50 protein-coding genes (1 of these 50 cut by a window edge) are annotated in these 57,325 nt (G+C 73.4%); 11 read left to right on the top strand and 39 right to left on the bottom strand.

Features of this window, described 5'->3' with window-relative positions:
- Positions 1 to 525 precede the first annotated feature (525 nt).
- The 12 genes from IE321_RS17475 to IE321_RS17525 all read right to left on the bottom strand — a co-directional run bounded on the left by IE321_RS17475 (position 526) and on the right by IE321_RS17525 (position 11,240).
- Positions 526 to 1,077, bottom strand: coding sequence for a phage tail protein (locus tag IE321_RS17475; protein WP_190223586.1), 552 nt, complete (start codon positions 1,075 to 1,077; stop codon positions 526 to 528).
- A gap of 5 nt (positions 1,078 to 1,082) precedes the next feature.
- Entirely contained in the window at positions 1,083 to 3,059 is a 1,977-nt protein-coding gene (locus IE321_RS17480) for a putative baseplate assembly protein (RefSeq protein ID WP_190223587.1), read from the bottom strand.
- The gene (locus IE321_RS17485; protein WP_043231074.1) at positions 3,056 to 3,460 is read right to left on the bottom strand and encodes a GPW/gp25 family protein; all 405 of its coding nucleotides are present in this window, start codon (positions 3,458 to 3,460) and stop codon (positions 3,056 to 3,058) included. Before IE321_RS17485 ends, IE321_RS17480 begins: the two co-directional genes overlap by 4 nt.
- A gap of 8 nt (positions 3,461 to 3,468) precedes the next feature.
- Entirely contained in the window at positions 3,469 to 3,750 is a 282-nt protein-coding gene (locus tag IE321_RS17490) for a PAAR domain-containing protein (protein WP_043231072.1), read from the bottom strand.
- 19 nt (positions 3,751 to 3,769) lie between these two features.
- Positions 3,770 to 5,626 carry a VgrG-related protein gene (locus IE321_RS17495; protein ID WP_190223588.1) on the bottom strand — a complete coding sequence of 619 codons (1,857 nt, stop codon included), beginning with the start codon at positions 5,624 to 5,626 and terminating at the stop codon, positions 3,770 to 3,772.
- Positions 5,626 to 6,438 carry a CIS tube protein gene (locus tag IE321_RS17500; protein ID WP_190223589.1) on the bottom strand — a complete coding sequence of 271 codons (813 nt, stop codon included), beginning with the start codon at positions 6,436 to 6,438 and terminating at the stop codon, positions 5,626 to 5,628. The genes IE321_RS17495 and IE321_RS17500 overlap by 1 nt, the downstream gene beginning before the upstream one ends.
- A gap of 5 nt (positions 6,439 to 6,443) precedes the next feature.
- Positions 6,444 to 6,884 (bottom strand): phage tail protein, encoded by a 441-nt coding sequence (locus IE321_RS17505; protein ID WP_043231062.1) that lies wholly within the window; start codon positions 6,882 to 6,884, stop codon positions 6,444 to 6,446.
- Between the two features lie 62 nt (positions 6,885 to 6,946).
- Entirely contained in the window at positions 6,947 to 8,647 is a 1,701-nt protein-coding gene (locus IE321_RS17510; RefSeq protein WP_190223590.1) for a hypothetical protein, read from the bottom strand.
- Positions 8,648 to 8,682: 35 nt separating this feature from the next.
- Entirely contained in the window at positions 8,683 to 8,829 is a 147-nt protein-coding gene (locus IE321_RS43050; RefSeq protein ID WP_308076859.1) for a DUF6760 family protein, read from the bottom strand.
- Positions 8,826 to 9,251, bottom strand: a complete 426-nt coding sequence (locus IE321_RS17515) for a hypothetical protein (protein WP_043231056.1) — start codon at positions 9,249 to 9,251, stop codon at positions 8,826 to 8,828. The genes IE321_RS43050 and IE321_RS17515 overlap by 4 nt, the downstream gene beginning before the upstream one ends.
- Complete coding sequence (locus IE321_RS17520) at positions 9,251 to 9,694, bottom strand: phage tail protein (RefSeq protein WP_043231053.1); 444 nt, start codon at positions 9,692 to 9,694, stop codon at positions 9,251 to 9,253. Before IE321_RS17520 ends, IE321_RS17515 begins: the two co-directional genes overlap by 1 nt.
- 10 nt (positions 9,695 to 9,704) lie before the next feature.
- Positions 9,705 to 11,240: a phage tail sheath family protein gene (locus IE321_RS17525; protein ID WP_190223591.1), complete on the bottom strand. Its 1,536-nt coding sequence runs from the start codon at positions 11,238 to 11,240 to the stop codon at positions 9,705 to 9,707.
- A 235-nt stretch (positions 11,241 to 11,475) separates the two neighbouring features.
- On the opposite strand from IE321_RS17525, the gene IE321_RS42000 reads away from it, so the two are divergent.
- Positions 11,476 to 15,102 (top strand): phage tail protein, encoded by a 3,627-nt coding sequence (locus tag IE321_RS42000; RefSeq protein WP_226652935.1) that lies wholly within the window; start codon positions 11,476 to 11,478, stop codon positions 15,100 to 15,102.
- Between the two features lie 27 nt (positions 15,103 to 15,129).
- On the top strand, positions 15,130 to 15,888 hold the full coding sequence (locus IE321_RS17535; protein ID WP_190223592.1) for a hypothetical protein: 759 nt from the start codon (positions 15,130 to 15,132) through the stop codon (positions 15,886 to 15,888).
- A gap of 31 nt (positions 15,889 to 15,919) precedes the next feature.
- Here the strand turns inward: IE321_RS17535 and IE321_RS17540 are convergent, their stop codons facing one another.
- The 4 genes from IE321_RS17540 to IE321_RS17555 form a co-directional block, all read right to left on the bottom strand.
- Positions 15,920 to 17,902, bottom strand: coding sequence for an ATP-binding protein (locus IE321_RS17540; RefSeq protein WP_190223620.1), 1,983 nt, complete (start codon positions 17,900 to 17,902; stop codon positions 15,920 to 15,922).
- A gap of 29 nt (positions 17,903 to 17,931) precedes the next feature.
- Complete coding sequence (locus IE321_RS17545) at positions 17,932 to 18,516, bottom strand: Pvc16 family protein (protein WP_190223593.1); 585 nt, start codon at positions 18,514 to 18,516, stop codon at positions 17,932 to 17,934.
- Between the two features lie 7 nt (positions 18,517 to 18,523).
- A complete protein-coding gene (locus tag IE321_RS42845; protein WP_190223594.1) occupies positions 18,524 to 20,596 on the bottom strand; it encodes an HYR domain-containing protein in 2,073 nt (690 codons plus the stop codon).
- Between the two features lie 163 nt (positions 20,597 to 20,759).
- Positions 20,760 to 21,389, bottom strand: a complete 630-nt coding sequence (locus IE321_RS17555; protein ID WP_043231039.1) for a helix-turn-helix transcriptional regulator — start codon at positions 21,387 to 21,389, stop codon at positions 20,760 to 20,762.
- Between the two features lie 224 nt (positions 21,390 to 21,613).
- Between IE321_RS17555 and IE321_RS17560 the strand changes: the two genes are divergently transcribed.
- Positions 21,614 to 22,966, top strand: a complete 1,353-nt coding sequence (locus IE321_RS17560) for a COG1470 family protein (protein ID WP_190223595.1) — start codon at positions 21,614 to 21,616, stop codon at positions 22,964 to 22,966.
- 135 nt (positions 22,967 to 23,101) lie between these two features.
- Here IE321_RS17560 and IE321_RS17565 read toward each other — a convergent pair whose 3' ends face one another.
- From IE321_RS17565 to IE321_RS17580, 4 genes are all read right to left on the bottom strand, one after another.
- Positions 23,102 to 23,935: an eCIS core domain-containing protein gene (locus IE321_RS17565; RefSeq protein WP_190223596.1), complete on the bottom strand. Its 834-nt coding sequence runs from the start codon at positions 23,933 to 23,935 to the stop codon at positions 23,102 to 23,104.
- Between the two features lie 396 nt (positions 23,936 to 24,331).
- Positions 24,332 to 24,634: a hypothetical protein gene (locus IE321_RS17570; RefSeq protein ID WP_190223597.1), complete on the bottom strand. Its 303-nt coding sequence runs from the start codon at positions 24,632 to 24,634 to the stop codon at positions 24,332 to 24,334.
- A 139-nt stretch (positions 24,635 to 24,773) separates the two neighbouring features.
- A complete protein-coding gene (locus IE321_RS17575; RefSeq protein WP_043231034.1) occupies positions 24,774 to 25,175 on the bottom strand; it encodes a nuclear transport factor 2 family protein in 402 nt (133 codons plus the stop codon).
- Positions 25,176 to 25,354: 179 nt separating this feature from the next.
- Positions 25,355 to 26,221, bottom strand: coding sequence for a GntR family transcriptional regulator (locus tag IE321_RS17580; RefSeq protein WP_190223598.1), 867 nt, complete (start codon positions 26,219 to 26,221; stop codon positions 25,355 to 25,357).
- A gap of 254 nt (positions 26,222 to 26,475) precedes the next feature.
- Between IE321_RS17580 and IE321_RS17585 the strand changes: the two genes are divergently transcribed.
- The 5 genes from IE321_RS17585 to IE321_RS17605 all read left to right on the top strand — a co-directional run bounded on the left by IE321_RS17585 (position 26,476) and on the right by IE321_RS17605 (position 32,657).
- Positions 26,476 to 27,738, top strand: a complete 1,263-nt coding sequence (locus IE321_RS17585; RefSeq protein ID WP_043231028.1) for an extracellular solute-binding protein — start codon at positions 26,476 to 26,478, stop codon at positions 27,736 to 27,738.
- Between the two features lie 3 nt (positions 27,739 to 27,741).
- Positions 27,742 to 28,668, top strand: a complete 927-nt coding sequence (locus tag IE321_RS17590; RefSeq protein WP_190223599.1) for a carbohydrate ABC transporter permease — start codon at positions 27,742 to 27,744, stop codon at positions 28,666 to 28,668.
- On the top strand, positions 28,665 to 29,519 hold the full coding sequence (locus tag IE321_RS17595; protein WP_190223600.1) for a carbohydrate ABC transporter permease: 855 nt from the start codon (positions 28,665 to 28,667) through the stop codon (positions 29,517 to 29,519). The genes IE321_RS17590 and IE321_RS17595 overlap by 4 nt, the downstream gene beginning before the upstream one ends.
- A gap of 51 nt (positions 29,520 to 29,570) precedes the next feature.
- Positions 29,571 to 31,139, top strand: a complete 1,569-nt coding sequence (locus tag IE321_RS17600; protein WP_190223601.1) for a beta-N-acetylhexosaminidase — start codon at positions 29,571 to 29,573, stop codon at positions 31,137 to 31,139.
- A gap of 75 nt (positions 31,140 to 31,214) precedes the next feature.
- A complete protein-coding gene (locus IE321_RS17605; RefSeq protein WP_190223602.1) occupies positions 31,215 to 32,657 on the top strand; it encodes a cellulose binding domain-containing protein in 1,443 nt (480 codons plus the stop codon).
- A gap of 54 nt (positions 32,658 to 32,711) precedes the next feature.
- Here the strand turns inward: IE321_RS17605 and IE321_RS17610 are convergent, their stop codons facing one another.
- The 4 genes from IE321_RS17610 to IE321_RS17625 all read right to left on the bottom strand — a co-directional run bounded on the left by IE321_RS17610 (position 32,712) and on the right by IE321_RS17625 (position 37,159).
- A complete protein-coding gene (locus tag IE321_RS17610; RefSeq protein ID WP_190223603.1) occupies positions 32,712 to 33,170 on the bottom strand; it encodes an SHOCT domain-containing protein in 459 nt (152 codons plus the stop codon).
- Between the two features lie 66 nt (positions 33,171 to 33,236).
- A complete protein-coding gene (locus IE321_RS17615; protein WP_043225241.1) occupies positions 33,237 to 33,878 on the bottom strand; it encodes an HdeD family acid-resistance protein in 642 nt (213 codons plus the stop codon).
- Between the two features lie 183 nt (positions 33,879 to 34,061).
- On the bottom strand, positions 34,062 to 36,431 hold the full coding sequence (locus IE321_RS17620; protein ID WP_190223604.1) for an ABC transporter permease: 2,370 nt from the start codon (positions 36,429 to 36,431) through the stop codon (positions 34,062 to 34,064).
- On the bottom strand, positions 36,428 to 37,159 hold the full coding sequence (locus IE321_RS17625; protein WP_043225243.1) for an ABC transporter ATP-binding protein: 732 nt from the start codon (positions 37,157 to 37,159) through the stop codon (positions 36,428 to 36,430). The genes IE321_RS17620 and IE321_RS17625 overlap by 4 nt, the downstream gene beginning before the upstream one ends.
- Before the next feature lie 213 nt (positions 37,160 to 37,372).
- On the opposite strand from IE321_RS17625, the gene IE321_RS17630 reads away from it, so the two are divergent.
- From IE321_RS17630 to IE321_RS17640, 3 genes are read left to right on the top strand one after another with little or no spacing between them, the layout of a single operon-like run.
- The gene (locus IE321_RS17630; protein ID WP_190223605.1) at positions 37,373 to 38,671 is read left to right on the top strand and encodes a sensor histidine kinase; all 1,299 of its coding nucleotides are present in this window, start codon (positions 37,373 to 37,375) and stop codon (positions 38,669 to 38,671) included.
- Positions 38,668 to 39,360 (top strand): response regulator, encoded by a 693-nt coding sequence (locus IE321_RS17635; RefSeq protein WP_043225245.1) that lies wholly within the window; start codon positions 38,668 to 38,670, stop codon positions 39,358 to 39,360. The genes IE321_RS17630 and IE321_RS17635 overlap by 4 nt, the downstream gene beginning before the upstream one ends.
- A gap of 54 nt (positions 39,361 to 39,414) precedes the next feature.
- Entirely contained in the window at positions 39,415 to 40,080 is a 666-nt protein-coding gene (locus IE321_RS17640) for a phosphatase PAP2 family protein (RefSeq protein ID WP_190223606.1), read from the top strand.
- 12 nt (positions 40,081 to 40,092) lie between these two features.
- Here IE321_RS17640 and IE321_RS17645 read toward each other — a convergent pair whose 3' ends face one another.
- The 15 genes in view from IE321_RS17645 to IE321_RS17715 are tightly spaced (at most 8 nt apart) and all read right to left on the bottom strand, a layout consistent with a single transcriptional unit that may run on beyond the window.
- On the bottom strand, positions 40,093 to 41,418 hold the full coding sequence (locus tag IE321_RS17645) for a glutamate-1-semialdehyde 2,1-aminomutase (RefSeq protein ID WP_043225247.1): 1,326 nt from the start codon (positions 41,416 to 41,418) through the stop codon (positions 40,093 to 40,095).
- 7 nt (positions 41,419 to 41,425) lie between these two features.
- Positions 41,426 to 41,977 carry a dTDP-4-dehydrorhamnose 3,5-epimerase gene (rfbC, locus tag IE321_RS17650; protein ID WP_190223607.1) on the bottom strand — a complete coding sequence of 184 codons (552 nt, stop codon included), beginning with the start codon at positions 41,975 to 41,977 and terminating at the stop codon, positions 41,426 to 41,428.
- The gene (locus IE321_RS17655; RefSeq protein ID WP_226652932.1) at positions 41,974 to 43,191 is read right to left on the bottom strand and encodes a polysaccharide pyruvyl transferase family protein; all 1,218 of its coding nucleotides are present in this window, start codon (positions 43,189 to 43,191) and stop codon (positions 41,974 to 41,976) included. Before IE321_RS17655 ends, rfbC begins: the two co-directional genes overlap by 4 nt.
- Positions 43,188 to 44,135 (bottom strand): glycosyltransferase family 2 protein, encoded by a 948-nt coding sequence (locus tag IE321_RS17660; RefSeq protein ID WP_043225250.1) that lies wholly within the window; start codon positions 44,133 to 44,135, stop codon positions 43,188 to 43,190. Before IE321_RS17660 ends, IE321_RS17655 begins: the two co-directional genes overlap by 4 nt.
- Positions 44,132 to 45,424, bottom strand: coding sequence for an MATE family efflux transporter (locus IE321_RS17665; protein WP_190223608.1), 1,293 nt, complete (start codon positions 45,422 to 45,424; stop codon positions 44,132 to 44,134). Before IE321_RS17665 ends, IE321_RS17660 begins: the two co-directional genes overlap by 4 nt.
- A gap of 5 nt (positions 45,425 to 45,429) precedes the next feature.
- Complete coding sequence (locus IE321_RS17670) at positions 45,430 to 46,704, bottom strand: DUF4910 domain-containing protein (protein ID WP_190223609.1); 1,275 nt, start codon at positions 46,702 to 46,704, stop codon at positions 45,430 to 45,432.
- Complete coding sequence (locus tag IE321_RS17675) at positions 46,701 to 47,726, bottom strand: NAD-dependent epimerase/dehydratase family protein (protein WP_190223610.1); 1,026 nt, start codon at positions 47,724 to 47,726, stop codon at positions 46,701 to 46,703. The genes IE321_RS17670 and IE321_RS17675 overlap by 4 nt, the downstream gene beginning before the upstream one ends.
- 3 nt (positions 47,727 to 47,729) lie before the next feature.
- Complete coding sequence (locus IE321_RS17680) at positions 47,730 to 48,377, bottom strand: PIG-L deacetylase family protein (protein WP_190223611.1); 648 nt, start codon at positions 48,375 to 48,377, stop codon at positions 47,730 to 47,732.
- A complete protein-coding gene (locus IE321_RS17685; RefSeq protein WP_043225256.1) occupies positions 48,374 to 49,168 on the bottom strand; it encodes a glycosyltransferase family protein in 795 nt (264 codons plus the stop codon). Before IE321_RS17685 ends, IE321_RS17680 begins: the two co-directional genes overlap by 4 nt.
- Complete coding sequence (locus IE321_RS17690) at positions 49,165 to 50,400, bottom strand: class I SAM-dependent methyltransferase (protein WP_190223612.1); 1,236 nt, start codon at positions 50,398 to 50,400, stop codon at positions 49,165 to 49,167. The genes IE321_RS17685 and IE321_RS17690 overlap by 4 nt, the downstream gene beginning before the upstream one ends.
- Positions 50,397 to 51,608: a glycosyltransferase gene (locus tag IE321_RS17695; protein ID WP_043225259.1), complete on the bottom strand. Its 1,212-nt coding sequence runs from the start codon at positions 51,606 to 51,608 to the stop codon at positions 50,397 to 50,399. The genes IE321_RS17690 and IE321_RS17695 overlap by 4 nt, the downstream gene beginning before the upstream one ends.
- 7 nt (positions 51,609 to 51,615) lie before the next feature.
- A complete protein-coding gene (locus IE321_RS17700; protein WP_190223613.1) occupies positions 51,616 to 52,836 on the bottom strand; it encodes an O-antigen ligase domain-containing protein in 1,221 nt (406 codons plus the stop codon).
- Complete coding sequence (locus IE321_RS17705) at positions 52,833 to 54,392, bottom strand: right-handed parallel beta-helix repeat-containing protein (RefSeq protein WP_190223614.1); 1,560 nt, start codon at positions 54,390 to 54,392, stop codon at positions 52,833 to 52,835. The genes IE321_RS17700 and IE321_RS17705 overlap by 4 nt, the downstream gene beginning before the upstream one ends.
- Before the next feature lie 8 nt (positions 54,393 to 54,400).
- Positions 54,401 to 56,362, bottom strand: coding sequence for a heparinase II/III family protein (locus IE321_RS17710; RefSeq protein ID WP_190223615.1), 1,962 nt, complete (start codon positions 56,360 to 56,362; stop codon positions 54,401 to 54,403).
- Positions 56,359 to 57,325 carry the final stretch of a bi-domain-containing oxidoreductase gene (locus IE321_RS17715; RefSeq protein ID WP_190223616.1) on the bottom strand. 1,226 nt of this gene lie beyond the right edge of the window, so the window shows 967 of its 2,193 coding nt (coding positions 1,227–2,193); the start codon falls outside the window, past its right edge — the gene reads right to left on this strand; the stop codon is at positions 56,359 to 56,361. The genes IE321_RS17710 and IE321_RS17715 overlap by 4 nt, the downstream gene beginning before the upstream one ends.

Below are 57,325 nucleotides of genomic sequence, written 5' to 3' on the forward strand. Positions count from 1 at the left end.
CGGACGGCGCCCCGGCCTCGACGGGCCCGGCGGCCGGGACCTCGGGCGGCGGCCCCGGAACCGGCGCCTCGGTCACCTCGCCGGGGCGCCGCAACCCGGCGCCTCCGGGCACGGCCGCCGGTGAGGGCACCGGAGGGGAGGGGTGTGGCGCGGGCGACGGCGGGGGCGGGGGTACGGGCGGTGCCTGCGGCGGGAGCGGCGGGGTCGCGGGTGGCTGTACGCGTACGGGGGTGGGTGCGGGTACGGGCGCGGCCGAGGGAGGCGGGGCGGGTGTCGCCGGGGGAGCCGCCGGCGCGGCACCGGCACCCGTACCGGCCCCCGCACCCGCGCCTCTTGCCGGGGCCGCACCGGAGCCCGTACTCGTACCCGCTGTCGGGCCTGAGCCGGAGCCCGTACCAGTGCCCGCACCCGTCCCCGTACCGCCCGCCGCGTCCGTCCCCTCCTCCCCGTCCCAGTTCAGGAACGCCCCGCACGAGGCGCAGAACGGTGTGCCGGGCGCGTTGCGCAGGCCGCACGTCGGACAGGTCATCCGGCACCTCCGGGCAGCAGTTCCAGGGTGAAGCCGACGTGGGCCGGGATCTCCGCGGCGATCAGCTCCTCCAGGCGTGCCCGGTCGGCGCGCCCCGGGTCCGGCAGTCCGACCCGGACCGTCACCCACGGACGCGGGCCGCCCGGGAAGGGGGTGCCGGGGGTGGGCGACCAGACGGTGCCGCCGCTCTCGGCGAGCTCGACCCGCGCCCCGCCCGTCTCCAGGCGCAGCGCCTCCGCGAGGCCGTGCAGCGTACCGCGCGTGCGGTGCCGGTCCACCGCGCCGAGGACGGCGGCCCGGCGGCGCTCCGGCGGGCTGTCCTCGTGCGGTTCCACGGCCACCCAGCCGGCCAGCCAGTCGAGGAAATCCTCGGGCGCGGTGCGCGGGTCGAGGTGGGCGGGCAGGTTGTCCATGGTCAGCAGCACGGGTGCCAGGACCTCGTCGAGGCCGGCGAGGAACCGGGCGAGGAAGCCGTGCTCCAGGTAGACGGCGGGCAGCAGCTCGATCAGCGGGTGCGGGCTCGGCAGCCCGGGGACGTCGGTGCGCACGGCGGTCAGACCTCCCGGACCCGCAGCTGGTGCTCGTACGAGAAGACGAGGGCGTGCCGGTCGAGGGGGATCCGCCCGTCGGGCACCTCGGTGCGCTGCCCGGTCACCGGGTCGGCCCGGTAGAGCCGCACGTCGTCGACCAGGTCGACGCCCGGGACCCGCTGGAGCACGGCGTACGCCTCGCCGGTCTGGACCGGGCGGCCGAAGGGCCAGCCGGCGCCGTCCGGTCCGCCGGTGAGCGCGTTGAAGTACCCGTCGAGGGCCGCGAGGGCCTCCTCCCGCACGCGCTCCGCGGCGGCGCCGCGGCTCGCCTGCACGGTCGCGACGAAGGTGACGCCCTGGTAGAACGGCGGCTCCACGACCACCCGGGCGCCGATCGGGCGGCGCGCGTCCAGGTACTCCGCGATCCGGGCCAGGGTGCGCGGCGGCGGGTCCAGCTCCTCGAAGGCGATCCGGCCCCGGGCGTCGCTGCGCCCGGACGGCACGATCAGCAGCCGCACCCCGCCCTCGGCGTCCTCGGGGACGCAGTGCACCCGGGCCGCGTCGGGGGCCACCTCCCGGGCCAGCAGCTCGTAGTCGCGCGGGACGACGGCGCGTTGCAGGGTCCGCAGGGTGAGCGGGCCGCGCACCCGCGCGCTGTCCACGGTCTCGCCGTCGACGCCGCCGAGCGCGGGGCGGCGGTTCTCCACGCGGGCCACGAACGGCACGGTGCCGCGCAGCACGCGCAGGGTGGAGCGGGCCACGTTCCCGCGCACCCCGCCGCCGGTGCGGTAGGCGCGGACGCGGACGGCCGCCCCCTTCTCCGGGACGTCGCCGAAGTGCCGTACGGTGCCGTCCCGTTCGCGGACGGCCGGGCCGAACTCGACGCGGCCGGTGCCCTCGTCGAGGGTGAAGTGCCGGTCGGCGGGCCCGGAGTGGGCGAAGTCGTCGACCCGGGTCCAGGGCGCTCCGGACGCCTCGGCGCCCTCCGGCGCGGTCACCTCCAGGGCGAACTCCCCGGGCACCACGGGCGGCCGGGCGACGGTGAACGACTGCCCCGCCACCCCCTCGGCCGTCCCCAGGACCTCGTCGGTGATCCGCTCGGCGTGCTCGGCGGCCACCGTCGCCCCGATGGTGAAGGCCGTGATCCCCCGGACGACGGGCGGAGACACGTAGGTCGGCTGGTCGGGTGCCGCCGCCACGAGCCGGCAGCGCAGCCAGCCGCCCGTGCGCCGGACGATGCTCAGCGGGGTGTGCGTCGCCGGCAGGTGGAGGATCAGTTCCCCGGACCGGTTGAAGCCGCCGGTGTCGTCCTTCTCCACCTCGCAGGCGGTCCACCGGCGCCCGTCCCACGCCTCCCACAGCAGCGGCGGCCGCAGCGGGTCGACGCCCACGCCCTGCACGTCGCAGTCGAGGCGCAGCACCACCACCCCGGCGGGCACGGCCGCCGAAAGACCCACGTAGAGGGCGTCGCCGGGGGCGGGTGCGGGCGAGAAGCAGGGCACGTCGCGGCGGAGCGCCAGCTCCTCGGTGCGGTCCACGGCGGCCGCGTCCGTTCCGGTGCCGCCCGCGGACCCGGCCGCCGGCAGGGTCGCGAGCGCCGCGTAGGCGCACGGCACGATCGTCAGATCCCGGGTGGTGCCGAAGACGACGGCCGGCTCGGTCTCGGTGCGGACCGTCGCCACCTCCGTGCCCGCCCGCACGAACACCGGCTCCGGCTGCGGCGCCGACAGCCGGAAGGTGACGTCGGTGCCGGCGGCGGTCGGCGGGTGGAGTCGTACCCCGATGAGGTCCAGGAAGGTCCGGTAGCTCTTCTCCGGCACCCGGTTCACCCGGTAGACCAGCTGGTCGACCATGGTCGCGAACGCCTCGATGAGGGTCACCCCCGGGTCGGACACGTTGTGGTCGGTCCACTCGGGGCAGCGCCGCTGCACCAGCCTTTTGGCCTCGTCCACCAGGCCCTGGAAGTGCCGGTCGTCCAGATGGGGGCTGGGCAGGGTCATGTGCGGTCCTCTTCCGGGATCACATAGAACGGGAACACGAGGTTCCGGGGGTCGTTGGCGCCGCGCAGCGTGTAGCCGATGTCGATGTACAGCACGCCGCTGTCGACCTCGTCGAAGCGGACCGCGACCTCCGTCACCTCGACGCGGGGCTCCCACCGCTCCAGGGCGAGGCGCACCTCGTACGCCAGCTGTCCGGCGGTCCCCGCGTCGGCCGGCGCGAAGACGTAGTCGTTGATCGCGCAGCCGAACTCCGGGCGCATCGGCCGCTCCCCGGGGGAGGTCGCGAGGATCAGCCGGATCGACTCCTCCAGCTCGCGCTCGCCCCTGACCAGCGCGATCGAGCCGGTCGCGTCCGTGTGCGGGGGGAAGGCCCAGCCCGCGCCGACGAACTCCTGTCCCATGGTTCCCCTCAGCCTCCGATCAGGACGGTCGGGCAGCCCGACACCACCGCCGAGCCGCACCCGGACAGGTCGCCGACCCGGGCGGCCGGACGGCCGCCGATCAGCACCGTGGTGGAGCCGGGCGGCGCCAGCGCGGACGGCGGATGGGCCGCCGGAGAGGAGCACTGGTGGGCGGTGCCCACGGTGGCGGCGGGCCGCCCTCCGATGAGGACGGTCGACACCCCCGGCGGGCCGATCACCCCCGGATGCGCGGTCGGGTCGCCGACCCGTGCGGCCGCTCCCTGTGCCATGTGTCCCCCTCCGTCCCCGTCAGTTGATCTTCACCAGCGGCGCGTCGACCGAGAGCGTGGTGCCGCCCTTCAGCTCGGTGCGCTGGGTGCCGTCCACCGTGACCGTCGCCCCCTGGACGTCGAGCGCGCCGCCGGTCGCGAGCCGGACCGCGCCCTGCCCGCCGTCCACCCGCACGCCCTGACGTGCCGTCACCGACACGCTGTCCCCGCTCAGTTCGAGGGCGCCGTGTTCGGCGGCGACGCTCACCCCGCCCGAGGCCGTGATCGACACCTTCTCCTTCGCGGTGATCCGCACCGCCCCGTCGCTGCCGATCGTGACCGCCGTCCCCGACTGGTCGAGGTCGATCGTCAGCTTCCCGTCCCCGGTGCGCAGCCGCACCCCCTGCGCCCCGCCCGCCGAGTCGAGCAGTTCGAGCCTGTGCCCGCCCTTGGACGCGAAGGCGCGCCGGTCGACCGCCCCCGACGTCGGGTCCACGGCGCCGCCCCCGGACGGCCGGTCCTGGCCGTTGTAGAGCCCGCCGAGGACGTACGGCCGGTCGAGCCGCCCCAGCTCGAAGCCGACGACCACCTCGTCCCCGACCTCCGGGATGTACGGCTCCCCGCCGCCCGTCCCGGCCGCCTGCGCGGTCCGCGCCCAGTCGCTCGCGTACTCGTCCGACAGCCACGGGAAGGTCACCTTCACCCGCCCCGAGCCCTCCGGATCCTGGGTGTCCGTCACCGTCGCGTTGACCAGCCCGCCGGACCGCGACCCCGCCGACCCGTGCCCCGCGCCCGGCGCGCCGCCGGTGAGTCCGTACAGCGAGCGCTCCTGCTGCCCCGACACCGTGATCCACGTCTCGTACCCGCGCAGAGCGTCGAAGACGTGCCGCGAGGAGGTCACCGTGTAGCGGCCCTCGAAGGGCGCCCCGACCGCGTTGAGCGCCACCGCCGTGCCCGCCCGCACCTCCGGGTTGCCCCGGATCACCGCCTCCAGCTCCGCGAACGAGCCCGCGATCCGCTCGGCGAGCGCCTTCGCCGCCCGGTCCACCCGCTCCTGCGTGCCGTAACCGCCGTCCGTCACCACGTGCCGGGCCTCGCCGAGCGGCGCCGTGACCTGCTCCGCCGTCACCCCGAGCGCCAGGGTCGCCGACGTGCCGGCCGGCGCCCGCCCCACCAGGGCCCGCTTGCCCCGCACGTCCCAGCCCCGCACCTCCACCTCGGAGACCTGCTCGGCGGCCGACACCGACGCCCGGCAGCGCAGCAGGTTCGCCCCCCGCTCCAGGACGAGCGGGTCCCGGTCCGCGCGCGCCGACGCGTCCGGCGCCCCGCCCGCCTCGGCCGGCCTCACCACGTGCAGCATCCCGTCCCGCACGTACGCCTGCGCACCCGCCTCCTCGGCGAGCCCGCGCACGAACGCCCAGTCGCTCACATTGGCCTGCGCCACGTGGTCGAGCACCGGACCGGCCACGTCCACCGTGCCCGGCTTCAGCCCCGCCCGCTGCGCGACCCGGGCCACGATGTCGGAGAGCGTCATGTTCTGGTACGCGGCCACCCGCGCCCCGCGCAGCAGCCTGTACGTCTCGTCAAGGCCGCGCACCACCGTGTACGTGCCCGACTCGTCCAGCTCCAGCTCCAGCGCCGTGACCACCCCGCTGAGCAGCGGACGCGGCTCCGTGCCGCCCCCGCTCCGGGCGAGCAGCGAGATCTCCGTGCCGACCGCGATGCCGCCCTGCGCGAGCAACACCGCGTCCGGATCGCGGAACCGCAGCAGGAACAGGTCCGGGAGCGTGCGGCTGTCGTCGACGTACCCCTCGACCAGCGTGTTCATCAGCCGTGCCGGCAGCGGGCTCCCGCCCACCTCCACGACCAGCGCCGAGGCGACCCCGGGCGCCGCCATCACCGCCCCCGCCGGGCCGACTGCTCCGACTCCGCCCGCAGCCGCCCGAGTTCGTCCTGGGCGGGCAGCAACAGACGTGTGCCCGGCGCGAGTCGCAGGGGATCGTCGATCCCGTTGGCCTCGGCGATCACCCGCCAGGCCGCCGGATCGCCGTACTCGCGCTGCGCGAGCGACGGCAGCGAGTCCCCGGCCGCCACCCGGTGCGTCCGGCGGGCCGTGAGCGCCCCCGACGTCGGGTTCTGCCCGGGCGTCTCCCCGCTGATCTCCTCCATCGTCACCAGGCAGACCGCCCGGATCGGCACGCCCGAGGTCGTGAACAGCGTGTACTTCGCCTGCACCTGGCTGACGTAGCCGGGGAAGCCGGTCAGACCGCCCCAGTGGAAGACCACCCACGGCGGCGACGACCGCTGCTGCTGCCGGGTCTCGCTGGTCGGCACGCAGCACGCGAACAGCTGCTCCACGGAGTCGACCACCCGGGTGTCCTGGGTGGCGCCCGCGTCGAAGAACATCTCGACCGTCAGCTTGCTGGGCTGCGGACCCTGGTACTCCGGCGGCCCCGCGCTCTTCGCACCCTTCGCCGGCGTGCGCTTCCACGCCGCCGCCTTGGTGAGGCTCAACTCCTTCGGGTTGAACTGGAAGTCGATCCGCCCACACGGCGCCCCGGGCGTGAGCCCGCCGCCCGACGGCGGCGTCCGCAGCTCCAGATAGGCGTGCTCCAGCTTCGGCCGGGCCGACCGGCCCTTGCCCGCGGAGGCGACGCCCGAGGTGCCGGCCGCGCTGAAGGCGATGGGGGAGCCGGGGGGTGGGGTCATGCCGGTCAGCCCTCCATCACATAGCCGTGGTGGGCGATCTCGATCGTCTCGATCGCCACCTTCGGCGACTCGGGCGTGAAGGAGGGACCCGTCCACCGCACCGGCACCACCTCCAGCAGCCCCCACTGGGCCACCTTGCGCCCGTCCCCGGTCCGCGCCTCGATGTGCGCGGTCTTGCGGGTGAACCCCGTCGTCATGCTCGCGAACCAGCGCGCCACCTTCTCGGTCTCCCGGGTGAGCGGACGCGAGAGCTTCACGTTCGAGTACTTGAGGCGGGTCGGCAGCTGCCAGACGTGCCCGTTGTTGCCGCCCTCCTCACGGGTCTCCAGGACCACCTCGCAGCCCAGTCCCTCGCAGGTGTTGAAGGACCCGAGCTCGATGTCGTCGATGGTGACGACGAAGCAGACGCTGACGGCGGGTTCGTCGTTCTGGGCCGGGGTGGCCATGGGGGTCGCTCCTTCCGTTCGCGTGTGCGTGGGTCTGTGGTCGTGCGGGTGCGAGCTGGTGGTCAGAACCGGGTGTCGATGAGCCGGCCGGCCCGCTCGCGCTCCAGGCGCAGTTCGGCCTTGAGGAGCCGCGCCAGCGACGGGTAGAGGGCGCGGACGAACTCGTCGGTGACGGGCGGAGCGCCAGGAGGCGCGCCCGGTGGGGGAGCGGGGCTGTCCGCGGTCTCGGCGGCGCCCGCCGGCTCCGTCCCCGTCTCGGGTTCCGGAGCGTTCGCCGATGGGTCGTCCGGCGGCGGCGGGGGCGGTTCCTCGGCCGTCACCTCGCGCTGGACGAACGCGGACGGCGGTGAAGGCGAAGGGGAGGAGAGGGGCGAGGCCGGTGACGGGGACGAGCGGTGCCCGGGCGGCGGGGCGAAGACCACGCTGCCGTCGGCCATGCGCTGCGCGATGCCGGCGGTCACGGCCACGTCACCGGCGTCCCGGGGCGCGCGCGGCACCACCGGAGCGGGAGGGCCGGAGGGGCGGGCGCTCGCCCGCTGGACGGAGGCGACCGCCGTCGGCACGTGGGTCCGGCGCTGTACGGCGGGGCCGGGGGAACCGGATGCGCCCGTGGCGGTCTCCCGGCGGTTCTCCCACCGTACGGGGACGACGGCGGGCTCGGGCGTCGGGCCGAGGGCCGGGGGAGCGGCGCCCGGTGCGGTGTCCGGGGCCACGGTGCGCAGCACCAGCGGCCGGTCGGCCAGCAGCGGCGCCACCGGCTCGGGCACGGCCTCGGGCGTCGGCTCCGTCGCCGGGGGCGGGAGCGGCGTGGACTCCGTCCGTACGGGAGCGGGCGACGGGCTCGGAGCGGTGCCGGGGACCTCGCGCTGGGCCGTCGGGGGAAGCGCGGGGAGCGGCGCGCCGAGGCCGGGAGCGCGGCGGGTCGCGGGGGCCGGGGACGGGGAGGGCGGCGGGGAAGGGGACGGCTGCGGTGTCAGGGAGCGCTGGACGGGTGGCACGCCCCCGCCGGCGGCTTCCGCGACGGCTCCCGGACCGGTGGCGTCGGGCTCCGGGAGGTCGAGCAGCGGCTGCTCGCCGACCAGGGGGCGTACGGCGGGCTCGGCGGATTCAGGCGGCCCGGGCTCGCCCTCTGTTCCCGGGGCCGTGCCGTCATCGACGGAGCCGGTCCCGACCGTCCCCGTCTCGAACGCTTCCGGACTCCCCGGGGGCTGCTCGGACCGAGGCGACTCCGCCGCCCTCTGGACGCGTACCGCCTCCCCCGTCCGCCCCGCCGCCGGTGCCGACGGGTGCGGCGCGGGGACCGGCACCGGCCCGGTGGCCGTCCGCTGGACGGGCTCCAGGGGCACGCCCCACCCCGGCGCTGCCGTGCCGGGCTCGTGCCCGCCACCGGACGGGGGCCGGTCGCCGGGTGTCGGGCCGCCCGGCGAGGCCACGGACGACGACAGGCCGGAGGACCGTACGGGAAACTCCACCACCGACCGCTGGACGGGCGTCGTCACGCCCTCGACGAGGCCGCTCGGGGCCTCCGCGCTGACCAGATGGCCGAGCGGGGTGGAGAGGGCGGTCGGCCGCCGGGTGGACAGGCCGCGCTCGAAGGCGGACGGATCGGTGACGAGTGACGGTGCCGACAGGACCCGCTGGATCGGCGGGAGTTCGGCGACGTCGAAGCGGTCCTCGCGCGACGCGGGCGCCGGCGGCGGCGTGGGCGGTTCAGCCGCGCGTTCCGCGCCCCGTCCGCCGCGCAGCCAGGACAGCAGTCCCATGGTTTCCCGTCCCTCCCCGTCGTGCGGTCATCCCGTCATCCCCCGCCGAGGCGGGCCGCCTGGGCGACGAACCTCTGACGCTCCGCGTGCTCCAGGTCGAGGAGCTGATCGAGCGGCCAGTGGAAGTGGTAGGCGAGGTACGCGACCTCCTCGTACAGCTGGTCGGCCGCGTACGTCGCTATTCCCCCAGGCGGCCACCGGCGAGGTCCACCGCGAACTCCTCCCGGCACGACGGACAGGTGACGGCGGCGCGCGTGTGGCCCTCGGCGTTCACGCGCCGGTAGAAGTCCTGGAGGAACGCCAGGTCGGAGGCGAACAGGTCCTCGATGACGCCCGGGTGGATGTCGTCGACTGTGCCGATCCGGGTGACGACGCGGGAGATCAGCACCACCGACAGATAGGCGGAGTTCTCCCGGACCCGGTCGTCCCGCAGCGGCACCAACTCGTCGCGGGCGGTCGCGAGCCGCATGACGCCGTCGCGGTGGACGGTGCCCCGCTCGTCGACGTACCCGCGGGGCAGCCGGAACGGGAACTCGGTCCGCAGCCCGCGCGACTCCTCGTCGTGCTCCGCGTGCGAGGGCGCCGCCGTCGTCGCGCGCCGCATCAGTCGACGTCCATGCTCTCGTACGTGATCACCAGCTTCTCCGTCAGGACGGAGGTGTCGCCGGCCTTGAGCGCGCCGATCTCCAGCGACTTGGGCCAGGCGTTGATGAGCTTGTAGCGCTTGATCGGGAGGCCCTCGTAGTCGTAGACGATGATGGCGCCGTTGCGGCGCGCCTCGCCCATGCGGCCGAACCGGGACTCCTTGATCCACCGCTCGAAGCTGTTGTCCTCGGTGAGGCCGCGGGAGACCGTGACCTCGCCCGCCTTCGGCCGGCCGGGCAGCTTCTTGATCGCGTACTTTCCGTCCGCGGTGTTCTGCTTGAGCTCGATGACGTCCTGCTCCATCTTCAGGCCGCTCACCTCGGTGATCTGCCGGATGATGACGCTGTCGAACTCCAGGCCGAAGGAATGCCCGACGGAACTGTCGAGATCGGGAAGGGGCACGAGGGACTCCTCACTCGTCGACGGCACCGGTGCCGCTGGTCAGCTGGGACAGCCGGAAGACCACGAACTCGGCCGGCCGGACCGGGGCGACGCCGATCTCGCAGACCACATGGCCCGCGTCGACGCTCTCCGGCGGGTTCGTCTCGCGGTCGCACTTCACGTAGTACGCCTCGTCCGGGGTGAGCCCGAACAGCGCGCCCTTCCGCCACTCGTTGACGAGGAAGGCGCCGACGGTGCGGCGGATCCGGGCCCACAGGGCGTCGTCGTTCGGCTCGAACACCACCCACTGGGTGCCCGCGAGGATCGACTCCTCCAGGTAGTTGAAGAGCCGCCGCACGTTGAGGTACCGCCAGGCCGGATCGGAGGACAGGGTGCGCGCGCCCCAGATCCGGATGCCGCGGCCGGGGAAGGCGCGGATGCAGTTGACGCCGATCGGGTTGAGCCGGTCGTGCTCGCCCTTGGTCAGCTGGGTCCGGAGCGACACGGCCCCCCGCACCACCTCGTTGGCCGGGGCCTTGTGCACCCCGCGCTGCTCGTCGTTGCGCGCCCAGATCCCGGCGACGTGGCCGCTCGGCGGGACCGGCGAGACCCGCCCGGTGGACGGGTCGGCGACGTCGATCCAGGGGTAGTACAGCGCCGCGTAGCGGGAGTCGTAACCGGCCCGCTCCGAGCGCCAGCCCGCGATCTCCTGGGGGCTGAGCCCCGGCGGCGGGTCGAGCACCGCGACCCGGTCGCCCATCAGCTCGCAGTGCGTGATGAGCGCCTGCTGCACGGCGATCACCCCGTCCAGGTCGACCAGCCCGCGCTCGTACGCGCTCATCAGGTCCGGCACCGCCACGGTGGTGACGTCCTCGACCGCCTCCAGTCCGCCGAGCCCCGAGCGGCGGTCGGCGTCGCCGACGTACACCTCGGGGGAGAAGGGCGCGCCACCACCGGCCGGAGCGGGCAGGGCCGGGGCGAGCGTGACCGTCTGCGGAGCGGGGCGGGCCGGAGCGGCGCCGGTCCCGGGCTCGGTGATCTCGATGAGCGCGGAGGCGGCGTTGACGCGGGTGGCGACGTTCTCCTTGCTGCGCTTCGTGGTGACCGAGGGGTACGTCTCCACCGCCTCGCCGTCCCGCGCGACGACCAGCCGGAACGCGTCGGACGGCGGGTCGTCGCCCTCGACGTCCGCGACCTCGACGGTGATCGTGCCGGTGACGCCCGGGCGGGCGACGACCGAGTACGCGCCGATCGCGGTCGGGCCGGTGACCTCGTCGGAGGAGGCGGCCGGCGCGGTCGAGGTGCCGTCGTCGACGCGCACGACGTAGCAGGTCCCGCCGCCGTTGGCGAAGAAGCCGTACACCGAGGCGGCGAGGTACGTCCCCTCGACGAAGTCGCCGAAGCGGCTCACGAACTGGCTCCAGTTCGTGACGAGGGTCGGCTCGTCGAAGGGCCCCTTGCGGGCGAAGCCGACGAACGCGGCGACGGAGGTGCCCACCCCCTCGATCGGACGGGAGCCGGACTGGACCTCTTCGACGTAGACGCCCGGGGACAGATACGACGGCATACGGTGCTCGCTCTCCTCTACGTCACTCCTCGACCGGGGAACCGCTCCCGCTGAACCGGGCCATTCTCACCACCGGGACGATCACCCGGAACGGATGATCGGCCGCCCGCCTGGGCAGCGTGAACTGCCCGAAGGTGCAAGGGAGTCGGCGCCACGAGGGACCCCCGCCGCTCTGCTCGCGGGACGGACCGGCGGGCAGCCTGGCCGTGCGGCCACGGCTACCGGGAGGGGACGGATGAAGGAGGTCCCGGAGAAGAAGCCGACCGGACGGACGCAAGCCGACACCCCGGCCCCCGCTCCCGCACCCGGCCTCTCCCCGCACAGCGTGCAGCGCCTCCAGGGCGCGGTGGGCAACGCGGCGGTGGCCCGCCTCGTGGCCCAGCGCTACACGGCCCCGGTGAAGACCCCCGCGAACGCCGCGCCCGGATTCCGCCGGGTCGGCGCGGACGTGGCGGCGAAGAAGCGCACCATGGCCGCGCACGCGCCGGCCGCCGCCGAGTCGAAGTCGGCGCAGGACGCGGCGGTCGCGCCTCCCGACGACAAGGAGGCGCAGGGCAAGGCCGCGAACGCCGAGAAGATGAACGCGGCGAAACCGGGGGAGTTCGACAAGGCGGCCTTCGTCGCGGCCGTCGACAAGGCGATCGAGGCGCAGGCGCCGAAGAACCTCGACGAGGCCGACAAGTTCTCCAAGTCCGGCAAGGCCGACAAGGTGAAGGACGAGGTCGACGGCAAGGTCACCGACGGCAAGAACACCTCCGCCAAGGACATCGAGACCACGACGAAGGCCCCGCCGGACACGTCGGCGGCGAAGGACAAGCCCGTCACGCCGATGACCCCGGACAACGCGCCCGGAAACCCGGGTGCCCCGAGCGCCGCCGACGCGATCCCGGAGAAGCAGCCACCCGCGGTCACGGACTTCTCCCAGGGCCCGGCGGAGAACGACAAGGCGATGGCCGACGCCGAGGTCACCGAGGAACAGCTGGCCAAGGGCAACGAGCCGGAGTTCGACGACGCCCTGAAGGCGAAGAAGACGGCGGAGACGGACTCCGCGAAGGCCCCGGGCAAGGCGCACACGGCCGAGGACCAGCAGCTGGCGACGGCGAAGGCGGGCGCGGCCGCGGCGGGCGCCCAGGCCATGAACACCCTGACGGCCACCCGGGCGGCGGCGGGGAAGGCGGTCGACGGCGGCAAGGGCGAGACGAAGTCGAAGGACGAGCGGAAGCGGGCCGAGGTCACCGCGAAGCTCCAGAAGGTCTTCGACGCGACGAAGAAGGACGTCGAGACGACGCTGACGGGCCTCGACCAGAAGGTCGACACCGCGTTCACCACCGGTGAGAAGTCCGCGCGGGACGCCTTCACGGCCGACCACAAGGCCCGCATGAAGAAGTACAAGGACAAGCGGTACGGGGGCTTCCTCGGCAAGGGCCGCTGGCTGAAGGACAAGTTCGCCGGCATGCCCCAGGAGGCGAACGACCTCTACCAGGAGTCACGCAAGCTGTACGTCGCCCGCATGCGCACGGTCATCTCGTCCGTGGCGGACATGATCGGCGTGGAACTGGGCCGCGCGAAGACGCGGATTGCCCAGGGCAGGTCGGACCTCAAGGCGGAGGTCGACAAACTCCCCGCCGACCTCAAGTCCTTCGGCGAGGAGGCCCAGCAGGACTTCGCGGGCAAGTTCGAGGACCTGGAAGCGAGCGTCGACGAGAAGTCGCAGCAGCTGGTCCAGGACCTGGCGAACAAGTACACGGCCGCGCTCAACGCGGTGGACGAGGAGATCAAGAAGCTCCAGGAGGCCAACAAGGGCCTCATCGACAAGGCGAAGGACGCGATCGTCGGCGTCATCAAGACGATCAACGAACTGAAGAACCTCCTCCTCGGCATCCTGGCCAAGGCCGCCTCGGCCATCATGAAGATCATCAAGGACCCGATCGGCTTCCTGGGCAACCTGGTCAAGGCGGTGGGCGCCGGCCTCAACCTCTTCGTCGCCAACATCGGCGACCACCTGAAGAAGGGCCTCGTCTCCTGGCTCCTGGGCACCGCCACCAAGGCCGGCCTGGAGATCCCCGAACGCTTCGACCTCCGCGGCATCATCACCCTCATCACCTCCCTCCTCGGCCTCACCTGGGACAACATCCGCACCCGCATCACCCGCAAGGGCGTCCCGGAAGAGGCGATGACGGCGGTCGAGACGTCGGTCCCGGTCGCCCAGTCCCTGGCGAAGGAGGGCCCGGCGGGCGCGGTCAAGGAGATCGAGGCGGAAGCGGGCGACCTCAAATCGACGATCCTCTCCAAACTGACGGAATACCTGGTCCCCACCGTCATCATCGCCGGCGTCACCTGGATCCTCTCCCTCCTCAACCCCGCCTCCGCCTTCGTCCGCGCGGTCAAGGGCATCATCGACATCGTCACCTTCGTCGTGAACCAGGGCGCCCAGATAGCCGACTTCGTCAACGCCGTCCTGGACGCGGTCATAGAAATAGCCAACGGCGGCGCGGCCGGCGTCCCCAAGATGGTGGAAACCGCCCTCGCCGCCAGCATCCCCCTCCTGATCGGCTTCCTCGCCGCCCTCCTGGGCATCGGCAACCTCGCCAACAAGGTTAAGTCCGTCTTTCAGGCGGTCTCGAAGCCGGTCAACCGAGCCATCGACAAGATCGTCGACTTTATAGCCAAGAAGGGTAGGGCGCTCTGGCAGAAGCTGAAAGGGAAGAGTGGTAAGCCCAGTGATGCTGTGAAGGGGTCGCAAAGGAAGGGTGCAGACCCTAAGAGCGCCGAAGGAGACAAGAGTGATCGACTGAAGCGGGCCGTGGCGGAGGCCGAGGCTCTGATGGATGGTAGGCAGCGTCTGGGGGCGATTCTCAATGCCCGCTTGGGGTTGATCAAACGCAAGCATCGGCTGGCTGAACTTCGAGCATCGAGAATCGGTGAATCGTATACATGGAAGATATTTGCCAAGGTTAACCCGGAGGCGGAATTTAGAGTCTTCTCGCTACCTGATGAAGCTAGGGACCTGCGTGCAGCGATAGGGCGCCGTTTGGAGGAGCTGCCCAGTGCGAAATATCATGGAGAGAGATTCCTGCCGGAAGTCAAGCGTATCGTGGATGAAATGCCAGAGGTGAAGCGTTCGAAGGGGGAAGGGTTCGAACTGCTTTGGGAGCCCATGTCGGAAGACATTTGCATTCTCTTCGTGGTAATAAATGGGAAGTCTGTCGATCCTTCTCCGATCGGTTACGTGCATTGGCTTCGGGATTATATGAACATGGGCAGGGAGGAGGAAGGGCATCAGCAGGATGTCTGGGTCGACCTTCCTGACGCGAAGTTCTCTTACGTCCATGATTTGGACGGTCAGAAGGTTCCGAGATATGTGGTTCGAAACACTACGGAGGTCGATCGGGGGAACATTAAGAGTGGAAATGGGATTCCGAAAAGTAAAGTCAAGGGTACCGTCGACGAAGCGATGCACGTGAATGGCTCGAACAAAGGTAGCCCCTGGGTCTCGGCCACTACGGTTCCCTCTGGGGATGTTCGAAATCCGCACGGCGAGATGTTCGGCAAGAAGAAGGAGCGGATAGAAATCGATTTGGCCTACATTAATTCTAATAATTTGAGGAATCTCACCACGGTGGAGTCGCATCAGAAGTACCTATTGAAGAAGAATACGAGTTCGGATCGGGCGGTGAGGGCGGTTCGTGACACGATTCGCACGCAGGAGGTTCTGATCTTCGGTGCGATTCCGAAAGCTGCTATCCAGGATCTTTCGGAGGAGAAGATTGATGAGGCGCGTGCTGACTACAAGAGGAGTCGTGGTGTGTATTTTGGGAAGGGTGATGGGATCCTCAAAGTGATGCCTGGCGAGGGTGAGTAGGGCAACTTCAATGAAAGGATGGCTAGCGTGCACTACTGGCAGCAGTTCAAGCTTCGTGACGAGGTTCTGGAGGTGCTGCGCCTCGAGCTGCTGGGGCCGCGCGAAAGTAAGGAGGTGCCGGAAGCATTCCATGCGCTGCTTCGTAGTGGCGACGCTGATGCCGTGTGTGTGGCGATCAATTACTACTCCAGCGCTGCATCCTCTGTTCGATTTGGCGGGGTTAATCGGTTCGACGCTGAGGAGACTGAAGTTCTTGAACGGGCGCGCGCTGTGCTGCGCAATGAGTTGAATGGTGATGATCGAGAGGGAGGAGGGATATCGGAAGGGCGCGTGACTACGGCGCTGTCTGCCATCGTCGATCTGGTGGAGCCGACCCAAGACACGCAGTTGGTCTTGAAAGCTCTTTCCTTCGTTCGGTCGGAGGAGGGTCTGGAGAGCGCTGGATATGCGGCTGCCCGTGTGCTTGAGGTATTGCCATCAGGCGGCGAGGAGTCGGAGAGTTTGATCGCGGCCCTGGCGCTGGTGGCTTTCGATGAATCCATTCCGCACCGCAGTCGATGGCCGGCGCTGGGTGCTATAGGAATGTCTCCGTCTCCTACGGCTGTCAACTGGCTGTTGCAGGCGCTGAATTCCGGAGACATAGAGATTCAGGCGATAGCGGGTACGGCTCTGGCGGAGATGGATATGGGGCGATTTAGGCCGCTACTGGAACGTACGGTCGCCACGTGGCCCGAGGTCAGAGAATATCCTGCGTATCAGTTTCTCGAACTTCTCAGGGAAGGGTGAAGGTTCTCTCTTGTTTGAAAAATCGGGAATCCTATATCACTTTTTCATGTCCAGGCAGAAGGTTGGCGTATCTTCCGAACTCCGACGCCAAAGTCAGCCGCCCCAGTTTCTGGTACTCCCTCTGTACCGCGTGGATCAGCATCGGCATTGTCAGGGGGCCGGCCGCCTCCGCCGCCAAGTACGCCGCTGTCACCGCGATCGAGCGGATGTTGCCGCCCGACAGTTCGAAGGCCTCCGCGCAGAAGGGGAGGTCCAGGTCGGTGGCTCTGGGGAGATGGGGGCCGAGGGTGCGGTCCCAGAGGGTGAGGCGTTGGGGGGTGTCGGGGACGGGGAAGTCGACGATGAGGTCTAGGCGGCGGGTGAAGGCGTCGTCCAGGTTGGCTCGGAGGTTGGTGGCCAGGATGGCCAGGCCGTCGAAGGACTCCATGCGCTGGAGGAGGTACGCGGACTCCACGTTCGCGTAGCGGTCGTGGGCGTCCTTCACGTCCGAGCGCTTGCCGAAGACGGCGTCCGCCTCGTCGAAGAGGAGGACGCCGTTGACGCCCGCCGCTTCCGTGAAGATGCGTTCCAGGTTCTTCTCCGTCTCGCCCACGTACTTGTCGATGACCGTCGCCAGGTCGACCGTGTACAGGTCCAGGCCCAGGTCCGCTGCGATCACCTCCGCGGACATTGTTTTGCCCGTGCCCGAGTCGCCGGCGAACAGGGCTGCTACTCCTCGGCCCCTGCCTCCTCCCGGGCGCATCGACCAGGTGCCCAGGACGTGGTCGCGGTGGCGGGCGCGGGAGGTCAGTTCGCGGAGCTGGGTCTCGGTGTCCGGCGGGAGCACCAGGTCCTGCCAGGTGACGGTGGGTTCGATGCGGCGGGCCAGGCGGTCCAGGCCGGCCGCGTTCTGGGCCCGGGCGCCCTGGCGGACGTGGTCGGCCGAGAGCGGGGCGGCCTCCACGCAAGCCTTCTGCACCGCCGCCTTCGCCGCCCGCACGACCTGCTCCGGGGTGAGGAGAAAGGGGGAGAGGAGCTCCTGGACGGGGAGGGACACCTCCTCGGCCGCGCTCTCGTACCACAGCGCCGCCCGCGCCTCCGGGTCCACCCTGGGTGCACGGAGCAGCAGCGGCGGGGCCGTCGACCACGCCGCGTCCCAGGGCAGGCGGCCGACCATGACCACCGGGACCGGCAGGTCGGTCACCGCGCGCAGCAGGCCGGGGCGCTCCCGGGCCACCGCGTCCACCGGCGCGCAGACCAGGCCTGCGCCCGTCAGGCGGGCCTCGCGGAGGAGACAGCGGACGGCCTCCGCCGGGGCCGGGTCCTCGGCCAGTCGCGCCAGGTCGACGGCGAGGACCGTCCGGTCCGCCGCCTCCAGGGCCGACGCGGCCAGGGCCGTACCCGCACCGCCCTGGTCCTCCTGGAGGTAGACCAGGCCGGAGGAGTCCGAGGACAGGAAGCGGGCCAGGGGAGCCGGGTCGCCCACTCCCCGGATCGCCTCCCACGGGGCCCGTACCTCGGCGAGCCGCGGGTCCGGGGTGTCGTCGCCCAGCAGATAGGCCGTCACCCGGTCGGGGACCCGCAGCGCGCGGCCCAGGAAGGGGCGGTCCCGGTCCTCCACCAGGAGCAGGCCGCCGGCCCGCAGCGGGGCCCGCTCGCCGAGTCGCGCCCGCGCCTCCCGGTCCGCGTGCGGCATGCCGCACAGGCCGAGGGCCAGGCCGGCCGAGGGCCTGCGCCGGGTCACGTCGTCGTTGAGGTAGCCGTAGAACGACTCGAAGCGGTCGTCCAGGTCCGGGAGCAGCGCGATCAGCAGGATGTCCACGTCCAGGGCGGACAGGCCGAAGTCCCGTGCCAGCGAGCCCAGTCGGGAGTCCGGGGCGGCCCGGCCCGTCGGCTCCGGCGGCGGAAAGGATCGCGGCGCGTCCAGCAGCCGCTCCACCGCCTCCTCCGTGAGGTACAGGCCGCGGAAGGCGTCGTCCGGGTCCGGGTCCGTCGCGCGGCGGGCCTCCACCGCACGCCGGATCCTCAGCTCCATCTCGCGTGCCAGGGAGAGGAGTCCGGCGGTCACGTGCCGAGCCCCTCGCCGAGGCGGACGTCCAGGCTCTCGTCGCCGACCGGCGGGCCGGCCGGGTACCTCGGCGAGGCCGTCACCGGAACGCTCACCACCAGGTCAAGGGACGGCTTCAGTTCGCCGCCCAGCGCGCTCCACACGTCCGCGAAGGACCGGTCTTCGGGCGGGGGCAGCGCGATCGACAGGGGGACGGCGGCGCCGATTTCCGCGAGCGAGCCGGTGAGCCGGGCCGGCGGCAGCGCCTCGTAGCGGAGCAGACAGGCCAGGAGGGAGGAGAGCAGGCGGTGTTCGTCCTCGGGGCGTTTCGTCCAGGCGGTGATCAGGTACGACAGTTTGAAGTAGCGGGGCGGGCGGCGGCGGGCGACGACCACGCCGCGCTCGTCGTACTCGTTGTGCAGGCCGCGCTCGCGCCGCCGCATGTCCTCGCGGATGTCGTACAGGTACAGGTTCACCATCGGCGCGTTCACCTTCGCTGCCCACTCGCGCGTGGGCGCGTCGAAGACCACCGCCACCTGTCCGCCCTCCAGGACCTCGGCGCGGATCAGGGAGCGCAGCACGTCGTCGACCTCGTGGATCAACGGAACCTCACCCCCGGCCCGCGAAGTCCGGCGGCTGGAGCGCGTGGCGGACGACCAGCACGGGTTCCTCCAGGCGTTCCAGGCGCGCGACCTCCGCGCGCAGCGACCGCGGCCCGGTCCGGTCCTTGCGCAGCACGAGGACCTGGGCCTCGAAGCGGCCGTCGGGGCCCACCCGCAGGGGCGTGCTGTCGGCGGTCAGGCCCGGGGACCAGACGAGCCGTACGAGCTCCCCGGGCGGGAAGTCCGTGCCCCGCACGGTCACGGGTTCGCCCGGCTTGACCACCCGCGGGGTCACCTCCAGGCGGGGCTGGGTCACCCGCAGCGGCGCCGTGGCCGTGTTGTTCGCGGCCTCCGGGTCGGGAGGCAGACCGCCGGCCGTCGCCCGGACGGTTCCGGACAGGGCCTCCTGGTAGGTGGCCGTCTCGGTGACCACCACGCGGCCACCCGGGGGGATGGAGCAGGGCGCGGCGGTCGTGCAGCGGTCGGGGCTGGTGAGGGTGCGGCCCGGCGCCGAGGGCCAGGTGGTGGCGAGGACGACGCGCTGGGCGGTGTCGGGGCCGGCGTTGGTGAGCGTGTAGCGGGCGGTGACCGGGCGGCCCGTGTAGGCGCGCGCGGGGGAGAGGGAGACGGAGACGGCGACGTCGGCGGAGGGCGGCACGGGGGGCGGCGGGTCCGTACCGGGCGGCGGTGTCAGCGGCGGCAGGACGCGGAAGACGGCCGTGTCCGTCCCGGTGTTGCCGGCCGCGTCGGTGGCCGTGCAGGTGACGGTGGTGCTGCCCACGGGAAAGCGAGAGCCGGACGCCGGGGTGCAACTCGGCGTCAGTGGGCCGTCCTTGGCGTCCTCGGCGGTGGCCGTGTAGGTGATCGTGGTGCCCGCGTCGTCACCGGCCCGGGCGAGGCGGTCGTCGAGGGTGACGACGGGCGCGGACACGTCGTTGACGGTGATCGAGATCTCCTGGCGGAAGCCGGGGTCGGCGGCGGCCGCCCCGATCGCCGTCGTGTCCGGGGCCTGGGTGCCGAGCGGGAAGTGCACGGTGCAGGTGAGGGTGGCGCCCTGGGGCGCGTCCGGCGCGACCGTGATCGTCTCGGCGAAGGAGGCGGTCTCGCCGCTGACGACGTCACGGGTCGGCGGGTCGAGGGTCACGGACAGGCCGGGGTCGCAGGACTCCAGGGTGTGGCCCACCCGGGTGGGGAGGTTGGTGAGCCCCTCGACGATGGCCTCGGCGACCTGGCCCGGATCGATCCCCGCGAGCTTGCGGCCGCCGGTGGCCTCGATGATGCGGGTGGCCTGGCCGCGGGTGGTGGGCGGATCCTCCTTCTGGTCGGGGATGCCCGCGTCACCGTTGCCGTCAAGGCCGTCGCCGCGCGGGGTGTCGACCTCGACACCGAGGACCCGGACGTTCTTGTCCTGGAGGGAGAAGATCGTGTCCTCGATGGAGTGCCCGTTGCTGGGATTGTGGCTGGAGGCGTCACTGACCAGGACGACGACCGGACTGGAGTTCTCGCGGAAGATCGTCTTGCCGCCCGCACCGGCCGCGATCTGCCACAGGCCGTTGATCCAGTCCTCGGACGGACCGTCGCTGCGCCAGCCGAGGTCGGTGCCGAGGGCCCTCACGCCCCTTCCCAAAGCATCGTCGTCGGTGGTGAGTTCGGTCTTGACGCCGAAGCCGGCGTCCACGTCGCCCACCTGGTCGCCGAAGGTCGTCACGGCGAAGCGGGCGTCCGGCTGCGCCGAGCGCACCCGGTCGATGATGCTCGGCAGCCCGCCGCGTACGTCCGCGATCGCCTCCTCCATGCTCCCGGTCCCGTCCACCAGCAGCACGACCTCCGGCATCGGCGGCACCACCGGGGTCCGGACCTGCTTGTCGACCTGGAGCGACGCACCGGGATCCAGCGCCTGCGACACGACCGCCGGCGTGACCGGCTCGACGGGCACCGGCACGGCGGAGGCGGACGTCGACGCCGGTACGGCTCCGGCCGCGAGGAGCAGCAGGGCGAGTGAGGCCCGGGCCGGTGTGCGGCGACCGGGCCGCCGGGGCGCCGACGGCTCCGTACGCCCGGACGACTGGAACCAGCGCACGGCACAACCCCCTCGACCTCACGTCGCTCGACGGCCCGAGGATGCCGTACCGGTCCCCGATTGTCCTCGTGCCTCAAGTCACCTTTGGGGGAAGGGAGTTCTGCACCTATGGGCAACCCTCACCGACGCCGGCCTCAGGTGAGGCCGACCCCGACCGTTCCCCTCAGATCAGCCCCTGCCGCATCGCGTACGCCACCGCGTGCGAGCGGTTGCGGAGCTGGAGTCGGGTGATGACCGCGTGCAGGACGTTCTTGATGGTGCGCTCGGAGTACGAGAGCTTCGCGGCGATGTCCGCCGTGTCGTAGCCCTCCGCGACCAGGCGCAGTACGTCGACCTCGCGCGCCGCGAGGCCCGTGAAGTGCAGCCCGCGCGGGCCGAGGACCTGGCCCTGGAGGCGGCCGACCTCCTCCAGGAGGCGTCCCACCAGGTCGGAGGGGAGGTGTCCGGCGCCCTTCGCGACCGTGCCGATCACGTGCACCAGGTGTTCCGGTGTCGCCTCCGCCCGGCGGATCACGCCGGCGACCCCGCACTCCGCCGCGCTCACGAGCTTCTGTTCGTCGATGTCCGTCGTCACGAGGACCGGGCGCGAGGTGCTGGTGCGCCGGATGTGCCGCAGCAGCCGCAGCACGTCCTCGTCGACCGTGTCCACCACGAGCACGACGACCTCGGGTGCGGGGTCCGCCGTCTCGCTCCATTCCGTCACGTTGATCTCGGGGCGGGTGCGTAACTGACTCGTCACCCCCGCCTGTGAGATCGGGTCCTGCGCGCGCAGTGCTACTGCCGTGCGTTCCATGGTCCGGCTCCCCCCGGGCGAGCGGGGGCGACGCGAATGACGCGGGGCCCCCGTGTCCACCATCAGCAACGTCAACAACGCCAGTCTCTCTGGTGGTTCGGCGGACGGGAGATTCCCTGACTGACCGTCATGAAAACTGAATCGTTGCTTCGGGCACGGAATCTGCCCGAAAGTGTTCCTGATCTGACGATGCTGTGGAGGCGGCCGGATCCTACGGTGCGCCCATGAGTCTTACGGTAAGCCTCGACGCATCGTCCGTCACCGCCGTACCGGGCGAAGAGACGAGCCTCCCTCTTCAGGTGCGCAACTCCGGAACCACCGTGGAGGAGTACCGCTTCGAGGTGGCCGGAGCCTGTGCCGCCTGGACGACGGTGGAACCGGCGACCCTCTCCCTGTACCCGGGCAGCGCGGAGACCGTCCAGGTCACCTTCCGGCCGCCCCGTGACCCGTCCGTGCCCGCGGGCGAGACGCCCTTCGGCGTCCGCGTGGTCCCCACCAGCGACCACGCCGAACCGGTCGTGCCCGAGGGCCGGGTGACCGTCGCCCCGTTCACCGAGGTCACCGCCGAGCTGGTCCCCAGGGGCTCGCACGGTGTGCTGCGCGGTGCCCACAAGGTGGCGGTCGACAACCGGGGCAACGCTCCGCTCACCGTCGCGCTGACCGCCCGCTCCGGCACCGAGCGGGCCGGGATCACCTTCACCCGGCCGGAGCTGCGGGTCGAACCGGGCCGCGCCGCCTTCGCCGAACTGCGCGTCAAGCCCGCGAAGCGGCTGTGGCGCGGCACCCCGGTCCTGCACACCTTCCAGGCCGTCGTCGCGCCGCCCGCGCCCGAGGGTGAGGAACCGCCCGCCCCGGTCGTGCTCGACGGGTCCTACCAGCAGGAAGCGATCCTGCCGCGCTGGCTGCCGCGCGCCCTGATCCTCGCCTTCGTGCTCGCCCTGATCCTGACCGGCTTCTGGTACGGCATGCTCCGGCCGGCGGTGAAGTCGGCGGCCCGTGAGGCGATCACCCCCGAGGTCATCGCCTCCGCGACCTCCGGCCCCGACCAGAGCGGCGGACAGACCGGAGGACAGACCGGCGGCGGCTCCGGCGGTGCGTCGGCCACGCCCACCCCGGCGCCCACCCCCACTCCCACGGCGAGCGTGAAGCCCAGCGCGAAGCCGAGCGTGAAGCCCAGCGCGAAGGCCACCGCCAAGCCGCTGCCGCCCGCCGAGCCGTCCAGTGCCCAGGTGCAGGTCAGGGACGGTGTCGGCGGAGGATCGCGGAGCGGTACGGCGCTGACCGTGCCGGCCGGGAAGACCTTCCGGCTCACCGACATCCTGGTCCAGAACCCGCAGGGCGACGCCGGCACCGTCGTCATCACCGGCGACGGCGGCTCCCGGATCCTGACCCTGGCCCTGGAGAACTTCCGTGACTCCGACTACCACTTCGTCACCCCGATCCTGGTGCCGGCCGGCGGCCAGGTGACGATGACCGTGGACTGCCGCAAGGTCGGCCGCCCGGTCAACGCCCCGGCGCCCAGCCGCTGCGCCCAGTCCCTCTTCCTCGGCGGCACCATGCAGTCCACCAAGTCCTGAGGGCCGGGGGCCACCCCGGAGGGTCGGGCACCCTTGAGGGTCAGGGGCCACCCCTGAGGGCCGCGCACCCCTGAGAACCGGGCACCGCCCCGAGGCCCCGCCCGCGCCGTCCGGATCCACGACAGCGGATCCCGGCTACGCGGACGGGGCCTCTTCCTCCTCCTCGGCGCCCGCCTCCGCCGCCCGCTGCACGAACGAGCCCTGGACGTCGGCGGGCTGCTCGTCCTCGTCCTCCGTCGCGGCCCGCTGCACGGCCGGTGCCGCGGGCGGCGCGGGCGCGGCGACCGGTGCGGGCGCGGCGGGGGCCGAGGGTTCCGCCAGGACCCGCTCCGCGTTGGCGACGGCCTCCCGTTCGAAACGGTCCGAGGGGTCGCTCACCCGGATCCCGCCGGGCGCCTCCGTGCCCTCGACCGGCCCGCTGCGCTGCTGGATCACGTGGGTCAGCTCGTGCGCCAGCGTCGTACGCCCCTGCGGCGAGGCCGGGTCGTACGCCGCCCGCTGGAACACCACGTTGTTGCCGACCGTGTAGGCGTGCGCGCCGATGCCCTTCGCGGAGGCGTCCGCCGCGGCGTCGGTGTGGATCCGCACGTCGGAGAAGTCCGCGCCCATCCGGGCCTCCATGTCGCCGCGGGTCGCGGTGTCGAGCGGCTGCCCGCCGCCCGAGGCCAGCACGTCGTGCACCGGCGACCGCGCGCCCTCTTCGGCCGCCTCGGGGGTCGTGCTCCGGCTGCGCTGGACCATCGCGCCGACGGCTCCGTTGCCCACGGCCCGCTGGAGCGCCCCCAGGCCGGACGCGCCGACCACGTCCGCGCGCCCGGTCGCCGCGGCCTCGAAGAGCCGTGCCGCGCCCGGGCCGCCGTCCTGGGCGCGGTCGTCGTGGAGCCGGTCGTCCCGCACGGGGCCGGGGGCGTGCTCCTGGTGGTGGTCGTGGTCGTGATCATGGCCGTGCTCGTGCTCGTACGCACTCATCGTCAGCTCCCCGAACGGTCCCCGAAGGCGTCCTCCACGGGGACGCGGAGGCCCCCGACCCCCAGCGTCCCCATCCGCCCCTGCCCCCGTCCAGGCCGCGCCCGTGTCGCCGGGGGCAGGAAGCGCTGCCCCTTCGCGCAGGCGGCCGGAGGAGGCCTGTGAGACGCCAGACCCCGGCTCCCTCAGCCGACCGGACCCGGCGGTGGGCCGGGCCTCCGTCGGCGGCTCCGCACATGACTGTGCCCCACACCCGGAGGTGTGGGGCACATGCGGAGCGGGGACCAACGACCAGTCGGCTCTCCCTCCGTGCTTCCCACCGTAGCGGCCGCCCGCCCGCCGGGACGAACCGATCCGGTGGTCATGACCCGAACGAGTGAGTCGGCCCCTGACGGCCGGTCAGGCGGAGAACGAACCGGCGCCGCCGGGGACGTGGGTTCCGTAACCGGGCTGGACGACGACCGAGGGGCCGAGGCAGAACGGGTTGCCGTAGACCTTCACCGGACGGTCCGTCTGGTTCGTCAGGACGTGGGCGACGGTGGGCAGCTGGTGGCACCCGGCCGGGTCGCGGTAGACGTCCAGCGGCTGGACCTCGGTCGAGAAGACGACGACGTCGCCGGTGGCGGCGGCCTGGGCGGACCCGGCGAGGCCGAGCACCGCGCTCGCGGCGACCAGGGAGATCAGAACGGCTCGTGTACGCATGGGCATCCTCATCACGGACGATCCCGCATCGGCGCGGGCTCGCCCCACAGCTACCGACCCGAGCCGTTCAAGATCCACTCGCGGGGGGCGGATTCACTCTCCAGGCGCGCGGAAGAACCCGTCCGTGTGGCAGGGCCGTTCAGGCGCCCGCGGCCTCGGAGGCCTCCTGGGTGATGCGGTCGAACTGCGCTCCCATCGCGGCGGCGAGGGCCTGTGCGGCGGACAGCGGCCGGACCATGACGGTGAAGTCGTCGATCTTCCCGTCCTCGTCGAGATGGAGGAAGTCGCAGCCCTGGATCCGCCGTCCGTCGACGGTCGCGGTGAAGACCAGGGCGTGGTCGCGGCCCTCGGGGTCCCCGATCTCGCGGACGTAGGTGAAGTCGTCGAGGACCCGCATCACCGCGCGCAGGATCGCGGCCGTGATGGCCTTGCCGGGGTACGGCTTGAAGGCGATGGGACTGGTGAAGACGACGTCCTCGGCGAGCAGCGCCGCGATGGCGTCCTCGTCGCGCCGCTCCACGGCCTGGCGGAAGGGGTGCATGAGCGCATCTCCATAGTCAACTAAATGAATAGGTGACTCGGAGGGTAGGGCGAGGTGGGGGACCTGTCCACCCCGACCGTCCGCGCGCACGCCGCCGCACACCGGTCCCCGTGGGGGTGTGCCGCGTGGAGCGGTGTGCCGGCGCGCGGGGAAGGTCGGCTGTTCTCGCCGCGTGCCCGTCAGGGGCTCTGCTGGACGACGCCCCGGGTGGAGAAGGTGACCGGATCGCCGCCGGTGAAGTCGCCCGGGGGGATGCCCGGATGGTGGCCCTGCTTCGCCGGGGGCTGTTCGTCGTGGGCGCCGGGCTGTTCCTCGCCGGCGCCGAGGGTGAGGCGCGAGACGATGCGGTAGCGGTCGCCGCGGTAGAGCGAGTGGACGTACTCCACCGCGCGGCCGCGGGAATCGGTGGTGAGCCGCTCGAAGAGGAGCGCGGGGGAGAGCTCCGGCACGTCGAGCAGGTCGGCTTCGGCCCGGGTGACGACGGTGGGTTCGATGGACTGCACCGCCTCGCTGACCTGGACCCCGTGGTGGTCCCGGAGGTGCTCGTAGAGATCGCCCTGTTCGAGTTCCTCGCTGGTCAGCCCGGGGGCGAGGTCGGCCCGGACGTGCAGGTGCTCGATGGCCATGGGGGAGCCGTCCACGAGGCGGAGCCGGGCCACGTACAGGATCTCGGCGGCGGGGGAGACGCGGAGCTTGCGGCTGACGCGGGCGCCGGCCGGGAGCGTGCGGAACTCCAGCAGTCTGCTGGTCCACACGCCGCCGGCCTGCGGGAGGGTGAAGGCGTTCCGGTCGGAGATCAGCTCCTGGGTGATCTTCTCCGCGGCCACGAACATGCCCCGGCCGTGCTCGCGGACCAGCAGTCCCGCGACGACCAGCTCGTCGACGGCCGCGCGCAGGGTGGGGCGTGACACGCCGAGCCGGGCGCAGAGGACGCGTTCGGACGGGATGGCGTCGCCGGGGCGCCTCGCCTCGATGAGCTCGAGGATCGCGTCACGGACCCGTTCGCGCTTGAGCATCGCGCCGGAGGCTGCCGCGTCGATCTCCATAAGGCTCTCGTTCGTCGTCGGGACGTTCGCTGGTCAACCTTAACTGGTCCACTGGTCAGGTTTCAACGTCGCTCCGGATGGTGGGTGCAGCCATCTCCTTTCGGCCGTTGGCAGCCAAATTCCGTCAATGCTGCGGGGGTTGACGGCGACATTGGTCCATGCCACCTTCATCTCGCGCCAACTGGTAAACCCCTGACAGGTCAAGTGGTCAACTCGGGGTTTGCCTCCGTTCCCGGCCCCCCCAGAGGTGAATCGTGAAGCACCGCCCCCTCGCCCTGCTCGGCGCCCTGCTGCTGAGCACCGGACTCGTCGCCTGTTCCTCGTCCGGTGACGGGCAGGACGCCGGCGGGCCCACCGTCCTCGACGTCTGGCTGATGCGCGACAGCGTCTCGGACGCCTTCCAGAAGGAGTTCGAGACCGGCTTCGAGAAGGCCCACCCGGAGATCGACGTCAGAATCCAGATCCAGGAGTGGGAGGGCATCGGCGAGAAGGTCACCGCCGCCCTGGCCAGCAACGACGCCCCGGACGTCATCGAGGTCGGCAACACCCAGGTCGCCCAGTACGCCCAGAGCGGGGGGCTCACCGACTTCACCGACAAGGTCGACGAGCTCGACGGCGACTTCTGGCTCGAAGGGCTCGCCGAGCCCGGCGCCTGGGAGGGCAAGCAGTACGGCATCCCGTACTACGCGGCCAACCGCGTCGTCATCTACCGCACCGACCTCTTCCGGAAGGCGGGTGTCGACGCCACGAAGATCAAGACGCGGGACCAGTGGATCGCCGCCACCGAGAAGCTCGACCAGGGAGACGTGCAGGGTATCTACCTCCCGGGCCAGAACTGGTTCGCCCTCGCCGGCTTCGTCTGGGACGAGGGCGGCGACCTCGCCGTCCAGGACGGCGGCGGCTGGAAGGGCGGCCTGGACAGCCCCGAAGCGCTGCGGGCCATGGAGTTCTACAAGCGGCTCCAGGCGCTCGGCAAGGGCCCCAAGGACTCCGACGAGTCCCGCCCGCTCCAGGCCGACGTCGTGGCCAAGGGGCAGGTCGCGCAGGTCATCGCCACCCCCGGAGGCGCCGGCGTCATCGCCCAGAAGAACCCCGCCCTCAAGGGCAGACTGGGCTTCTTCCCCATCCCCGGCAAGACCCCCGACACCCCGGGCGCCGTCTTCACCGGCGGCTCCGACCTGGTCGTCCCCGCCGTCGCGGCGCACCAGGACGAGGCGTACACCTTCATCAAGGAACTCACCGGCGACGCCTGGCAGACCAAGCTCGCCCTCGCCATGAGCTACGTCCCCAACAAGACCACCCTCGCCACCGCCGTCGCCTCCGACCCCGGGGCCGCCGCCATGGCCGTCGGCGCCGCCAACGGACACGCCACCCCCAACACGCCCCAGTGGGCGGCGGTCGAGGCCAAGAACCCGATCAAGGACTACATGACGGCCGTGCTCACCGGCCGCGACGCCGAGGCCGCGGCGGCCGAGGCGGCCCGGTCCATCACGACCACCCTGAACAGCGGTTCCTGACCGATGCCCGCCCGACCCTCCCCGCCCGCGCACCGCGGTCGCCGCTTCGCCCCCGGGCCGTACCTGCTGATCGCACCGGCGGTCCTGGGCATGCTCTACCTCCTGCTCTACCCCTTCGGCCGGGCCCTGCTCATCTCCTTCCAGGACTTCCGGCTGCGCGAACTGATCAAGGGCGACGCCGAGTTCGTGGGGCTGCGCAACTACCAGACCCTGCTGGGCGACCCCAGGTTCTGGGACGTCGTCCGCCGCACCTTCCTCTTCATGGCGGTCAACGTCGTCGCCATCATGATCCTCGCGACGCTGGTCGCCCTGATGACCGAACGGCTCGGGAAGATCGGCCGGACCGTGGTCCTGAGTTCGCTGGTGCTGGTGTGGGCGGTGCCCGTCGTGGCCGCCACCACCGTCTTCCAGTGGCTGTTCCACTCCCAGTTCGGCATCGTCAACGAGACCCTCACCGACCTCGGCTTCGACTCCTTCGAGGAGTACACCTGGTTCGCCGACGGCCGCGCCGCCTTCGCCATCCTCGTCGTCCTCATCGTGTGGCAGTCGGTGCCGTTCGCCGCCATCACCCTCTACTCCGCCCTCACCACCGTGCCGCAGGAGCTCTACGAGTCGGCCCGCCTCGACGGCGCCGGCGCCGCGCGGATCTTCCGCTCCGTGACCTTCCCGCTCGTCCGGCCGATCTTCATGCTCGTGGTCTCCCTGGAGGTGATCTGGACCTTCAAGGCGTTCGTCCAGATCTGGGTCATGACCCGGGGCGGGCCGGGCGACGCCACGACCATCCTGCCCGTCTACGCCGTGCAGACCGCCCTCGCCAACCAGCGCTACGACCTGGGATCGGCCGCCTCCATGCTCACCCTCCTGCTCATGAGCGGTGTCCTCGTCCTCTACTTCCGCCAACTGTTCCGCCAGGAGGGCGAGCACCTGTGATCACGACCCGCAGGCCCGCCTCCCGGCGCCGGCTCCGCAGGCTCCCGCTCCACGCGGCGGCCGCCCTGACCGTGACGGTCTGCCTCTTCCCGGTCTACTGGATGGTGTCGACGGCCTTCCGGCCGTCCCGCGACATCCAGTCCTACGAACCCGGCCTGATCCCGCGGGAATGGACACTCGACCACTTCCGTACGGCGGTCCAGGCCGACGGCTTCGCCCTGTTCTGGCGCAACAGCGTCCTGGTCACGCTCAGCGCCGTGCTCCTCGCCCTGGTCGTCGCGCTCGCCGCCGCCTACGCCGTGGCGCGGCTGCGCTGGCGCGGCCGACGGCAGTTCATGCTGGCGGTGTTCATCGCCCAGATGGCGCCGTGGGAGTCCCTGGTCATCCCGGTCTACATCATCTCCCGCGACACGAACATGCTCGACCGGCTGCCCACCCTCACCCTCGTCTACTTCATGATCACCCTGCCGTTCACGGTGGTCGTCCTGCGCGGCTTCATCGCCGGCATCCCGCCCGAACTGGAGGAGGCGGCGCAGGTCGACGGCTGCACCCGCGTCGGTGCCTTCCGCCGGATCGCCTTCCCGCTGCTCGCACCGGGGCTGATGGCCACCTCGCTCTTCGGCTTCATCACCGCCTGGAACGAGTTCACCTACGCCAACTTCCTCATCATCAAACAGCAGGACAGCCGCACGCTGCCCGTCTGGCTCTCGTCCTTCCAGACCACCTTCGGCACCGACTGGGGGGCCACCATGGCCGCCTCCACCCTCTTCGCCCTGCCCGCGCTGATCGTCTTCCTCGCCCTCCAGCGCCACGTCACCTCGGGCCTCACCGCCGGCGGGGTCAAGGGCTGAGCCCCTCCCTCCGCCTCCCGTGCCCCCCGCAGAACACCGGAGACCACCCCCGTGGACCTGCCCCGCCCCGCCCACCGGCCCGCCCGGCCCGACCTCACCCTCGTCCCCCGCCCCCGCAGGCTGTCCCCCCGCCCCGGCCGCTTCCGCCTCGACGCCGGCACCCGCCTGCGCGTCGCCCCCGGCGCCGAGACCGCCGCCGACCTGCTCCGCGCCTACCTCGCGACCGGCACCGGGCCGTGCCTGGAACCCGCCGACGACGGCGCGTTCGTCCTCGCCCTCGACCCCGCGCTCACCGGACTCGGCCAGGAGGGGTACGGGCTGACCGTCTCCGAACAGGGCGTACTGCTGCGCGCCGCACGCCCCGCCGGACTGCTCCGCGGCGTCCAGACCGTCCGTCAGCTCCTGCCGTACGAGGCCCTCGCCGGGCCGTCCGGCACGGACCTCGAACTGCCCGGCGTGGAGATCACCGACGTGCCCGCGCACCCCTGGCGCGGCATGCTGCTCGACGTCGCCCGGCACTTCCAGCCCGTCTCCTACCTGCACCGCTTCGTCGACCTGCTCGCCCTGCACAAGCTCAACGTGCTCCAGCTCCACCTCACCGACGACCAGGGCTGGCGGATGCCGGTCGCCGCCCACCCCCGGCTCACCGAGGTCGGCGGCCGACGGGCGCAGTCGATGGTCGGCCCCGCCGGCAGCGACCGCTTCGACGGCCGCCCGCACGGAGGCGCGTACACCCGCGCGGAACTCGCCGGACTCGTCTCCTACGCCGCCGCCCGGGGGGTGACCGTCGTCCCGGAGATCGGCGTGCCGGGACACGTACGGTCCGCCCTGGCCGCCTACCCGGAGCTGGGCAACCACCCGGACCGCCGCCTCGACGTGTGGACCCGGTGGGGGGTGTGCGCGAACGTGCTCGGCGTCGGCGACCACGTCCTCGACTTCTTCCGCACCGTCCTCGACGAGGTCATGGACGTCTTCCCGTCCCCCTACGTCCACCTCGGGGGCGACGAAGTCCCCACCGGGGAATGGGAGTCCAGCCCTGCGGCCGTCGCCCGCGCGGCCCGCGAGGGGCTGTCCGGTCCCCGCGCGCTGCACGGCTGGTTCATGGACCGGATGGCCGGCCACGTCGTCCGGGCCGGCCGCCGCCCGGTCGCCTGGGCCGAGGACGGCGCCACGCTGCCGCTGTCCTGCACGGTCATGAGCTGGCGCACCCCCGAGCACGCCTGGGCCGCGGCCCGACGCGGCCACGACGTCATCCACGCCGACCACCGGCGCACCTACTTCGACTACGCCCGCGGCTCCGGCCCGGGCGAGCCGCCCGCGCAGCCGGGGCACACCACGGGCCTGCGGAGCGTGTACGACGTCGAGCTGCTGCCGCCGCCGGACGAGCCGGAACTCGCCGGGAGGGTCCTCGGCGCGCAGGGACAGCTGTGGACCGAGTTCGTCCCGACGCCCGCCCACATCGAGTACCTCACCTTTCCCCGCCTGTGCGCGCTCGCCGAGCGGGCCTGGCACCCGGCCGACGACTGGAGGGACTTCCGCAGCCGGCTGGACGGGCACCGGGCGCGGCTGACCGCGCTCGGCGTCCCGCACGACACCCTCAGGGACCCCGCCCCCGCGTGACCGCCCGGGCCCGTCCCGCATCCCCCACGAGCCCTCCCGCCGGCCGGCGGGAGCGAACGAAAGGAACCCCGTCGGATGAGCACCCGTACCCCCCGCCGCACCAGGACGGCCCTCGCCGTGGCCGCGATCGCCGGCAGCGCCGCCCTCGCCACCTTCCCCCTCACCACCGCGTCCGCCTCCGAGGGCGGGGTCGCCGTCCAGTACCGGACCAGCGCCTCCGGCGCCACCGCCGACCAGAGCGAGCCCTGGCTCAAGGTGCGCAACACCGGCGCCACGAGCGTGGCGCTGAACCAGGTCAAGATCCGCTACTACTTCAAGGCGGACTCCCCGACCGCCACGTACCGCTTCGCCTGCTCGTGGGCGGTCAAGGGCTGCTCGGCCATCACCGGCACCTTCGGCACGCTCGCCAACCCCACCGCGACGGCCGACCGCTACCTGGAGATCGGTTTCACCTCCGCGGCGGGGTCGCTCGCCCCCGGCGCCGACACCGGCGACATGCAGCTGCGCTTCCACCAGGCCAACTGGCAGACCCTGACCCAGGGGGACGACTACTCCTTCCAGGGCGCGCCGACCTCGTACACCGACTGGACCAAGGTCACCGCGCAGCTCGCGGGCGTGAACGTGTGGGGCACGGCCCCGGCCGGCAACGAGCCCACCGAACCGCCCACGACCCCGCCGACCACACCGCCCACCACCCCGCCCCCCGGCGGCGGCGCGACCCTCTTCGACGACTTCTCCTACACCTCGCACACCGACCCGGCGCTCGCCGCCCACGGCTGGAACGTCCGCTCCAACTCCGGCGGCCCCGGTGTCCCCGGCGCCACCTGGGACCCCTCGAAGGTCACCTTCGTCTCCCAGAGCGGCAACACGGTGATGAACCTGGAGACCTCCAGCGCCGGCACCGGGGCCAGCACCACCCACACGGAGGTCCTCACCAAGGCGAGCAAGTTCAGGAACGGCACGTACGCGGCCCGGGTCAAGTTCTCGGACGCCCCCAAGTACGGTCCGGACGGCGACCGGATCGTCCAGACCTTCTTCACCATCAACGACCTCAAGGCCCCGATGGCCGACGACTACGCCGAGTACGACTTCGAGTACCTGCCCAACGGCGGCTGGGGCGAGCCGGCCAACATCCTCTACACGACCTCCTGGGAGACCTACAACCCCGACCCCTGGCAGGCGGTCAACCAGCACAGCGAGAGCCGCACCAGCTTCGCCGGCTGGCACGACCTGGTCGTGACCATCGACGACAGCAGGATCACCTACTACGTCGACGGCGCCGTCTTCGGCACCCACGACGCCGCCTACCTGCCCGAGCGGCCCATGTCCATCAACTTCAACCAGTGGCTGATCGACCTCAACGGCCAGACGTCGACCACCCCGCGCGCCTACGACCAGCAGGTCGACTACGTCCTGCACGTCAAGGACCAGGTCCTCACCCCCGCGCAGGTCACCGCCAGGCTCGCCGCCCTGCGCGGCGCCGGCACGACCTTCGTCGACGAGGTCCCGGCGTCCTGAACCCGGAAGGGGAGGGACCCGCCGCGACGGGTCCCTCCCCTTCTCACACCGGCGTCACTGTCCGGGCGCGGCCGCCGCCGGGGGCGGCGTGGGGGCCGCGGCCGGATCGTCGCCCAGGACGAGGGCCTTCGCCCTGCGGAACTCCTCGTCGGTGATGTGGCCACCGGCCCGCAGCTCGGACAGCCTGGCCAGTTCGTCGACGCTGCTTGTACGGTCCGTGCCCGCGGCGGTCTTGCGGATGTACGCGTCGAAGTCCTGCTGCTGGGCCCGTGCCTGGGCGATCTCGCGCCGGCCCATGTTCTTGCCGCGGGCGATCACGTAGACCAGCACGCCGAGGAACGGCAGCAGGATGACGAAGGCCAGCCAGCCCGCCTTGGCCCACCCGTTCATCTCGTGGTCCCGGAAGATGTCCATGATGATCCGGAACAGCAGGATGAACCACAGGATCCACAGGAAGAACCAGAGCATGCTCCAGAACACGCTGAGCAGCGGGTAGTCGTAGGCCAGGTACATGGTCTTCTCCGTTCTGGGAACCGCGAAGCCGCGGTGCGGCGCCGCAGCGCCTGCCGCGCCCGGCGCTCAGGCCGGGGTGCGGGCGTCCGGGCCGTCCGGCCCGTCCGCGTCGGTGAGGCCCGCCTTGCGCAGGGCGGACCGCCAGGCCAGGGCCAGCGCGGTCTCGGCCAGGCCCAGCAGGACGAGCCAGAGGCCGAGCAGCCGGGTCAGGACCCGGGCCGACTCGGCCGGCATCGCCAGCACCACGATCCCGGCCGCGACGCCGAGGACGGCGAGCGCGATGACCAGGCCGCGGTGCGGCAGGTCCTTGGCCGAGAGGGCGCCGTACAGCGTGACGACACCGGAGACCAGCCAGACCGCGCCCACCACGAGGGAGAGCGCGCCGATCGTCTGGAGCGGGTTGCGCAGGCACAGGACGCCGCCGAGGACGAACAGCACGGCCACCAGCAGGCCGGCCAGCCGTTCGCCCGCCTCGCGGCGGCCGAAGACCATGACGAAGCGGAAGCCGCCGGACACCAGCAGGTACAGCCCGACGAGCACCCCCAGGACGTGGAGGGTCGCCTCCGGCCAGACCAGCGCCAGGATGCCGGGCACCAGCGTGGCGATGGCGCCGCCCAGGAACCACACCCAGGACCGCGCGAGCCGGGCCAGCTGCTCCTCCGGGTCCGACGCTCCGGGGGGTGTGCGTGTGCCCATGGGAGAGGTCATCGCTCCTCCTCTCCTCTCGGTGCCGCGACGGCGGTGGGAACCCGTGGCCCCGCGCCGGACGGCAGCCGGTCGATAAGCCTTATATGTGGCTTATCGACCGTACCGTGCGAGGGGGCGGCTGTCTCGCGCAGCGTCAGCGGCGGGCTACCGAACCGGAGGACGGCCGGATCCCCGCTCCGTCGCCTACTCCGTCCGGAGGGCCGTGGCGGTCCTGGTCCCTGCCGCCCAGCCGGCCGGCAGGAGGGCGCCCAGGCCGGCGATGACCAGTCCGCCGAAGGCCAGCGGCACCACCTCCGCCGGGTGGTAGACGGCGAGCACGGAACCGGGGAACCGGAGCCCCGCGCCCTCGCCCATCGTCGGCACCACCCAGCCGTGCAGCAGCATCCCCAGCGGCACCCCGGCGGCGCCCGCGACCAGTCCGGTCACGGCCACGGAGGTGAGGACCGTCGCGAGGGTCTGGCGCGGGGTCATGCCGAGCGCCTTGTGCACCCCGATCTCCCGGACCCGCTCCCGGGTGTCGAGCAGCACGCCGTTGAGGACGCCGAGCGCGGCGACGGCCACGAGCATCAGGGTGAGGCTCACCGAGAGCGCGTTGAGCGTCAGCACCATGTCGCTTCCCCCGCCCGACCCGCCGGCCCGCGCGGCGACGCCCCACTGCGCCAGCCTCCCGTTCAGTTCCCCGACGTACGCGGACACGTCCGTGCCGGGCCGCACCGCGATGTGATGGCTCGACTCCGAGAGGTCGGGGCGCGCCGCCGCGAGCGTCGAGGCGTCGGTGAAGACCTGCCTCCCGTCGTTGCGGGGGTCGAGCACCTCGCCGACGATCCGGACCGTGACCGGCGCGGCCGGTACGTTCACGGTGACGGTGTCGCCGAGCCGCGTGCCCGTCGCGGCCAGGAAGGGCGTCGGCACCACCGCTTCGCCGGGCCGCTCGATCCAGCGGCCCGCGACCATCGCGTAGCCGCCCCAGGAGGCGTCGCCGGTGAAGGCGACGACGTCGACGATGCCGCTCACCCCCGCCACGGTCGCCCGCAGCTTCGCGGCGGCGTAGTGCCGCGCCGTGCCGGCGGTGGACTCGACGGCCCCGGCGACCAGCGCCGGGTCGACCCTCGGAGGCCCGTCGGAGCGCGCCCCGCCGGGACCGGGGCCCGGCCGGGGCCCGGGCACGACGACATCGGCCGCGTCATGGGCCCGGGCCTCCATCACCCGGCCGAGCGACCCGGCCATCCCCACCGTGAAGGTGACGGCCACGGTGCCGAACAGGACCGCCGTGCCCATGGCCAGCGCCCGGGCGGGCCGCGCGAACGGCCGGGCCAGGCCCAGCGCGACCGGCTGCGGCAACGGCAGCCGACCGACCGCCCGCGCCGCCCGCCGCGGCCGCCCCGCCGGGGCGGCGCGCCCGACGGCGAGGGCGTCGACGGTCCGCAGCCGGCCGGCCCGCCAGGCACTCGCCCACGCCGTCACGGCCACCAGCCCGAGGACCCCGGCGACCACCACCCCGTCGACCCAGGGCGCCACGCCGAGCGACGAGGTGCCGTACGCCTCCCCGGCCTCGGCCAGGATCGGCACGGCGAGCAGATGGCCGGTGAGCACGCCCAGCGCCGTTCCGGCTGCCGCCGGCACCAGCGCCTGCCCCATGTACGCCCGCACGACCTGCCCCGGGGTGAAGCCGACGGCCTTCAGGACGCCGATGCGGCGCGTGGCCGTGCCGACGGCGGACGCCACCACGTTCCCGACGACGAGCACGGACATCACCAGGCCCAGCGCGCCGAACGCGACGAGGAACGGCACGTAGACGGAGGTGTCGCGCGCGACGGACTCCCGCACGGTCAGCCACGACTGCCGCCCGAGGACCGCGCCCCGGGGCAGCCCGGCCGTCACGGACGCGACGCCCGAGGAGACCTGGGCGGCCGTGGCCGCCTCGGTGAAGCGGTACAGCATCTGATAGCCCCCGCTGCCGTCCCCCTCGCCGTCGTCGCCGGGGGCGGTGAGCGCGGGCATCTGGGACGGCACCACCCAGGCGTCGGCGGTGTCCGTGACCGAGCGCGCCACCCCGACCACCGTCAGGGCGGGGCCGCCGGGCAGGTCGGGGAAGGCGATCGACGCGCCCAGGACCGGTGGGATCGGGGAGCCGGCGGCCAGGGCGATCTCGCCCGGACGCGCCGGCCACCGCCCGTCGACCAGCTCCACCTCGTCCACGGCGCGGCCCGGGTCGCCCCGCCTGACCAGGGTCATCGGCCACCCGGAGCCGGGTCCGTCCGACCGCGGCACGACCGGCGCCGTGCGGAACGGGCCGGCCGCCCCGCTCACCCCGTCGGCGCGCCCGGACGCCGCCAGCCGCCCGGCCTCCACCCTCCCCGCGTCGAACCGCACCGACAGGTGCGCGCCGCGCTGCCGGGCGAAGGCGTCGTCGAAGGGCGCGGCCGACACCACCAGGAGCGAGCCGCCGAGGACGGACGCGGCCACCGCGATCAGCGCGGCCAGCGCGATCACCAGGGTCTGCACCCGGCGTCCGCGCACCCCCGAACGCACCACCGAGCCGAGCGCGCTCATCGGACGGCCTCCGGCGCGCCGAGCGACCCGGGCTCCGCGCCGGCGGCCCGGGACGGGCCGTCCTCGACGATCCGGCCGTCGGCGATCCGGACCGTGCGGTCCGTGCAGGACCGGGCCAGGGCCGGATCGTGGGTGACCACGACGACGGTCTGCCCCTCCGCGTGGAGCTCGGAGAGCAGCCGGCTCACGTCCTGCCCGGCGGCCGTGTCCAGGGCCCCCGTCGGCTCGTCGGCCAGGAGCAGCGCCGGCCGGTTCATCAACGCCCGGGCCACCGCCACCCGCTGCCGCTCGCCGCCGGACAGCCGCCCCGGGAGGGCGCCGCCGTGCCGGCCGATGCCCAGCAGCTCCAGGAGCTCCGTCGCCCGCCGCCGGGCCGCGCCGCGCGCGGCACCCGCCAGGCGCGCGGGCAGGACCACGTTGTCGAGGACGGTCAGGTCGTCGAGCAGGTGGAAGAACTGGAAGACCATGCCGACCTTCGCCCGCCGGTAGAGCGCCGATCCGGCCTCGCCCAGGCGGTCCACCCGCACCCCGTCCACGGTGACGGTCCCCTCGTCGGGCCGGTCCAGACCCGCGATCAGGTGGAGCAGCGTCGACTTGCCGCTGCCCGAGGGGCCGACGACCGCGACGGCCTCACCCCGCCGCACGGTCAGCGACACCCGGTCCAGGGCGGGCGGCCCGCCGTCGTGGCGACGGCTCACCTCGGACAGGTCGATCACGGGCTCGGTCATGGGACGACTCCTCGGATACGCGCGATGGGCTCCGTGCACGCTAGGAGCGGGCCCGTCCCGTCCGCGTCGGCCGCCCGGACCCCCTGACGTACCGCGCCGGGACCAGCCCGCCGGACGTCATCCCCGCGATGTAGGCGAGCGGTGTACGCCGCGCGCGGAAAGCGGCCGCGGAGGCGGACTCCCCGGCGACACGGCGACCGCGACAATGAACCGGTGACGGATCCACGGACAGCACCGGAACGCCTGCGGGAGGCCGCCCGCGGGGCGCTGCGCGACCTCTGGCGCCCGAGCGGCCCTCCGCCCCGGCCCACCCCGCGCGCCTGGCGGTTCGACGTGCTCCTCGCGCTGTTCCTCGGCGCCGTGACCGTCTACTACGGCATCGACAACGTCGGCGTCGTCATGGTGCGAGAGATCGCCCCCGGCATGGAGCGCGTGATCGTGCGGCGCCCCTCGGGAGCCGGCGGACTGGCCCTCATGGTGACGCTCGCGGCCCTCGCCTCCGGCGCGCTCGCGCTGCGCCGCCGCCACCCCCTCGCCGTGCTCTGCGTGGTGACCGCCGCGACCCTGGCCACGCCGCAGAGCGTGCTGCGGCTGACCTTCTACGCCTTCGTCATCGCCGTCTACAGCGCCGCCGTGTACAGCCCCTACCGGGTGGCGACGCTGGTCGCGCTGCCGGTCGCGGTCGCCCTCGTCGGCACCTCGGGGAACGCGACGACGCCCATCGTCCCCAACGAGTACATCGCCCTGCTGATCCTGGCGCCGATGGCGGTGGCGGCGGTCGGCCTGCGCACCTGGAAGCTCCGGACGGACGAGGGCCGCGCCCGGCTCACCGCCCTGGAGCGCGAACAGGCGGAGGCGCTGCGCCGGGCCGTCGAGCACGAGCGGGCCCGGATCGCCCGCGAACTGCACGACGTCGTCACCCACAACGTCAGCGTGATGATCATCCAGGCGGGGGCCGCCCGCACCGTCATGCGGACCTCCCCGGAACAGGCCGGCGAGGCCCTGCTGGCCGTCGAGGCCGGCGGCCGGGCGGCCATGACCGAACTGCGGCACGTCATGGGCCTGCTCACCATGGCGGACGACGACCCCGACGACGCGGAGCCGGACGCGCACCCGGAGCTGTCGCCCCAGCCCGGCCTGGACCAGCTGGAGGCGCTCGTCGGCCGGGTCCGGGACGCCGGGCTGCCCGTCGCCCTGACGGTGACCGGCCCGCCGCGCCCCCTGCCGCCGGGGCTCGAACTCGCCGCGTACCGCGTGGTGCAGGAGGCCCTGACCAACACCGTCAAGCACGCGGCCGGTGCCACCGCCGCCGTGACGGTCGAGTACCGCCCCGAGCGGCTCCGCGTCGAGGTCACCGACACCGGCGGCCGGCCGGCGGCGGGGACCGGCAGCGGCCGGGGGCTCATCGGCCTGCGCGAACGCCTCGCCGTCCACGACGGCACCCTGCACGCGGGCCGGCGCCTGACCGGCGGCTACCGTGTGGAGGCCCTGATCCCCCTGGAGACGTCTTGACCCCGCCGCCGCGTGTGCTCCTCGCCGACGACCAGACCCTGGTCCGCACCGGATTCCGTCTGATCCTCGGCGCGGACGGCATCGACGTCGTCGCCGAGGCGACCAACGGCGCGGAGGCGGTCGCCGCCGTCCGCCGCACCCGTCCCGACGTCGTCCTCATGGACGTGCGGATGCCCGAGATGGACGGCCTGGAGGCCACCCGCCGGATCCTCACCGGCGTCCCCGACGCGCCCCGCGTCATCATCCTGACCACCTTCGACCTCGACCGGTACGTCTACGCCGCCCTCTCCGCCGGAGCCAGCGGCTTCCTCCTCAAGGACGTCACCCCCGAGCAGCTGACCGCGGCCGTCCGCACCGTCCGCACCGGCGACGCCCTCCTCGCCCCCGCCATCACCCGCCGCCTCGTCCAGCGCTTCACCCGCCGCGGCGGCGACGCCGACGCCCTCCACCGCGACCTCGCCGCCCTCACCCCCCGGGAGGTGGAGGTCCTCACCCTCCTCGCGCGCGGACTGAGCAACGCCGAACTCGCCGCCCGCCTCCACCTGGCCGAGGCCACCGTCAAGACCCACGTCGCCCGCATCCTCGCCAAACTGAGCCTCCGGGACCGGGTCCAGGCCGTCATCGTCGCCTACGAGACGGGCCTGGTGAGCACGGGTACTCCGGAGGAGCGGACCGAGGACCGGTCCTGACCCGGGCCGCCCGCGCGGTGGCTAGGGTGGCCGGGGAGGGGGAGGTGCGTGCAGATGGCCGGTACGGAAGCGGGTCCGGGGCGCGGGGTGTTGCCCGGGCCGGTGCGGGGACGGCTCGGGGCGGTGGCGGCGCTGGCCGCGCTCGTGGTCGCGGGGCTCGGGGTCCTGTACGGCGGGGACAGCGGACCGGGGAGGGTCGACGCGCGGGTCCGGGCGCTGCTGGGCGGGGTGGGGGCGTCCTGGCGGGCCTTCGCCGAGGCCGTGGACTTCCTGGGGGAGCCGGTGGGTGCGGCGGCGCTCGTCCTGGGCACGGTGACGGGGTGTCTGCTGCTGCGGCGGCCCCGCGCGGCGGTGCTCGTGGTGGCCGGGGCCGGTACGGCCGTCGTGGCGACCACGGTGCTCAAGTCCGTGGTGGGGCGGACCATCCACGGCGGGTACCTCGCCTTCCCGAGCGGGCACACCGCCTTCCTCACCGCGTACGCGCTCGTGACGGCGCTGCTCGTGACCGGCCGGCTCGGCCTCGGGCGGACGGCCGGCCCGTCCCTCGTGCTCGCCGCCGGGACGGCCGCCGGCGCCGTCATGGGCTGGGCCCAGATCGTGCTGGACGCGCACTACCCGACCGACGTCCTCGGCGGATGGTTCACCGCGCTGGCGGTGGTGCCGGCGACCGCGTGGCTGGTCGACCGCGTCGCCGACACCGCGCGCCTGGACGGACGCTGACGGGGCGTCGCCTCAGGCCCGGGGCCGGAAGACCGGCTTCACCGGCCGGCCCGTCAGCCAGGCGGCCGGGTCGGCCTCGTCCAGCGCCTTCCGGTAGACCGCGCACGCCCCGGCCACCACGTCGACGGTCCGGTCGACGTCCTCCTCGGTGAGCGCGCCGCTCACCACGAACGACGGGGCGAGGACCCCGCCCGCGAGGAGCCGGTGCAGGAAGAGGGTCCGGTACTCCTGCGACGGCCGCCCCGCACCGTCCAGCGTGGCGAAGACCAGGTTGCTGGGCCGGCCCCGGACGACGACGTGGTCGGCGACGCCCATGGACGCCGCCGCCGCGCGGACCCCCGCGGCCAGCCGCTCGCCGAGGGCGTGCAGCCGCGCGGTGACGCCCTCCTCGACGTAGGTCCGCTGCACGGCCATGGCGGCGGCCAGCGCGTGCGTCTCCGCGCCGTGCGTGGTGGACAGCAGGAAGACGCGGTCGCCGGAGTGGCGCAGCCCGCCCCGCTCCATCAGTGCGCGCCGTCCTGCCAGCGCGGAGACGGCGAAGCCGTTGCCCAGCGCCTTGCCGAAGGTGGAGAGGTCGGGGACGACCCCGTACAGGCCCTGGGCCCCCGCCTCGGACCAGCGGAAGCCCGTGATCATCTCGTCGAAGACGAGGACGCACCCGTGCCTGTCCGCGAGTTCGCGCAGCCCGGCGAGATAGCCGGGCGGCGGCTCGGAGTGGGTGGCGGGTTCGAGGATCAGGCAGGCGATCTCGTCCGGGTGCCGGGCGAGCAGCTCCTCGGTGGCGGCCAGGTCGCCGTACGGGAAGGTCACGGTGAGGTCGGTGGTGGCGGCCGGGATGCCCGCCGCCATCGGGGTGGTGCCGATGAACCAGTCGTCGACCGAGAAGAACGGGTGGTCGGCGCAGAGCGCCACCAGCGGGCGTCCGGTGGCGGCGCGGGCGAGGCGCACCGCGGCGGTGGTGGCGTCGGAGCCGTTCTTGGCGAACTTCACCATCTCCGCCGTCGGCACCGTGGCCAGGAAGGTCTCCGCCGCCTCGATCTCGCGGACGGACGGGCGGACGAAGTTGCTGCCGCGGTCGAGCTCCCGCCGCACCGCCTCGACCACGCGCGGGTGGGCGTGGCCGAGACTGACCGACCGCAGCCCGGAGCCGTACTCGATGTAGCGGTTGCCGTCGACGTCCCACACGTGGGCGCCCCGGCCGTGGCTGATGACCGGGGCGAGGTCCTCCGGGTACTGGTCGTCGCCCTTGGCGTAGGTGTGCGCGCCCCCGGGGATCAGGGCGTGCAGACGTTCGTTGGCCGCGCGCGACCGGGGGAGCGCGAACTCTTCGGTGCTCATGCCGGCCTCAGCCCTCCATCCGCTTCAGGGCCTCGGTCAGGCCGGGCGCCTCCCGGTCCCGGCGGGACACCGAGGTGACCGGCAGCGGCCAGGGGACGGCCAGTTCGGGGTCGTCGAAGGCGATCGTCACGTCCTCGGCCGGATCGTGCGGGCGGTCGATCCGGTACGAGGTGTCGGCGGTGTCGGTCAACGCCTGGAAGCCGTGCGCGCACCCCGCCGGGATGTAGAGGGTCGCCTGCGTCTCGCCGGACAGCTCGAAGAAGGCCCGGTTCCGGAAGGTCGGGGAGTCCGGCCGCAGGTCCACGACGACGTCGAAGACCCTGCCGTACGAGCAGCGCACCAGCTTGGCCTCGCCGGCGCCGGAGCGCAGGTGCAGTCCGCGCACCACGCCCCGCGCCGAGCGGGACAGGCTGTCCTGCACGAAGGCGTCCGGGTCGAGGCCCACCGAGCGGACGACGTCGGCGTCGAAGGTGCGGCAGAAGAAGCCGCGTTCGTCGGCGTGCGGCGTCGGCTCGAAGAGGACGGCGCCGTCGATCTCGGGGACTTCGGTCGCTTTCATGGGGTCTCCCGCGGGGTTGGGACGTGGTCGGCGGCCGGGAACAGGGCCGCGGTCAGGGCGGTGAACTGCCGGTCGAGCAGCCGGGCGGCGTCCGCGTTGCGCCCGGTCAGGGTCCGCCGCAGCTCCGCCGCCCGCTTCTCCAGTTCCAGGAACTGGTCGAGCAGCCGGTCCGCGTCGACCTCCCGGGCCGGATGGCAGTAGGCGTCGAGCCCCATCCGGGCCATGAGCGCGTCGCTCTTGGCCGCGTAGCTGAGCGCGAGCGTCGGCGTGCCGACCTTCAGCGCGCACACCAGGTTGTGGTAGCGGGTCGCCACCACGGTGTCGGCGGCGGCCATCTCCTCCATCAGCCCGGCCAGCGATGCCGCGTCGGCCGCGCTGACCAGTGGCGAGTCCACCGCGTCGAGGATCGCGGCGACCACGGGCGCGTCGCACGCGTCGCCGGTGACGAGCCGGACCCGCCGGCCGTCCGCCACCAGGGCGCGCACGAAGCGGGTCGTCCCGTCGAGGTAGCGGCGGTGGATCTCCTCGGCCCTGGCCCGGTCGTCGTCGCCGCCGTGGAAGGCCATGACGCCGACGCAGACCGTCCCCGGCGGCCCGGCGGGGGCGGGGGAGGGCGGCGTCGGCAGGGCGAAGGCGAGGTCGGGGTAGACCTCGTCGCGCGCGGTGTCCACGCCCATCGCCCGCAGCGCGTCACGGGACTGCTCGTCCCGGTACGACCGGTACGCGGCGAGCCGCGCCGACCACCGCACCAGGGTCCGCGTCGCCCGGTTGCGGATCGGGGCGGCCCCCACCCCGACCAGCGCGACCCGGGTACGGGCCAGCCGGCCGCTCGCGCAGAGCAGGAGGAGGGCGTACGGGAAGCCCCACGGCCGCAGCGGCAGCGTGGCCTCCAGGACGCCCATGCCCGGCACGATCACCACGTCGTGCCGGCGCACCCACGCGGCGGTCCGGACGGCGTCCACCAGCTTGCCCAGGCCCTTCCCCGCGACCGCCCCGGCACGGGACGCGGTCCGGTACTCCCCGCGGTACCAGTGGAGCCGCGTCGCGGGGATGCCGTACCGGGCCGTGACCGCCTCGGGGCCGCCGCACAGCGCGTCGACGACCGCCTCGGGGTGCACGGCGCGCAGGTACCCGAGCACCGCCTCCAGGGAACCGTCGTTGCCGAGGTTGCCGGAGCCGAGCAGGCCGAACACCCCCACCCGGACCGCGCTCACCGCCCCCGTCCCTCGCGCCCGGCGACGAGCGCGTCGACGGAGACGGACAGCTGGGCCGGGTCGACCGGTGCCCGGTCCTCGACCCGCTCGCCGGCACCCGGCCGGGCCCGGCTGGCCGCCCAGTCCACCAGGTGCCGGTAGCAGGCGCGCCGGTCGGCCGGGGACAGCGGCGCCCGCCGGATCGCCGCGACGAACCCCCAGACGTACTCGGCGAGCAGCCGGGGCGTGGGGTGCAGCGGGCCGGCCCGGCGCGGGTCCAGGTTGACGCACCGGGAGCGCTTGGACGGGTTCGCCCGCTCGGCGCGGGTCGGGTGGTCGCGGCGGAAGTACAGCAGCTCCGGCACCTGGTGGAAGGGGCCGTGGAGCCCGATCTCGCTGACGAAGGTGCGGTCCGCGTGGTGGTAGCTGTCGTGCGGCTTCACCCGCCGCAGCACGTCCGCCCGGATCACGCCGTAGAAGTCGTCGCCACCGGGCTCGAAGAGCATGCTGCGGAAGCGCACCGGCGCGTGCGGGGAGGCGGTCGCGAGGCCGTACGCGTACGGCACCTTCACCTGGCCGTCGCCGTCGATGACCGCCTGGTCGGCGTGGGCCAGGATCACCTCGGGCCGCTCGTCGAGCGCCTCCACGCAGCGCCGCAGCAGGTCCCGGGCGTACAGGTCGTCGTGCGACGCCCACTTGAACAGCTCGCCGTGGCACTGGGTGAACACGTAGTTGTGGTTCGGGGCGGCGCCGATGTTCCGGGGCAGCCGGAGGTACCGGATCCTGCCGTCCCGCGCGGCGTAGGACCGGCAGATGTCCTGGGTGCCGTCGGTCGAGGCGTTGTCGGAGATGACCAGCTCGAAGTCCTCGTAGGTCTGGCCGAGCAGGGCTTCCAGCGATTCGGCGAGGTACTCCTCGCCGTTGTACACGGGCAGGCCGATGCTGAGCCGGGGTCGGGCGGTCATGGTGTCCTCACTTCACTGTTCGGGTTCTGGTGGTGCTCGCGCAGGGCGGACCGCAGCTGGACCCACCACACGGTCGAACTGGCCAGCGTCGCCGCGGCGACGCCCCAGGCGGAGCCGACCGCGCCGCCCGCGGCGGCCCCGCCGAGTCCGCCGGCGGCGTAGCAGGCGGAGGCGAAGAGCTGGGCGCGCAGACTGCGCCGGGCCGCGCCGAGCGCGCGCAGCCCGGCCGCCGCGCCGGTGCCGAGGCCGGCGCCCGCGACCCCGAGCGTGGCGGGCACGATGAGCGCGGAGGCGGTGCCCCAGACGTCGCCGAGCACCAGACCGCCGGCCCGGTCCGGCACGAGGAGCAGCGCGGCGCCCCACAGGAGCGCGGCGACGGCCTGCCCGCCGCCCAGCAGCAGGCAGAACCGGCCCAGCCGGTCCGGCGCCCGCTTCAGGACCCGGGCCGCCTCCGCGACGGTGACCAGCGACAGTCCCATCAGGACGGCGAGGAACGGGCCGAGCAGCAGCTCGGCGCCCCGGACCGCGCCCACCGCGCCGACCCCGGCGAGCGCACCCAGGCCGTAGGCCCGCAGCTGGCCCGCGCCGCTGAGGCTGACGTTCTCGACGAGGTAGCGGGAGCCGAGGTCGCGCTGCTCGCGCAGCCACCCGAGCGCCCGGGACGGCCGCGGCACGATGCCGGACTGGACGCGGCCGTAGGCGGCGGCCACCGCCGCGGACGCGCCCCAGGCCAGCACGAACGCGGCGACGCTGCCCGCGCGGGCCGCCACGACCATGGCCGGGACGAGCGCGACGCCCCACACGACGTCGTTGACGAACGCCTTCCGCCCGTCGCCCGCCGCGAAGAACGCGAACCGCCAGGCGTCCTGGAGCAGCAGCGCCGGCAGGACCGCGCCGAGGCAGGCGAACGCCGACCCCACCGGGCCGCCGAGGGCGAGCCCGGCCGCCAGGCACACCGCCCCGACGATGGCGCCGACGGCGAGCGCGGCGCCCGACGACCGGGCCACCGCCGCCCGCCAGGACGCCTCCGGCACCCCGCTGAACCGCACCACCAGCGGATCGGTGGCCACTCCGCGGGAGACGTTCAGCACCACGCCGTAGGTCACCCAGGCGAGGCTGAACACGCCGAAGGCGGTCACGCCCAGCGAACGCGCCACGTAGACGCCCACCGCGAAGTTGGACACGCTGGAGGCCGCCTGGTCGGCGAGCCCCCAGGACAGCCGGCCGGCCAGGGCCCGCCGGCCGGATCCGGCCGGCGCCGCCGTCTTCTCCTCCTTCTCGGTGGTCACCGGCCTCACGCCTTGATCAGCCCGGCGGCGCGCAGCGCGTCGGCGGCGTCGGCGACGGTGTCGAACGGCAGCCCGGCCCGCTCGGCGACGTCCAGCAGACCGTGCTCGCCGTCGGAGAGGCTGAGCACCCACAGCATCGCCATCTGCGCCTGCTTCGCGTCGCTGCGGCCGCCCAGGGAGTCGTACAACCCCCGCCGCCCCAGCTGCGGTTCGCCGTACGGACTGAGGTTGAGGTACCGCCGGTCGCGGTCGAGCACCGCGAACGCCTCGCGGCACACGGCGAGGGTGTCCTCCATCGCCTCCGGGGAGACGAAGTCCGGGTTGTCCGCCGAGGTGTGGTACTCGGGGTAGCCGGCGTACGGCGTCCGGCTGAGCGAGCCCACGCCGAGGTCGAACCCGGGCGAGCAGTACTGCCGCTCGTCGTAGCCGTAGGGCGTGAACTCCTTGATGTGGTGCGGCCGTCCGGACGCCTCCAGGACGTACCGCATCACCCGGTCGATCTCCGCGTCGCCGCGCCTGCTCCGCTTGTACGTCAGCCGGCCCCGGTCGCCCGCGCAGGCCAGCACGAGCCCGTGCTTGACCCGGTCGATCCGCTCCGCGTTGCGGGCCAGCCAGGTGATCGCCCCGATGGTGCCGGGGGCGAAGACGAACCGGTAGGTGTGGTACGGCGTCCGCTCCGCCAGCTCCCGGGCGAGGTGCACCGCCACCGCGACGCCCGCCAGGTTGTCGTTGGCCAGCGACGGATGGCACACGTGACAGGAGACGATCACCTCGTCGGCGACCTCACCGGGCACCACGTGCTCGGCGTAGGTGAGGTGCCCGTCGGCGAGCGTGGAGTCGATCCGCACCTCGTAGTCGCCGTCCGGCAGCGCGTCCAGGGTCTCCTGTGCCAGACAGAAGCCCCACTCCGGCGTGTAGTAGCTGGTGCGGTACGGCACCCAGGACGGGTGCTCCGGCAGGGTGTGCAGGTGCCCGCGCAGCTCCGACAGCGGCAGGGTGGCGGCCACCGGGACGCTGTAGCCCAGCACGTGCAGGCTGGACGCCGCGAAGTCGACGACCCGCCGCCCGGAGGCGTCGGCGACGTACGCGTCCCGGATGTTCCACTCCTGCGGCACCGTCCAGTCCAGCACCCGGGTGCCCGTGGGCACCTCGTGCACCTGGAGCGGGATGTACTCGCCGACGATGTCCAGGGTGGCGCGCACCCCGTCGCCGGTGATGCTCCGGCACAGCGGGTACAGCCGCTCCACCAGCGCGTGCATCTCCTCGCCGGGCGTCGTCATCGGCGCCACCGCAGGGTGTCGTCGACGGCACCGCTCTCGGTGGCCGCGCGGAGCACGGCCAGCCGGGTGTGGCTCCGCTCGAAGGCCTCCCGGGTCAGGCCGTGCGCGCGGTAGGCGTCGGCGAGTTCGAGCGCGCCGCGCTTCACCGTCCACGCGCAGTCGAAGCCGGGGACCGCGGCCCGGAAGCGGGAGAAGTCCACGCGGTACGACCTCGGGTCGGCGCCGGTCTCGCCGGTGATCACCACCTTCGAGCCCTCCACCGCCTCGGCGACCTGCTCGGCGATCTCGGCGACCGTCACGTTGTTGATCTCGCTGCCGATGTTGAACGCCCGGTCGTGCACCGCCTCCTGAGGTGCCGTCAGCGCGGCGCCGAACGCCTCCGCGATGTCGGCGGCGTGCACCAGCGGACGCCAGGGCGTGCCGTCGGAGAGGACCAGGACCTCGCCGGACAGCAGCGCGTGGCCCACCAGGTTGTTCAGCACGATGTCCGCGCGCAGCCGGGGGGAGAAGCCGAAGGCGGTGGCGTTGCGCATGTACACCGGGCTGAAGTCGGCGTCGGCGAGCGCGTGCAGGTCGTCCTCGACGCGCACCTTGGACTCGGCGTACGGCGTCACCGGGCGCAGCGGCGCGTCCTCGGCCACCAGCTCGTCGCCGCCCGCGGCGCCGTACACCGAGCACGTCGACGCGTACAGGAAGCGCCGCACCCCGGCGTCACGGGCCAGCCGCGCCAGGCGGACCGACGCGTGGTGGTTGATGTCGTAGGTCAGCTCCGGCGCCAGCGAGCCCAGCGGGTCGTTGGACAGCGCGGCCAGGTGGATCACGGCGTCCACCCCGGCGACGTGCTCGGCCGTGACGTCCCGCAGGTCCACCCGGTGCCCGGCCGGGTCCACGGGCGACGGGCCGAGGACGTGGTCGGCGAAGAGCCCGGAGTCGAGGCCGACGACCTCGTGCCCGGCGGCTTCGAGGACCGGGGCCATCACGGTGCCCAGGTAGCCCTGGTGTCCGGTCAGCAGTACGCGCACGATTCATTCCCCCAGGTCGAGAGTGAGTTTGGTGACGTCGAACGCCTCGGCGTAGCGCGCCTGGCACTCGATGCCGCGGATCCGGGCAAGGCCGAGGAAGGCCTCCCGGTCGTACCAGGGCCGGTGCCGCTGCGAGGCGTAGTGCTCCTGGAGCAGCCGCACCTTGTCCTCGGCGGTCTCCGGCGTCAGCGGCTGGTACGCGTTCGGGCGGCCGAGGTCGCCGTCCCACTTGACGATCTCGTAGCCGAGCACGAGGTGGTCGCGGAAGGCGGTCGGGATCAGCCGCGCCAGCCCCCGGTGGTCCTGGTGCGCGTCGGCCGTGCGCGGCGCCAGCACCACGTCCGGCTCCGTCGTCGCGCGCAGCTCCTCGACCGCCGCCTTCGCCTCGTCCCAGTACGCGGGCAACCGGCCGTCCGGCAGCTTGAGCACGGTCAGCCGCAGGTCGGCCCCCGGGCAGAAGGCCGTGAGCGCGGCCCGCTCCTCCCGCTCCCGCTCGCCGCCCCCGCCGGACAGCACCAGCGCGTCGACACGGACGCCCGGCCGCGCGCGGCAGACCGTCAGCAGCGTGCCGCCCGCGCCGATGGCGATGTCGTCGCAGTGCGCGCCGACCGCGACGACCCGCTCCAGGGGACGCGTCCCGAGCCCGATCACACGCCCACCGCCGCGCCGTCGCGCTCCCACACGGCCCACGGACGGTCGCCCCGGGCGTACGCCTCGTCGAGCGCGGCCTTCTCCTTCACCGTGTCGGTCGGCTTCCAGAAGCCGCGGTGCCGGTGCGCCACCAGCCGGCCCTCCTTGGCCAGCCCCGCGCAGCCGTCGGCGACCAGGTCCCCGCCCTCGGGTATGTGGTCGAAGACCTCCTGGCGCAGCACGAAGTAGCCGCCGTTCTCCCACAGCGGCAGGTCGCTCACCGGCGTGATGCCCCCGACCAGACCGTCCTCGGCCAGGTCCACGCAGTGGAAGGAGGACTGCGGCGGCACCACCATCATCGACGCGCCGGCGTCGCGCCGCGCGAAGCGGTCGATCATCTCCGGCAGCGGGGCGTCGGTGAGCACGTCCGCGTAGTTGGCGAGGAACATCTCGTCGCCGTCCAGGTGGTGGCGCACCCGGCGCAGCCGCTCCCCGATCGGCGACTCGATGCCGGTCTGCGCGAAGGTGATCGTCCAGTCGGCGATGTCGGTGGACAGCAGCTCGGTCCGCCCGCCCCGCAGCACGAAGTCGTTGGACGTCGTCTCCTCGTAGTTCAGGAAGAAGTCCTTGATGTGGTGGGCGCCGTAGCCCAGGCACAGGATGAACTCCTTGTGCCCGAAGTAGGCGTAGTAGCGCATCACGTGCCAGATCAGCGGCCGGGGTCCGACCATCGCCATCGGCTTGGGCATGTCGTCGGAGGCGCCGGCGCGCATGCGCAGCCCGTAACCGCCGCAGAACAGGACGACCTTCATCGCGTCACCTCGACGATGCTCAGTTCCGGGATGGGGAAGACCAGGCGGCCGCCCCACTCGTGCACGTAGGACAGCTGCTCCACCAGTTCGTCCCGCAGGTTCCACGGCAGCACCAGCACGTAGTCCGGCCGGTCGGCGGCGATCCGCTCGGGCGGCAGCACCGGGATCCGGGTGCCGGGGGTGAACCTGCCGTGCTTGTACGGGTTCCGGTCGACGGTGTACGCGAGCAGGTCGGGCCGGATGCCGCAGTGGTTGAGCAGGGTGTTGCCCTTGCCCGGAGCGCCGTAGCCGACGACCGTCTCGCCGCGCTCGGCCGCCTCGACCAGGAACCGGAGCAGGTCCCGGCGCACCTTGGCGACCCGCGCGGAGAACTCGGCGTACCCGGACAGCTCCTGGAGCCCGGCGGCCTTCTCCCGGTCCAGGACGTCGGTCACCCGCGCGCTCGGCTCGCCCGCCGCCTCGGCGGGCCGGGCCCACAGCCGGATGGACCCGCCGTGCGTCGGCAGCAGCTCGACGTCCACCAGCGCGAGCCCCCCGCTCGCCAGGGCCCGGATCGCGGACGCGACCGTGTAGTACTGGAAGTGCTCGTGGTAGATGGTGTCGTACTGGTTCTCCTCGATCAGCGTCAGCAGGTGCTGCACCTCGATGGAGACCCAGCCGTCGTCCGCGACCAGCGCGCGCAGCCCCCGGGTGAAGCCGACCACGTCGGGGATGTGCGCGTACACGTTGTTGGCCACGACCAGGTCCGCGGGGCCGTGCCCGGCCCGGACCTCCGCCCCGGTCTCCGGCGACAGGAACTCCGTCACCGTGGGCACGCCCGCCTCCCGCGCCGCCGCGCCGACGTTCACCGACGGCTCGATGCCGAGGCAGCGGATCCCCCGGTCCACCACGTGCCGGAGCAGGTACCCGTCGTTGCTGGCGACCTCCACCACGAACGCGCCGGGCCCCAGCCCCACCCGCTCCACCGCGCCGTCGACGAACCTCCGCGCGTGCTCCACCCAGGACGTCGAGTACGAGGAGAAGTACGCGTACTGCGTGAACGTCTCCTCCGGCGTGATCAGCGGCGGGATCTGCGCCAGCCAGCAGTCGGTGCACACCCGCAGGTGCAGCGGGTACGCCGGCTCGGGCAGGTCCAGCTGGTCCGCGGCGAGAAAGCTCTCGCACGGCGGGGTGGCCCCCAGGTCGACGACGCTCCCCAGCGCCGTCGAGCCGCAGAGTCGGCACCGTGTCATTTACTGCCCCCCATCGATTCCGTCCGCCCCGCGATCGCGGCGCGGTACTCCTCCACCAGCCGTTCGAGCCCGACGGCCGGGCTGAACGCCTGCTCGTACCGGAGGCGGGCCGCCCGGCCCATCTCCCGGCTCCGGGCCGGGTCGGTCGTGACCTCCCGGATCCGGGACGCCAGCGAGGCCGGGTCGCCCGGGCGGTGCAGCAGCCCGGTCACCCCGTCCTCGACGAGTTCCACGAAGGCGCCGTGACCGGCGGCGACGGCCGGCACCCCGGCCGCCATCGCCTCCGCGACCACCAGCCCGAAGGTCTCCAGGGACAGCGAGGGCGCCACCACGGCGACCGCGCGGGCGACGGCCTCCCGGCACTGCTCCGGGTCGTACAGACCGACGTACCGCACGTCGTCCCGGTCCGCCGCCCAGGCGGCCACCTCCCGGTCCAGCGGCCCCGCGCCGGCGATCACCAGCGGCACCCCGGCACCGCCCCGCGCCGCCAGCACGTCCCACGCGGCCATCAGCAGCCGCACGCCCTTCGGCTCCGCGAGCCGGCCCAGGTAGAGCACGTGGTCACCGCCGCCCGACCGCACCGGCCCCGGGTCCGGCACGAAGTTGTGCTTCACCACGAGCCGTTCGGCCGGCATCCCGGACCGCACCAGCACGTCGCGCTGCGCCGCCGAGATGCAGAAGAACCGCTCCACCCCCGTCCACCAGCGCCGCCGGTTGACCGCAAGGCCGACCGCGAGCGGCACCGTCGCCAGGCGCGAGTTCCGGTAGCAGCCGTGCCGGACGGCGGGCAGCGGCGCCCGCGGCCCGACGCACTCGCCGCACTCCCGGCCGTCGCGGTGCAGCGTGCCGGGCGGGCACACCTGCGTGTAGTTGTGCAGCGTGGCGACGACCGGCACCCCCGCGTCCGCGCAGGCGGCCAGCACCGCTGGCGACAGGAGCGGGAAGACGTTGTGGACGTGCACCACGTCCGGCCGGTCGGCCCGCAGCCGCGCGGCCAGCTCGGTGCGGACCGCCGGGTTCCACGGCACGAGGAACGGCACCGCCGCCTTGCCGAGCAGCGACCGGCCGGCGATGGTGTCGCTGCGCCGCTCGAACAGCTCGACCCGGTGGCCGGCCGCCCGCAGCAGCCCCACCTCCTCGTCCACGACCCTGTTCTCCCCGCTCGGCTGCGCCGAGGAGTAGCGGTTGTGCACCACAAGGACATGCATGCTCAGGTCACCTCCTGGCCCATCGCGGGACGTGTCGTGCGGGAACGTCGGCCGCCGGCGGGGCGGCCGCCGGAGCGGGGGCCACCAGCAGCGAGGCGGCCAGGGTCAGGTGCAGCAGGTACGCCGAGGCGTCCCCGAGCCCGACCTCGGTGTACGACGAGAGCGCGCAGTAGCTGATCAGGAAGATCGCGCAGGCCCTCGGCAGCGACGGCGGCCGCAGCAGCGCCACCCCGCCGAGCACGACGAGCAGCGCCGCCACCAGCGCCACACCGAGCAGCCCCTGCTCCTGGAAGACGGCCAGCCAGCTGTTGTCGATCGGCAGCCCGTCGAAGGACTTGTCGCCCAGGCCCGTGCCGAAGACCGTCTCCCCCACCGTCCGGGGCGATGCCAGGAGGGCGTCCCAGACCTTCGCCCGGCCGGTGAGGTTGGAGAAGTTCTCCTGGCTCTGCCCGCGCAGGAACCACGCCCGCAGCGCCGACCCGAAGACCACCGCGGCCACCGCCGCGCACAGCACCGCCCAGGCGAAGAGCCGGCGGGCGGCCGCGCTCGTGAGGAACAGCGAGCCGATCGCGAGCACCAGGCCGATCAGCAGCCCCAGGGTGGCCGTGCGGGTGTGGGTCATGGCGAGCAGCACCAGCGACGGCACGATGACCACGGCCGCCCCGAAGGCCGTCGTCCGGCGGCCCAGCAGGAGCAGCACGGTGAGCCCGATGACCACCGCCGCGTACTGCCCGATCTGCGGTGGGGTCAGCGGCCACAGCGCCCCGACGAGCCGACCGCCGTAGTACTCCGGCATCGCCGTCCCCGGGGCGACGACCAGCCCGGCGGCCACCAGCCCCAGCACCGCGAAGTACATCCGGATGTGGTGGCGGACGAAGGTCAGGCCGCCGTCCCACCAGCGGGTCAGCAGCCACAGGGTGGCGACGAAGAGCGTCAGCCGGGCGCAGCGGAAGAGCGCGCCGACCCCGACCTCCAGGTGCACGCTGGCGATCACGCTCGGCACCAGCAGCAGCGTCAGCAGGAACAGGAACGCGCTGGGCCGGACGCGCAGCGGCCGGTTGACGGCGAGCGCCAGCGCGAACGCGGCGACCAGCGCGCCCATGGTGAGCATCTGGATCAGCGAGCGGGGGATCGGGACGACCGTCTTCGCCCCCGCGGAGCCCAGCGTGTTGAGGGCCAGCAGCGCCCAGGCCACCCCGACCAGCCTCGGGGTCCGCTCCGCGGTCATCGGCCACCGCCCCGCGCGTCGAGGGTGCTGCCCGCGTCCTGCCGGTACGGCGCGCCCCGCCACCGTCCGAAGTCGAGGGACCGGCCGGGGGCGCGGGCGACGAAGGTCCACGGGCCGACGTACGCGTTGTCGTGCCAGCGGTTGTCCTGCCCGTGGGCGATCGCCTCGGCCACGCCGTCGCCCAGGTACGGCGACCAGTCGGGCGAGGTGCCGGGGCCGGCCACCACCGCCATGCGGCCGCACGCCGCCGCCGGGCACGGGACGGCCGCCGGGTCGAGCACGAAGCGGTTGTGGTGGACGTCGACCCGCCGGGTCCTCCAGCGGCAGTCCGAGCGGAGCGGCGGCGCCGCGATCGCGGGCCGCGCGCAGCTCGCGGTGGACTCCACCAGGAGCGTGCAGTAGTCCGCGGAGGTGTTGGACGGGCTGTTGCAGAACCGGTCGGCGTCCTCCCACAGGGTGATCCCCGACCAGTTGTCCTCCAGCAGGTTGCGGTGGATCTCGATCCGGTCCGTGCGGGCCGGCACCCGGGGCTCGCCGCCGGACTCGGAGACGTACACGGCCGCGTGCGGGAAGTCGTCCCCGCCGTCGGCGGCGGCCCGGCCCTCGACCCGGTTGTTCCGCCGGATCGTGTTGTTCCGGACGACCGCGTTGTAGCTGATCTCGTAGATCAGCGCGGCGCCGTCGTTCTCCTCGACCAGGTTGTCCTCGAAGAGGAAGTCGTTGTTGTTCGTGTCCGCCCACAACCCGGCCCCGCGGTTGTCGTGCACCCAGTTGCCGCGGACGTCGGCGCCGTCGACGGCCCAGAACTTGACGCCCGCGGTGCACCCGCAGCCGGGCTGCCGCCGCTCCCAGTCGTCGGTGTTGTTGCCGGTGATCTCGTTGCCCTCGACCACCAGGTCCCGGAGGGAGTCCCCGGTCTTGTAGGCGTTCATGCCGTACTGACCGTTGCCGCGCAGACAGCTGGCGCGCAGCCGCTGGCGGGCGCCGGCCATCAGCCCCGCGCCGGAGTTGTCCTCGATCCGCGTGTGCTCGACGGTCCACCCGTCGGCCATGTCGTGGTTGACCACGCCCTCGTCCTTCGGCGCGACGAAGCCCCGCACGGTCAGGTACCGCAGGGTGACGCCGGCCGCGGTCCCGCCGAACGCGTACTGGTTCACCCCCCGGCCGTCGAGCACCGCGCCCGGCGCGCCCAGGTACCGGTTCCCCTCCTTGGTCTCGACCTGGTCGTAGGCGTCGGGACCCAGCGTGTGCGTGCCCGGCCGGAGCCAGAAGGTGGTGCCCGGCGGGCCGGCCGCGGTCTTCGCCACCAGGTCGCCGACGACCGCCGGGTCGACCGTCACCGCGTCCGCCGGTCCCGCCGCCGGACCGGCCGCCGGCGCGTCGCACACCCGCGCCACGGCCCCCTTCGCCCCCACGGGCCCGGCGGCCGCGCCCGGCCTGGACGGCGGGGCCGTCCCCGCCGGGGCGGCCGGCGTGCCCGTGCAGCCGGTCGCCGCCAGCAGGAGCAGCACCAGGGGCGCCGCCGGCACCGCCCGGTGCCGCCGCTCTCTCACCACGTGCCCCCCTAGCCGTGGAACCTGAGCACGGTGACGAACCCCGCCGCACCGTCGGCGGAGCCGCTGCCGACCAGCGCGGTGGCGGGCTCCTTGCGCCCGAAGCCCGCCGAGTACCAGCCCAGCGGCGGACCGCTCTCGCCCCGGTGCGCCCGCCACGACAGCTCCCCGGGCAGGTCGAGCTCCGCCGACCGCTCCTCGCCGTCCCGGCTCCAGCGGAGCAGCGCCCGGTTCTCCACCAGCTCCGCGGTGACCGTCGGCCCGAGGTGGAACGCCAGGCGTACGGCCCCGGGCTCGCCGTGCACCTCGTCGACCACCCGCAGCTCCCGGCGCGCGGCCGTCAGCTCCACCCGGCGGCGGTGCACCACGCCGGGGTAGCCGTCGTGCTCGGCGCACCAGCGGGCCACCGCCCGGTCGCCGTCGGCGTCGGCGACCAGGACGCGGGTGCGGGCGTGCCGGGTCCACAGGAACGGGCCCCCGGAGAGCGACTGGTCGGCGCCGCCCCACTGGAGCGTGTTGTGGGCGAGGGTGGAGCGGAAGTAGCTCCGCCACTCCGGCTGCCCGTGGTAGCAGTACGTCCCCGGGTCCGCGAGCACGTCGACGCCGTCGTGCCGCACCTCCACGGACAGCGCGTCCGCGTGGGCGTGCGCCGCGATCGACAGGAAGCCGTGCGGACCGCCGTCGCAGCGGCACCAGATCCCGCCGGGACCGCGCAGCACCGTCATGCCCGCGTCGGCGAAGTGGGCCGGCCGGCTCGCCGGGCGTCGCACCGCCGGAGCGCCGCCGCCCTTCGCGTACGGCCGGACGAGCGCCGCGAGCAGCGGGGTGCGCACATCGGTGCCGGTCACCTCCGGCCACCAGGGGAGCCGGCCGAAGACGGCGTCCCCGGTGGCCAGCAGCGAGCCCCAGCGGTCCGTGCCCGCGCCGTCCAGGACCAGGCCGTGCCCGTCGTCCGCGTCGCCCTGGCGGGGCGGCCGCAGCCGGTCGTCGACGACGGCGGCGAGCGCGTCCGTCATCCGCAGCAGCACCAGCCGGACCGTGGCCGGGACCGGCACGCCGGCCCGGTCCGCCTCGGCCACCGCGGCCAGGCCCAGTTCGAGGACCAGCCCGTGGTACTCGGTGGCCAGCTCCCGGTTGAGACCGGAGCGGAAGGTGTTGGCGCGCAGCTGCCGGTCCAGCGAGCGCAGGGCGTCGGCCCGCCAGCGCGCCGAGGCGGGGAACCAGCCGAAGGCGCAGGCCGCGGCGAACTGCCCGGCCGTCTCCGCGATCACGTGGTTGTTCGCCGACGACCCCCGGCTGGGGAAGGCCGCCAGCCACCGCTGGTGGTGCCAGATCTGCCGGAGCGCCACCGGATTGTCCTCGAACAGCCCGGCCGCGCCCGGCCAGCCGTCGAGCAGCCGCCGCACCCACACCCACGACAGCAGCCGGATCCCCAGCTCGATGCCGCTCGTCCAGTGCACCCCGCGCAGCGGCGCGTTCGCCGCCCACCACGACCGCAGGTGGGCGGCCACGCGCTCGGCGTACCGCTCGTCCCCGGTGAGGGCGTAGGCGGCGGCGAGCACGGTGAGGTACTGGTGCCGGGACGGCTCCCAGATCTGCTTGATGTCCCCGACCGCCTCCTCGTCCCGGTACGGCACGTCGAAGGCGTAGCCCCACGGCGCGCGGCGCCCGGTCTTCGGGTCGTGCCACCAGTCCGGGGTGACCAGGTCGTCCCGGACCACCCCGAAGAACTCGGCGTGCCCGGCCATCAGCCGGTCCGCCTCGGCGACCAGACGCTTCGCCGCGTCCGGCGGCACCGCGTCGAGCGCCCCGGCCGGCAGGACGGCGGTGAAGCGGGCGCCCGTCACGCGCGGCACGGCCGGCCGCGCCGACCGCCAGTGCCTCCTGCGCACCGTGTCGCCCACCCGGCCGCCGACCTCCCGCGGCCCCATCCGGGACAGCCGCCGCAGGTACCAGCCCGCGCTCATCGTCATCGGGCGTCCACCAGCGAGACGGGCGCGCCGGCCGCGAGCCCCCGCGGCACGGCGAGGGTCGCGGCGGTCGTCGCGACCAGCGACTCCAGCGGCACCGGCATCGGCCCGCCGGTCCGCACCGCCCGCACGAACGCGGCGAGTTCGGCGTTCTGGCCCTTGTCCCGCGCCTTGGGCAGCCGCGAGCTCACCCACGCCTTGCGGCGCCCGTCCCACACGCCGGCGCGCACGAAGTCGTCGAGCCGCAGCACCCTGCCGTCCGCGAGGAGGTCCAGCGTCTCCTTCGGGAAGCCGGGCGCACCGCTGGTGACGTAGCTGATGGTGGCCGTGGAGCCGTCCGGGTAGCCCAGGACGACCTGGAGGTCCTCGTTTCCGGGCGGGGCGACCGCGTACACCGAGACCGGGTCGGCGTCCAGCAGCCAGCTCGCCGTGTCGACGAAGTGGCCGCCCTCGCCGGCGAACCGGGACCCCTCGGACCCCTGCCGGAGGTACCAGCTGCCGTGGTCGAGCCGGCCGGCGTTGACGAGGTAGCGCAGGCTCGCCGGACCGGTCCGGGCGCCGAACCGCTCCTTCGCCTCCCGCAGCAGCGGCGAGAACCGGCGGTTGAAGCCCACCTGCAGACGGTCGTTGCCGGACTCCTCCACCGCCGCGAGCACCCCGGCCAGCTCGTCCTCGGTGAGCGCCAGCGGCTTCTCCACGAAGACCGCCTTGCCCGCGAGCAGCGCCCGGCGGGTGAGCTCGGCGTGCGAGCTGTGCCGGGTGACGACGAACACCGCGTCCACGGAAGGGTCGTCGAGCACCGCGTCGAGGTCGGTGGTGGCCCGGCCGAAGCCGAACTTCCGCCGGGCGTTCGCCGCGGACAGCGCCGTCGTCGTCACGACCGTCGACAGCTCGACCCCTTCGCGCCCCACCAGGTGCGGCAGCAGCATCGACGACGCGTAGTTCCCCGCGCCGACGAACGCCAGC

This window comes from Streptomyces hydrogenans (assembly GCF_014656075.1).
In the GTDB taxonomy this organism is placed as follows: Bacteria; Actinomycetota; Actinomycetes; order Streptomycetales; family Streptomycetaceae; genus Streptomyces; species Streptomyces hydrogenans.

Excerpts from the sequence above, each read along its gene's own strand:
- IE321_RS17515 (WP_043231056.1), bottom strand. The coding sequence starts at position 9,251 with ATGCGGCGCGCGACGACGGCGGCGCCCTCGCACGCGGAGCACGACGAG.
- IE321_RS17685 (WP_043225256.1), bottom strand. The coding sequence starts at position 49,168 with ATGAAGGTCGTCCTGTTCTGCGGCGGTTACGGGCTGCGCATGCGCGCC.
- IE321_RS17620 (WP_190223604.1), bottom strand. The coding sequence starts at position 36,431 with ATGAGCGCGCTCGGCTCGGTGGTGCGTTCGGGGGTGCGCGGACGCCGG.
- IE321_RS17540 (WP_190223620.1), bottom strand. The coding sequence starts at position 17,902 with ATGGAGCTGAGGATCCGGCGTGCGGTGGAGGCCCGCCGCGCGACGGAC.
- IE321_RS17490 (WP_043231072.1), bottom strand. The coding sequence starts at position 3,750 with ATGGCACAGGGAGCGGCCGCACGGGTCGGCGACCCGACCGCGCATCCG.
- IE321_RS17700 (WP_190223613.1), bottom strand. The coding sequence starts at position 52,836 with ATGACCGCGGAGCGGACCCCGAGGCTGGTCGGGGTGGCCTGGGCGCTG.
- IE321_RS17570 (WP_190223597.1), bottom strand. The coding sequence starts at position 24,634 with ATGCGTACACGAGCCGTTCTGATCTCCCTGGTCGCCGCGAGCGCGGTG.
- IE321_RS17590 (WP_190223599.1), top strand. The coding sequence starts at position 27,742 with ATGCCCGCCCGACCCTCCCCGCCCGCGCACCGCGGTCGCCGCTTCGCC.
- IE321_RS42000 (WP_226652935.1), top strand. The coding sequence starts at position 11,476 with ATGAAGGAGGTCCCGGAGAAGAAGCCGACCGGACGGACGCAAGCCGAC.
- IE321_RS17710 (WP_190223615.1), bottom strand. The coding sequence starts at position 56,362 with ATGACGATGAGCGCGGGCTGGTACCTGCGGCGGCTGTCCCGGATGGGG.
- IE321_RS17485 (WP_043231074.1), bottom strand. The coding sequence starts at position 3,460 with ATGGGACAGGAGTTCGTCGGCGCGGGCTGGGCCTTCCCCCCGCACACG.
- IE321_RS17640 (WP_190223606.1), top strand. The coding sequence starts at position 39,415 with ATGGCCGGTACGGAAGCGGGTCCGGGGCGCGGGGTGTTGCCCGGGCCG.
- IE321_RS17690 (WP_190223612.1), bottom strand. The coding sequence starts at position 50,400 with ATGACACGGTGCCGACTCTGCGGCTCGACGGCGCTGGGGAGCGTCGTC.
- IE321_RS17555 (WP_043231039.1), bottom strand. The coding sequence starts at position 21,389 with ATGGAACGCACGGCAGTAGCACTGCGCGCGCAGGACCCGATCTCACAG.
- IE321_RS17670 (WP_190223609.1), bottom strand. The coding sequence starts at position 46,704 with ATGACGACGCCCGGCGAGGAGATGCACGCGCTGGTGGAGCGGCTGTAC.
- IE321_RS17560 (WP_190223595.1), top strand. The coding sequence starts at position 21,614 with ATGAGTCTTACGGTAAGCCTCGACGCATCGTCCGTCACCGCCGTACCG.
- IE321_RS17580 (WP_190223598.1), bottom strand. The coding sequence starts at position 26,221 with ATGGAGATCGACGCGGCAGCCTCCGGCGCGATGCTCAAGCGCGAACGG.
- IE321_RS17695 (WP_043225259.1), bottom strand. The coding sequence starts at position 51,608 with ATGCATGTCCTTGTGGTGCACAACCGCTACTCCTCGGCGCAGCCGAGC.
- IE321_RS17645 (WP_043225247.1), bottom strand. The coding sequence starts at position 41,418 with ATGAGCACCGAAGAGTTCGCGCTCCCCCGGTCGCGCGCGGCCAACGAA.
- IE321_RS17625 (WP_043225243.1), bottom strand. The coding sequence starts at position 37,159 with ATGACCGAGCCCGTGATCGACCTGTCCGAGGTGAGCCGTCGCCACGAC.
- IE321_RS17615 (WP_043225241.1), bottom strand. The coding sequence starts at position 33,878 with ATGACCTCTCCCATGGGCACACGCACACCCCCCGGAGCGTCGGACCCG.
- IE321_RS17660 (WP_043225250.1), bottom strand. The coding sequence starts at position 44,135 with ATGACCGCCCGACCCCGGCTCAGCATCGGCCTGCCCGTGTACAACGGC.
- IE321_RS17505 (WP_043231062.1), bottom strand. The coding sequence starts at position 6,884 with ATGGCCACCCCGGCCCAGAACGACGAACCCGCCGTCAGCGTCTGCTTC.
- IE321_RS17575 (WP_043231034.1), bottom strand. The coding sequence starts at position 25,175 with ATGCACCCCTTCCGCCAGGCCGTGGAGCGGCGCGACGAGGACGCCATC.
- IE321_RS17495 (WP_190223588.1), bottom strand. The coding sequence starts at position 5,626 with ATGGCGGCGCCCGGGGTCGCCTCGGCGCTGGTCGTGGAGGTGGGCGGG.
- IE321_RS17525 (WP_190223591.1), bottom strand. The coding sequence starts at position 11,240 with ATGCCGTCGTATCTGTCCCCGGGCGTCTACGTCGAAGAGGTCCAGTCC.
- IE321_RS17510 (WP_190223590.1), bottom strand. The coding sequence starts at position 8,647 with ATGGGACTGCTGTCCTGGCTGCGCGGCGGACGGGGCGCGGAACGCGCG.
- IE321_RS17565 (WP_190223596.1), bottom strand. The coding sequence starts at position 23,935 with ATGAGTGCGTACGAGCACGAGCACGGCCATGATCACGACCACGACCAC.
- IE321_RS17610 (WP_190223603.1), bottom strand. The coding sequence starts at position 33,170 with ATGTACCTGGCCTACGACTACCCGCTGCTCAGCGTGTTCTGGAGCATG.
- IE321_RS17605 (WP_190223602.1), top strand. The coding sequence starts at position 31,215 with ATGAGCACCCGTACCCCCCGCCGCACCAGGACGGCCCTCGCCGTGGCC.
- IE321_RS17480 (WP_190223587.1), bottom strand. The coding sequence starts at position 3,059 with ATGACCCTGCCCAGCCCCCATCTGGACGACCGGCACTTCCAGGGCCTG.
- IE321_RS17500 (WP_190223589.1), bottom strand. The coding sequence starts at position 6,438 with ATGACCCCACCCCCCGGCTCCCCCATCGCCTTCAGCGCGGCCGGCACC.
- rfbC (WP_190223607.1), bottom strand. The coding sequence starts at position 41,977 with ATGAAAGCGACCGAAGTCCCCGAGATCGACGGCGCCGTCCTCTTCGAG.